The 56,324-nt window shown below is 69.9% G+C and carries 53 protein-coding genes and 4 pseudogenes (2 of these 57 cut by a window edge); 32 read left to right on the top strand and 25 right to left on the bottom strand.

Translation table 11 applies throughout. The features are described 5' to 3' along the window. On the top strand, positions 1-487 hold the 3' portion of the coding sequence (locus AB0D27_RS17405; RefSeq protein ID WP_362508756.1) for an SRPBCC domain-containing protein. The gene continues 248 nt to the left of window position 1, outside the view; 487 of the gene's 735 nt are visible here — the last part of the coding sequence; its start codon lies beyond the left edge, outside the window; the stop codon is at positions 485-487. Between the two features lie 90 nt (positions 488-577). On the opposite strand, the gene AB0D27_RS17400 is transcribed toward AB0D27_RS17405, so the two are convergent. After that, a complete protein-coding gene (locus AB0D27_RS17400) occupies positions 578-2,404 on the bottom strand; it encodes an endonuclease/exonuclease/phosphatase family protein (RefSeq protein WP_362508753.1) in 1,827 nt (608 codons plus the stop codon). A gap of 367 nt (positions 2,405-2,771) precedes the next feature. On the opposite strand from AB0D27_RS17400, the gene AB0D27_RS17395 reads away from it, so the two are divergent. The 3 genes from AB0D27_RS17395 to AB0D27_RS17385 all read left to right on the top strand — a co-directional run bounded on the left by AB0D27_RS17395 (position 2,772) and on the right by AB0D27_RS17385 (position 8,339). After that, positions 2,772-4,196 (top strand): hypothetical protein, encoded by a 1,425-nt coding sequence (locus AB0D27_RS17395; protein WP_362508750.1) that lies wholly within the window; start codon positions 2,772-2,774, stop codon positions 4,194-4,196. A gap of 602 nt (positions 4,197-4,798) precedes the next feature. Continuing rightward, the gene (locus tag AB0D27_RS17390; RefSeq protein ID WP_362508747.1) at positions 4,799-6,250 is read left to right on the top strand and encodes an alkaline phosphatase PhoX; all 1,452 of its coding nucleotides are present in this window, start codon (positions 4,799-4,801) and stop codon (positions 6,248-6,250) included. A 505-nt stretch (positions 6,251-6,755) separates the two neighbouring features. Further along, positions 6,756-8,339, top strand: coding sequence for a TROVE domain-containing protein (locus AB0D27_RS17385; RefSeq protein ID WP_362508744.1), 1,584 nt, complete (start codon positions 6,756-6,758; stop codon positions 8,337-8,339). A gap of 58 nt (positions 8,340-8,397) precedes the next feature. Here the strand turns inward: AB0D27_RS17385 and AB0D27_RS17380 are convergent. Then, a pseudogene (locus AB0D27_RS17380) lies at positions 8,398-8,727 on the bottom strand (MFS transporter); the annotation flags it as partial. Between the two features lie 152 nt (positions 8,728-8,879). On the opposite strand from AB0D27_RS17380, the gene AB0D27_RS17375 reads away from it, so the two are divergent. Then, complete coding sequence (locus AB0D27_RS17375; protein ID WP_362508741.1) at positions 8,880-9,446, top strand: helix-turn-helix domain-containing protein; 567 nt, start codon at positions 8,880-8,882, stop codon at positions 9,444-9,446. Between the two features lie 295 nt (positions 9,447-9,741). On the opposite strand, the gene AB0D27_RS17370 is transcribed toward AB0D27_RS17375, so the two are convergent. The 7 genes from AB0D27_RS17370 to AB0D27_RS17340 form a co-directional block, all read right to left on the bottom strand. Beyond that, on the bottom strand, positions 9,742-10,959 hold the full coding sequence (locus AB0D27_RS17370; RefSeq protein WP_362508771.1) for a TerD family protein: 1,218 nt from the start codon (positions 10,957-10,959) through the stop codon (positions 9,742-9,744). Between the two features lie 246 nt (positions 10,960-11,205). Continuing rightward, a complete protein-coding gene (locus tag AB0D27_RS17365) occupies positions 11,206-12,195 on the bottom strand; it encodes a zinc-dependent alcohol dehydrogenase family protein (protein WP_362508738.1) in 990 nt (329 codons plus the stop codon). Then, positions 12,192-13,061 (bottom strand): carbohydrate ABC transporter permease, encoded by an 870-nt coding sequence (locus tag AB0D27_RS17360; RefSeq protein ID WP_362508735.1) that lies wholly within the window; start codon positions 13,059-13,061, stop codon positions 12,192-12,194. The genes AB0D27_RS17365 and AB0D27_RS17360 overlap by 4 nt, the downstream gene beginning before the upstream one ends. After that, positions 13,058-13,996 (bottom strand): sugar ABC transporter permease, encoded by a 939-nt coding sequence (locus AB0D27_RS17355; protein ID WP_362508732.1) that lies wholly within the window; start codon positions 13,994-13,996, stop codon positions 13,058-13,060. Before AB0D27_RS17355 ends, AB0D27_RS17360 begins: the two co-directional genes overlap by 4 nt. Further along, positions 13,993-15,363 carry a sugar ABC transporter substrate-binding protein gene (locus AB0D27_RS17350; RefSeq protein ID WP_362508729.1) on the bottom strand — a complete coding sequence of 457 codons (1,371 nt, stop codon included), beginning with the start codon at positions 15,361-15,363 and terminating at the stop codon, positions 13,993-13,995. Before AB0D27_RS17350 ends, AB0D27_RS17355 begins: the two co-directional genes overlap by 4 nt. 77 nt (positions 15,364-15,440) lie before the next feature. Then, a complete protein-coding gene (locus AB0D27_RS17345) occupies positions 15,441-16,211 on the bottom strand; it encodes a DeoR/GlpR family DNA-binding transcription regulator (protein ID WP_362508726.1) in 771 nt (256 codons plus the stop codon). Between the two features lie 274 nt (positions 16,212-16,485). Further along, complete coding sequence (locus AB0D27_RS17340; protein ID WP_362508723.1) at positions 16,486-17,295, bottom strand: NAD(P)-dependent oxidoreductase; 810 nt, start codon at positions 17,293-17,295, stop codon at positions 16,486-16,488. 252 nt (positions 17,296-17,547) lie between these two features. Here AB0D27_RS17340 and AB0D27_RS17335 point away from each other — a divergent pair, with 252 nt between their 5' ends. The 20 genes and pseudogenes from AB0D27_RS17335 to AB0D27_RS17240 all read left to right on the top strand — a co-directional run. Further along, a complete protein-coding gene (locus AB0D27_RS17335; protein ID WP_362508720.1) occupies positions 17,548-18,489 on the top strand; it encodes a 5-dehydro-4-deoxyglucarate dehydratase in 942 nt (313 codons plus the stop codon). Further along, on the top strand, positions 18,486-19,667 hold the full coding sequence (locus tag AB0D27_RS17330) for a hypothetical protein (protein ID WP_362508718.1): 1,182 nt from the start codon (positions 18,486-18,488) through the stop codon (positions 19,665-19,667). Before AB0D27_RS17335 ends, AB0D27_RS17330 begins: the two co-directional genes overlap by 4 nt. A 212-nt stretch (positions 19,668-19,879) precedes the next feature. Next, positions 19,880-20,473 (top strand): TIGR03086 family metal-binding protein, encoded by a 594-nt coding sequence (locus AB0D27_RS17325; RefSeq protein WP_362508715.1) that lies wholly within the window; start codon positions 19,880-19,882, stop codon positions 20,471-20,473. Between the two features lie 41 nt (positions 20,474-20,514). After that, a complete protein-coding gene (locus AB0D27_RS17320; protein WP_362508713.1) occupies positions 20,515-21,273 on the top strand; it encodes an MBL fold metallo-hydrolase in 759 nt (252 codons plus the stop codon). Positions 21,274-21,413: 140 nt separating this feature from the next. Further along, the gene (locus tag AB0D27_RS17315; RefSeq protein ID WP_362508710.1) at positions 21,414-22,070 is read left to right on the top strand and encodes a GntR family transcriptional regulator; all 657 of its coding nucleotides are present in this window, start codon (positions 21,414-21,416) and stop codon (positions 22,068-22,070) included. Further along, positions 22,067-22,975 carry a dihydrodipicolinate synthase family protein gene (locus tag AB0D27_RS17310; protein WP_362508708.1) on the top strand — a complete coding sequence of 303 codons (909 nt, stop codon included), beginning with the start codon at positions 22,067-22,069 and terminating at the stop codon, positions 22,973-22,975. Before AB0D27_RS17315 ends, AB0D27_RS17310 begins: the two co-directional genes overlap by 4 nt. Continuing rightward, positions 22,963-24,693: an L-arabinonate dehydratase gene (gene araD / locus AB0D27_RS17305; RefSeq protein WP_362508705.1), complete on the top strand. Its 1,731-nt coding sequence runs from the start codon at positions 22,963-22,965 to the stop codon at positions 24,691-24,693. Before AB0D27_RS17310 ends, araD begins: the two co-directional genes overlap by 13 nt. A 122-nt stretch (positions 24,694-24,815) precedes the next feature. Then, complete coding sequence (locus AB0D27_RS17300; RefSeq protein WP_362508702.1) at positions 24,816-25,751, top strand: sugar ABC transporter permease; 936 nt, start codon at positions 24,816-24,818, stop codon at positions 25,749-25,751. Further along, on the top strand, positions 25,748-26,650 hold the full coding sequence (locus tag AB0D27_RS17295) for a carbohydrate ABC transporter permease (RefSeq protein WP_362508699.1): 903 nt from the start codon (positions 25,748-25,750) through the stop codon (positions 26,648-26,650). Before AB0D27_RS17300 ends, AB0D27_RS17295 begins: the two co-directional genes overlap by 4 nt. Next, positions 26,647-26,937 carry a hypothetical protein gene (locus AB0D27_RS17290; RefSeq protein WP_362508696.1) on the top strand — a complete coding sequence of 97 codons (291 nt, stop codon included), beginning with the start codon at positions 26,647-26,649 and terminating at the stop codon, positions 26,935-26,937. Before AB0D27_RS17295 ends, AB0D27_RS17290 begins: the two co-directional genes overlap by 4 nt. Positions 26,938-26,981: 44 nt before the next feature. After that, positions 26,982-28,163 (top strand): Gfo/Idh/MocA family oxidoreductase, encoded by a 1,182-nt coding sequence (locus tag AB0D27_RS17285; RefSeq protein ID WP_362508694.1) that lies wholly within the window; start codon positions 26,982-26,984, stop codon positions 28,161-28,163. Beyond that, entirely contained in the window at positions 28,160-29,002 is an 843-nt protein-coding gene (locus tag AB0D27_RS17280) for a PmoA family protein (RefSeq protein ID WP_362508691.1), read from the top strand. The genes AB0D27_RS17285 and AB0D27_RS17280 overlap by 4 nt, the downstream gene beginning before the upstream one ends. Next, positions 29,002-30,534 carry a family 43 glycosylhydrolase gene (locus AB0D27_RS17275; protein ID WP_362508688.1) on the top strand — a complete coding sequence of 511 codons (1,533 nt, stop codon included), beginning with the start codon at positions 29,002-29,004 and terminating at the stop codon, positions 30,532-30,534. The genes AB0D27_RS17280 and AB0D27_RS17275 overlap by 1 nt, the downstream gene beginning before the upstream one ends. Positions 30,535-30,574: 40 nt before the next feature. After that, on the top strand, positions 30,575-30,916 hold the full coding sequence (locus AB0D27_RS17270) for a hypothetical protein (protein ID WP_362508684.1): 342 nt from the start codon (positions 30,575-30,577) through the stop codon (positions 30,914-30,916). Between the two features lie 45 nt (positions 30,917-30,961). Continuing rightward, positions 30,962-32,299, top strand: a complete 1,338-nt coding sequence (locus AB0D27_RS17265; RefSeq protein WP_362508681.1) for a sugar ABC transporter substrate-binding protein — start codon at positions 30,962-30,964, stop codon at positions 32,297-32,299. A 166-nt stretch (positions 32,300-32,465) separates the two neighbouring features. Continuing rightward, positions 32,466-33,263: a rhamnogalacturonan acetylesterase gene (locus AB0D27_RS17260; protein WP_362508678.1), complete on the top strand. Its 798-nt coding sequence runs from the start codon at positions 32,466-32,468 to the stop codon at positions 33,261-33,263. A gap of 32 nt (positions 33,264-33,295) precedes the next feature. Next, entirely contained in the window at positions 33,296-34,603 is a 1,308-nt protein-coding gene (locus tag AB0D27_RS17255; protein WP_362508676.1) for a pectate lyase, read from the top strand. A 2-nt stretch (positions 34,604-34,605) separates the two neighbouring features. After that, a pseudogene (locus AB0D27_RS17250) lies at positions 34,606-35,214 on the top strand (pectinesterase family protein); the annotation flags it as partial. Positions 35,215-35,405: 191 nt separating this feature from the next. Further along, entirely contained in the window at positions 35,406-36,200 is a 795-nt protein-coding gene (locus AB0D27_RS17245; protein WP_362508673.1) for an HAD family acid phosphatase, read from the top strand. A gap of 216 nt (positions 36,201-36,416) precedes the next feature. Beyond that, positions 36,417-36,587: pseudogene (locus tag AB0D27_RS17240) on the top strand (pectate lyase); the annotation flags it as partial. Positions 36,588-36,659: 72 nt separating this feature from the next. On the opposite strand, the gene AB0D27_RS17235 reads toward AB0D27_RS17240, so the two are convergent. From AB0D27_RS17235 to AB0D27_RS17220, 4 genes are all read right to left on the bottom strand, one after another. Then, the gene (locus AB0D27_RS17235; RefSeq protein ID WP_362508671.1) at positions 36,660-36,962 is read right to left on the bottom strand and encodes a polysaccharide lyase family protein; all 303 of its coding nucleotides are present in this window, start codon (positions 36,960-36,962) and stop codon (positions 36,660-36,662) included. Positions 36,963-37,009: 47 nt separating this feature from the next. Then, positions 37,010-37,840, bottom strand: a complete 831-nt coding sequence (locus AB0D27_RS17230; RefSeq protein WP_362508668.1) for a pectate lyase — start codon at positions 37,838-37,840, stop codon at positions 37,010-37,012. Between the two features lie 87 nt (positions 37,841-37,927). Beyond that, a complete protein-coding gene (locus tag AB0D27_RS17225; protein WP_362508665.1) occupies positions 37,928-38,779 on the bottom strand; it encodes a hypothetical protein in 852 nt (283 codons plus the stop codon). Further along, entirely contained in the window at positions 38,776-39,342 is a 567-nt protein-coding gene (locus AB0D27_RS17220) for a SigE family RNA polymerase sigma factor (protein WP_362508662.1), read from the bottom strand. The genes AB0D27_RS17225 and AB0D27_RS17220 overlap by 4 nt, the downstream gene beginning before the upstream one ends. A gap of 257 nt (positions 39,343-39,599) precedes the next feature. On the opposite strand from AB0D27_RS17220, the gene AB0D27_RS17215 reads away from it, so the two are divergent. Next, a complete protein-coding gene (locus AB0D27_RS17215) occupies positions 39,600-41,051 on the top strand; it encodes an NCS2 family permease (RefSeq protein WP_362508659.1) in 1,452 nt (483 codons plus the stop codon). A 60-nt stretch (positions 41,052-41,111) separates the two neighbouring features. On the opposite strand, the gene AB0D27_RS17210 is transcribed toward AB0D27_RS17215, so the two are convergent. The 6 genes from AB0D27_RS17210 to AB0D27_RS17185 form a co-directional block, all read right to left on the bottom strand. Further along, positions 41,112-42,563 (bottom strand): penicillin-binding transpeptidase domain-containing protein, encoded by a 1,452-nt coding sequence (locus AB0D27_RS17210; protein ID WP_362508768.1) that lies wholly within the window; start codon positions 42,561-42,563, stop codon positions 41,112-41,114. Positions 42,564-42,618: 55 nt separating this feature from the next. Then, on the bottom strand, positions 42,619-43,293 hold the full coding sequence (locus AB0D27_RS17205; protein WP_362508656.1) for a response regulator transcription factor: 675 nt from the start codon (positions 43,291-43,293) through the stop codon (positions 42,619-42,621). Then, the gene (locus AB0D27_RS17200; protein ID WP_362508653.1) at positions 43,290-44,549 is read right to left on the bottom strand and encodes a histidine kinase; all 1,260 of its coding nucleotides are present in this window, start codon (positions 44,547-44,549) and stop codon (positions 43,290-43,292) included. Before AB0D27_RS17200 ends, AB0D27_RS17205 begins: the two co-directional genes overlap by 4 nt. Continuing rightward, entirely contained in the window at positions 44,546-45,571 is a 1,026-nt protein-coding gene (locus tag AB0D27_RS17195; protein WP_362508650.1) for a hypothetical protein, read from the bottom strand. Before AB0D27_RS17195 ends, AB0D27_RS17200 begins: the two co-directional genes overlap by 4 nt. A gap of 86 nt (positions 45,572-45,657) precedes the next feature. Then, complete coding sequence (locus AB0D27_RS17190; protein WP_362508647.1) at positions 45,658-46,128, bottom strand: GNAT family N-acetyltransferase; 471 nt, start codon at positions 46,126-46,128, stop codon at positions 45,658-45,660. Position 46,129: 1 nt separating this feature from the next. After that, positions 46,130-46,903: an IclR family transcriptional regulator gene (locus tag AB0D27_RS17185; protein WP_358855708.1), complete on the bottom strand. Its 774-nt coding sequence runs from the start codon at positions 46,901-46,903 to the stop codon at positions 46,130-46,132. Between the two features lie 130 nt (positions 46,904-47,033). Here AB0D27_RS17185 and AB0D27_RS17180 point away from each other — a divergent pair, with 130 nt between their 5' ends. Further along, the gene (locus AB0D27_RS17180; RefSeq protein ID WP_362508645.1) at positions 47,034-48,563 is read left to right on the top strand and encodes an aldehyde dehydrogenase (NADP(+)); all 1,530 of its coding nucleotides are present in this window, start codon (positions 47,034-47,036) and stop codon (positions 48,561-48,563) included. Between the two features lie 43 nt (positions 48,564-48,606). Then, positions 48,607-49,215 carry a DUF1349 domain-containing protein gene (locus tag AB0D27_RS17175; RefSeq protein ID WP_362508642.1) on the top strand — a complete coding sequence of 203 codons (609 nt, stop codon included), beginning with the start codon at positions 48,607-48,609 and terminating at the stop codon, positions 49,213-49,215. A 22-nt stretch (positions 49,216-49,237) separates the two neighbouring features. Here the strand turns inward: AB0D27_RS17175 and AB0D27_RS17170 are convergent, their stop codons facing one another. Then, on the bottom strand, positions 49,238-49,663 hold the full coding sequence (locus AB0D27_RS17170; protein WP_362508639.1) for an MFS transporter: 426 nt from the start codon (positions 49,661-49,663) through the stop codon (positions 49,238-49,240). Between AB0D27_RS17170 and AB0D27_RS17165 the strand changes: the two are divergent. The 4 genes and pseudogenes from AB0D27_RS17165 to AB0D27_RS17150 all read left to right on the top strand — a co-directional run. Continuing rightward, positions 49,664-50,161: pseudogene (locus AB0D27_RS17165) on the top strand (helix-turn-helix domain-containing protein); the annotation flags it as partial. Next, on the top strand, positions 50,158-50,664 hold the full coding sequence (locus tag AB0D27_RS17160) for a GNAT family N-acetyltransferase (protein WP_362508636.1): 507 nt from the start codon (positions 50,158-50,160) through the stop codon (positions 50,662-50,664). The pseudogene AB0D27_RS17165 and the gene AB0D27_RS17160, both read left to right, overlap by 4 nt. A 73-nt stretch (positions 50,665-50,737) precedes the next feature. Continuing rightward, the gene (locus AB0D27_RS17155; RefSeq protein ID WP_362508633.1) at positions 50,738-51,454 is read left to right on the top strand and encodes a DsbA family oxidoreductase; all 717 of its coding nucleotides are present in this window, start codon (positions 50,738-50,740) and stop codon (positions 51,452-51,454) included. Positions 51,455-51,556: 102 nt separating this feature from the next. Then, on the top strand, positions 51,557-52,606 hold the full coding sequence (locus tag AB0D27_RS17150) for an aminotransferase class V-fold PLP-dependent enzyme (RefSeq protein WP_362508630.1): 1,050 nt from the start codon (positions 51,557-51,559) through the stop codon (positions 52,604-52,606). Between the two features lie 58 nt (positions 52,607-52,664). Here AB0D27_RS17150 and thpD read toward each other — a convergent pair whose 3' ends face one another. The 5 genes from thpD to AB0D27_RS17125 form a co-directional block, all read right to left on the bottom strand. After that, complete coding sequence (thpD, locus tag AB0D27_RS17145) at positions 52,665-53,552, bottom strand: ectoine hydroxylase (protein ID WP_362508627.1); 888 nt, start codon at positions 53,550-53,552, stop codon at positions 52,665-52,667. Positions 53,553-53,558: 6 nt separating this feature from the next. Next, the gene (locus AB0D27_RS17140; protein WP_362508624.1) at positions 53,559-53,963 is read right to left on the bottom strand and encodes an ectoine synthase; all 405 of its coding nucleotides are present in this window, start codon (positions 53,961-53,963) and stop codon (positions 53,559-53,561) included. 89 nt (positions 53,964-54,052) lie between these two features. Beyond that, positions 54,053-55,324 carry a diaminobutyrate--2-oxoglutarate transaminase gene (ectB, locus tag AB0D27_RS17135; RefSeq protein WP_362508621.1) on the bottom strand — a complete coding sequence of 424 codons (1,272 nt, stop codon included), beginning with the start codon at positions 55,322-55,324 and terminating at the stop codon, positions 54,053-54,055. Between the two features lie 28 nt (positions 55,325-55,352). Further along, positions 55,353-55,892, bottom strand: coding sequence for a diaminobutyrate acetyltransferase (ectA, locus tag AB0D27_RS17130; protein ID WP_362508618.1), 540 nt, complete (start codon positions 55,890-55,892; stop codon positions 55,353-55,355). A 386-nt stretch (positions 55,893-56,278) separates the two neighbouring features. Then, positions 56,279-56,324 carry the 3' end of an aminotransferase class V-fold PLP-dependent enzyme gene (locus AB0D27_RS17125; RefSeq protein WP_362508765.1) on the bottom strand. 1,055 nt of this gene lie beyond the right edge of the window, so only the last 46 of its 1,101 coding nucleotides appear in the window; the start codon falls outside the window, past its right edge — the gene reads right to left on this strand; the stop codon is at positions 56,279-56,281.

Here is a 56,324-nt window from a genome sequence, read left to right as displayed (position 1 = left end):
GCCGCGTGACGACGGACGCCGCTCCTGGATGCGGTATGTGCACAGCGGGATCTTCGTCGAGGACTGGGACAACCAGTACGACGGCGCGAACAAGCACACCGACTTCTATCTGCACACCCTGCGCGAGTACCTGACGCACTTCGCCGGCCGTCCGGTCGCCTTCGCCACCTTCGACGGACCCGGCGCGTCCACGGCCTCCGACGCCTTCGCCACCGTCGGGCGCGCCCTCGGTCTCGCGGACGGCACCGCCGAGGGCGCGCGGGTCCAGGCCCGGGGGCCCGAGGGCCGGCTCCTCGACGCCGTGGTCGACTACCGCGACTCCTACTTCATCGGGCTGCGCACCAGCGATGCCCTCATCCGCTTCTTCGGACGCAACCACTGGGGCGCCCCGGTCGGCATCAGCGTCCACGACTTCGCGGCCGCCGCCGACGCCAAGGCCAACGAACTCGCCTGGCAGGGCTGGCTGAACGGCGTCTTCAGCGCCTAGGACCCGTCCGGCCGGACAGGTCCTGGCCGCGGGAAAAGGGAAGAGCCCCGGCCCCCCGGACGACGGGGCCGGGGCTCTTCCCGCGTGGAGCTACGGCTTGAACCGCAGCACCTGCGGGTCGTGGTCGCTGATCTGGTCGGAGAACTCCGAGTTGATGTGCACGCTGTCGTACTCGAAGTCGCAGCCCCTGCGGATCGAGGGGCTGACCAGGATCTGGTCCAGGACCTGGCTGTTGCCCTGGTAGTCGTACGTGTAACGCTCGCTCTTGGGCAGCGACTTGATCGCCGACCAGAGCTCGCCGTCGCCCTCGAGGATCTTGGTGGTGTCGGAGAACTCGAAGTCGTTGATGTCGCCGAGCGTGATGACGTCGGCGTTCTTCTGCGTCTTCAGGATCTCGTTGACGAAGGAGTTCACCGCGGTCGCCTGGGCGTGCCGCTGGATCTCCGAGCTGCGCGTCGGCGGCTGGTACTGCGCGGTCAGCCCCTGGTCGCCACCCTTGGAGTTGAGGTGGTTGGCGATCACGAAGACCGTCTTGCCGCGGAAGACGAACTCGCCCGCCAGCGGCTTGCGGCTGCTGGTCCAGGCCGCGTTGGCCGGGTCGACACGGCCGGGGGAGGCGGTCAGCTGCGCCTTGCCGTTGACCTTGGTGACCCCCACGGCGGTCGTCGAGTCACCGCCCGCGCGGTCGGTGAAGGAGACCCGCTCGGGGTTGAAGAGGAAGACCTGGCGGATGTTGCCGCCCGGCTCGCCGCCATCCTTGTCGTTGACCGGGTCGATGGAGCGCCAGTCGTACTTCGGGCCGCCCGCCGCGACGATCGCGTCGATCAGCTTGTTCACCGTCTGGTCGGCGGCGACCGTGCCGTCGTCCGTCGCGCCGTTGTTGTCCTGGATCTCCTCCAGGGACACGACGTCGGGCGACTGCAGGTTGTTCACGATCGCGGACGCGTGGGCGTCGAACGTGGCGTCGCCCGGGTCCAGGTTCTCGACGTTGTACGTCGCCACCGCCAGCTCGCCGCGCGACTGCTTCCGCGTCGTCTCGCGCTCCAGGCCGCCCTTCTCCAGGGTGCCGAGGTGGCCGGCGACGAGCGTGTAGCCGCCGAACTGGTTGTAGTCGAGCGGGCCCGCGGTGGTGCCGGTGAGCTCGTCGCCGACGTTCGCGGCCGGGAAGTCCGCCGTCGCGCCGAGGGACTGGATCTGGATCCGGCCGGTGTTCTGCGAGGTGTACGCGCCGTACACCGAGCCACCGCGGTGGTTGGCGTGCTCACGCGGCTTCACCGTGACCCACAGCTCGCTGTAGGGGTCGGTGGCGGTGACCACGCGGGCGTCGGCGACCTGGACGTTCATGCCCTCGAGGGATTCGTAGTAGTCCAGGGCGTACTTGGACGGCTCCAGGGTCAGAGCGTTGATCGAACCGCTCGCGGCGGTGTCGCCCGCGGGGGCGTAGTCGTCCGGAACGGACTGGGTATCGACGACCGTCGCGGCCGGGACCGCGTTGCCGCTGGAGATCACGGTCACCGTCGGCTTGGAGACCTCCGTCACCGACTGGTTGCCCGAGGAGGCGCCGCCCGGGACGTACTCCGAGACCGTGCCCGTCACCGTGACCGAGTCGCCGACGGCGACCTTCGGGGTGGAGCTGGTGAAGACGAACACGCCCTCACTGGTGGCGGGGTTGTCGTCCGCGTTCGGGTCCTGGAACCAGAAGCCCTTCGACGAACCGTAGGTGCGCACGCCGGTGACGATGCCGGGCACGTCGGTGACCTTCGTGCCCGCGAGCGGGGAGGTCCGGGTGGTGCCCTGGATGTCGTGGATGTGGACGGTGTCCGCGTGGGCCGGTGTGGTGAGCACCACGGCGGAGATGGTGGAACAGACCGCGGCGACGGTCAGCGCGCCTATGCGCGCGGTTCTCTTGCTCGGCAAGGGAATCCCTCCGGGGACGTACGTGAGCGCCGGGACGAGGGTGGAGCAGTGGGGGGAGCGCGACCTGCGTGCGGCCGGTGACGCGCGTAGACGCTGGTGGACCGGGTGGCCACGTAACTTCTACGCGCGTCAATCTCGTGTGTGGCCAGGGTAGTTGTCAAGGTTTCAGCGGTGTACTGCTGCTGTCAGGGACATGAACCAGGCGGCATGGGTGGAAATCCGTCTAGGCTGAGCCGTTGGCGCGGATTTCCGGGGCGCCCCCCGGATCCTCGTGTCCGGGGAAAGGCTCTTGGGGTCCGGCGCCGGTGTTTTTACGATTGACCTGCTTGCTCTTCATGTCCTGGTTGTTCGGAGGAGAACCCAGCCGATGTCAGACAGCTCCCCCTTGCCGCCGGTGCGGCTGCATTCCGAAGCCGTGCTGGCGCGGGACGCGCTCGCCGCACCGCTGTTCTCCCGCGCCGCGCGGCTGGCCCGCTGGGCGGGTCCGGACACGCGGATCGGCGCGGGGGGCGAACTCGTCGAGGAACAGCTTCCCCAAGCGGCTGCCGAGCTCGGGCTGTCCGGTGACGACGCGGCCGCCGTCGCCGGTGAGGCCTGGCAGGTGGCCGTCGACACCGGGCTCGTCGAGATCGCCGACGAGGAGGAGGGTACGGTGCGCGCGGGCGAGGACCTCTCCCTCCTCACCTCCGGCGGACCGCGGGACGTCCTCGGCGTATGGCTCGGCGCGCTGGAGACGGTGCTGGCCGACGCGAGCGTGCCCGACCTCGACGATCTCGTCGGCGCAATGGACGAGGGCGGCGAGATCGACTTCTCCTCCCTGGACTGGGATCCGGAGGCGGAGGCCGAGTTCCTCGACGGCGTGCTCGGCAATCTGTACCTGCTGACCGTGAGCGAGGAGGGACCCGGTGACGGACCGGTGCCGCTGCCCGCCCTCGCCGCGTCGATGATCGTGCCCGACGACATGGGCGAGCCCACCAATGACGTCCTGGAGCAGGTGTCGGACGCGATGATGCGGCTCGACGACCAGTTCCGGCTGCTCGAACCCATCGGGCTCGTCGACTTCCAGCCCGTCGACGAGGCGCTGATGGCGGACACCGGCGAGGAACCGGCCGCGGTCGACGAAACCGACGTATCCCGCTACGGGATGGTACGACTCACTCCGCTCGGTCTGTACGGGATGCGGGCGCGGCTCCTCGAGACGGGCGTCCTGGCGCCCGCGGTGGGCGACCTGGCGGACAAGGGGGCGGACGCGCTGCTGGACGGCACGGCCGTCTTCCCTCCGGCGGCCGCGCAGGCCGAGACCGAGCAGTGGCTCGCCCGGCGCGAACCTCTGCCCGCCGCACGGGAGTTGCTCGCCGCCGCCCGCGGCGCCGACGGCGGGGCGCCGCTGCGCCGGCTGCGCTGCCAGCAGGCGCTCTCCCTCGTCGGCCTGGAGGCCGAGCCCGCGCTGCGGGAGGTCCTCGACGACGCGGAGCTGGGTGGCCTGGCCCGCGTCTGGCTCTCCGAGCAGGGCGCTCCCGACGTGCCCGCGCCCTCGGAGGCGATGGTCTTCTGGCTCACCATCGACACGCTGGCGGCGCAGCTCGCCGCCGAAGGCAACTCCGCCGAACTGCAAGCCCTCGTGGAAGGCCTGGCCCAGCAGCACAGCGGCTTCTTCGACACGGCGTGGCGCGTCGACCACCCGGCCACACCGGACGTCCTCGATGCCATGGGACGCCTCCACCCGGACAAGAAGGTCGCCAAGGAGGCCCGTAAGGCGGCGTTCAAGGCGCGGTCGCAGCAAGGGGGTTGAGTACGGGGGAGGGGCGGCGGGGGCATGTGGACCCCGCTCCGCCGGAAGGGGCGCCTGTCGGCCCGAACCGGTCGCGTGGGCGCGCGGAGCCGGTCGCGTGGGCTCGAGAAGCCGGTCGCGTGGGCGCGTCGAGCCGGTCGTGTGGCTCGCCGAACCGGTCGCGTGGGCACGCCGAGCCGGTTCTGTGGGCTCGCGGAGCTGGTTGTGTGGGCTCGAGAAGCCGGTCGCGTGGGTGCGCCGAGCCGGTCGTGTGGCTCGCCGAACCGGTCGCGTGGGCACGCCGAGCCGGTTCTGTGGGCTCGCGGAGCTGGTTGCGTGGGCTCGACAAGCCGGTCCCGTGGGCGCGCCGAGCCGGTCGTGTGGGATCACCGAGCCGGTCCCGTCGGCACGCCGAGCCGGTCGTGTGGATCGCCGAACCGGTCGTCCGGGCACGCCGAACCGGGTGTGGATCACCGAACCGCTCGTGTGCATTCACGGAAGCGGGGCCCCTGAAGTCGGCATGTGTTCAACTGCCGTTCAGACACGGGCGGGACGGTGTGGCCGCAACCGAGGTCGCCCCGCCCCCCACGACAGTCGCAGTCCACCGTCACAGGAGACACCACATGTCGCTCACCCGCAGGGACTTCGCCAGACGATCCGCGATCACCGGCGCGGGTGTCGCGCTGGCCGGCAGCGTTGGCGCCCTCGCCACCGCTCCGAACGCCCTCGCGTCCACGGAGACGGACGCCGACAGCGCGGAGGAGGCGTCGGCGGCAGGGCACGGCGGCGTCGGCTACGGGCCGCTGATCCCCGACCCGAACGGCATCCTCGCCCTCCCCGCCGGGTTCTCCTACCGCGTGATCACCTACAGCGGCAAGACCAAGCTGGAGTCGGGCGAGTTCACCCCGTCCAACCATGACGGCACGTCCACCTTCGAGGGACCGCGCGGCGCCACACTCCTGGTCAACAACCACGAACTCAAGGGCCCCCGCGCCAACTGGGCCCACCCCGTCCCGCTCACCGAGGGACTGGTCTACGACCCGGCCGCGTCCGGCGGCTGCACGGTCGTCGAGGTCCGCGGGGACAAGGTCGCCGAATGGGTCGGCATCGCGGGCACCTCCACCAACTGCGCCGGCGGCAACACTCCTTGGGGAACCTGGCTCACCTGCGAGGAGACCGAGGACAAGGCCGGCCAGAACGGCATGACCAAGGACCACGGGTACGTCTTCGAGGTCGACCCCGAGGACCGCCGCCGCAACCAGAACCCCAAGCCCCTCAAGGCACTTGGCCGGTACGCCCACGAGGCCGTCGTCGTCGACCCCAAGCGCGGCCGCCTCTACCTCACCGAGGACGCCGCCGGCCCCAACGGCCTCCTGTACCGCTGGACCCCGCCGCAGGGCTTCGAGCACGGGCATGGGCAGCTCGCCACCCTCGCCGACGACGCCGGCTCGCTCCAGGCCTTCAAGTGCTTCGACTCCGGCGGCCAGTTCGTCGACGACCTCTCCCGCGCCACCAAGATCGGCACGGTGTACGGGGTGGACTGGGTCGACGTCCCCGACCGTGACGCCAAGACCGTCTCCGTCCGCAAGCAGTTCGCCGACGGCCAGGTCACCCGCGCCCGCAAGCTCGAAGGCATGTGGTGGGGCGACGGCGGCGCGTACATCGTCTCCTCGTACGCCCGCACGGAGAGCCCCGTCCAGCACGACGGCGCCGTCTGGTTCTACGACCCCAAGCGCCGCACCCTGACGCTGAAGGTCCTGCTCGGCGTGAACCCGGACCCGTCCGTCGACGGCGCCTTCGACGGCCCCGACAACATCACCGTCTCCCCCTACGGCGGCCTGGTCATCGCCGAGGACGGCGAGGGCATCCAGCACCTCTTCGGCGCCACCGACAGCGGCCGTACGTACCCGATCGCCCGCAACGAACTCAACATCGGCACCGAAGAGGCCCCGGAGTACAGCGAGTTCACCGGCGTCACCTTCTCGCCCGACGGCAGGACCCTCTTCGCGAACATCCAGACGCCCGGCATCATGCTCGCCATCACGGGTCCTTGGAAGCGCCAGAAGCGCGGCTGATTTATTCGCTCGCCCGACCCGCGGTACGCCTCCTAAAGTGATGCATGTCCAGGTGCGAAGGCAGGACCTACTTCCACTGATAATGGGGCGGCCGCGGGTTCGAGTCCCGCCACCGGTACAACGCGCCGGTGTAGCTCAGGGGTTAGAGCACCTACGTCGGTTCCGCCGACCTGAACTCTGGACACCACAACTTCACGCACCTCCCGGTGCGCGGGCAGCGGCTACTTCTCTCTCAAAGAATCCACGCCGCCGCCGATTTGATCTCGGGAGGCGCAGCTCATGGTGGATGCCCGGTGCGCAGGCAACGGTTACTTCATTGGATCGGACGGTTGCGGGTTCAAGTCCCGTCATCGGCTTCGGGTCGGTGTAGCTCAATCGGTAGAGCATCTGGCTAAGTCCGTCGCCGACCTCTGAACTCGGGCACCCTCCTTTTGCTGCGCCTCCCTCCGAAACGCGACTTCACGGTCGTATTCACTGTCGTAGAACGAATTCGGGGGAATTCATCATGGCGCGATTCAACACCAAGGCCGCCAAGGCGCAGCCCACTTCCCGAGTGACGTCGACCGGCCGAGTACTGACGACACATCAGGGCGGCCGCGGTCAGGAGCGCGACGCGCGCTCGGAGCTCTTTCTGCTCGCGCTCGCCAACTTCGTCTCACAGCAGACCCATTACGAGTCCGGTGACGCCCGCGACGACCGCTTCGCCAAGCTGGTGCGCGAGCTGGCCGTCGCCGACCCGTCATGGACGGCCGGTCTGCTCGGCTGGCTGCGCGGCGAGGGCAACCTGCGGACGGCCTCGCTGGTAGGCGCCGCCGAGTACGTGAAGGCACGCCTCGACGCGGGCGCCACCGACGGCCCGGCCAACCGGCAGGTCATCGCCTCCGTGCTGCGCCGCCCCGACGAGCCCGGCGAGCTGCTCGCCTACTGGACCTCCCAGTACGGCCGCAACGTACCCAAGCCCGTCAAGCGCGGCATCGCCGACGCCGTACGACGTCTCTACAGCGCCAAGACGCTGCTGAAGTACGACACCGCGTCCAAGGGTTACCGCTTCGGCGACATCCTCAACCTGGTGCACGCGGCGCCGGAGCCCGACAAGCCGTGGCAGGGCGACCTGTTCCAGTACGCGCTGGACCGGCGGCACAACCCGGACACGGCCGTGGTGCCCAAGTCGCTGCCCCTCCTGGTGGCCCACCGTGACCTGATGGCACTGCGGCCCGCCAAGCGGCGCAGGGTCGTGACCGGAGCGCACGGCGCGCAGCGCCTCGCCGAGGCGGGCATGACCTGGGAGGCGCTGGCCGGCTGGCTGCAGGGCCCGATGGACAAGGCGGCCTGGGAGGCGGTCATCCCGTCCATGGGCGCGATGGCGTTGGTCCGCAATCTGCGGAACTTCGACGAGGCGGGTGTCTGTGACGAGGTGGCGGCCCAGGTCGCCGCCAAGATCAGTGACCCGGCCGAGGTCGCGCGCTCGCGGCAGTTCCCGTTCCGCTACCTCGCCGCCTACCAGCATGCGCCCTCGCTGCGCTGGTCCTACCCGCTGGAGCAGGCGCTCGGCCACTCGCTGGCCAACGTGCCCGCGTTGCCCGGTCGGACGCTGGTGCTGGTGGACCGCTCGGGCTCGATGTTCTACTCGCGGCTGTCCGACCGCTCGGAGCTCAACCGGGCCGACGCGGCGGCGATCTTCGGCACGGCGCTCGCGCTGCGGGCGGCGGACGCGGATCTCGTCGAGTTCGGCACCAGCAGCAACCGCGTGAGGTTGCGCAAGGGCGAGTCGGTGCTCAAGGTGCTCGATCGCTTCGGTGATCTCGGCGGCACCAACACGAGCGAGGCCGTGCGCGCGCACTACAAGAAGCACGACCGGGTGCTGATCGTCACCGACGAGCAGGCCGCGTACAGCCACTACGGCGACCCGACCGAGCAGGTCCCGGCGCACGTACCGGTCTACACGTGGAACCTCGCCGGGTACCGCGCCGGCCACGGCCCGTCCGGAAAGGGGAACAGGCACACCTTCGGGGGGCTGTCGGACGCGGCTTTCCGGATGGTTCCGCTGCTCGAGGCGGCCCGGGACGACGACTGGCCCTGGAGCGCCTGATATTCGGTGCGGCCGTCCACGCTGGAGGCGGGCTCGCTGCTCGCGCCGAGGGCCGCTCCTACGCCGCGGGCTTCGGTTTCGTGCCGGTGATCACGAGCGCCGACACGAGTAGGGCGGTCAGTGCGATCAGCGAGCCGACGCCGAACGCGCGGGCCGCGCCGTGGGTGAGGATCTCGGACGGGGACCCGGTCGCGTGACGGGTCGCCGTGCCCAAGACCGTGACCAGGATGGACAGTCCGAGGGTGCCGCCGAGCCACTGGAGGGTCTGGAGCAGACCGGACGCGGCACCCGCCTCCTGTGGCTCGATGCCCGCGAGGATCGTCGCGTTGAGCGGCATGAAGCTCAGGCCCACGCCCACGCCCAGCAGCAGCAGTGGGCCGAACAGGCCGGTCAGGTATGGACATGGAGTTCTCCCGGTCTGGCGTCCCCGGGTGGGTGCGTGCGGGCAGCACGGACTGCCCGCACAGGTAAGCGGGGACTGTCTCCGTTTAATGTTCGTTAAGATACGGAGAGCATCCCCGGTTTGCAAGGAGTATCTGGATGACGCAGGTCAGGCCCATGCGCGCGGACGCTCGGCGCAACTATGAGCGGTTGCTGAAGGCGGCGGCGGAGGCGTTCGCCGAGCATGGGGAAGGCGCGTCGCTCGACGACATCGCCAAGCGTGCGGGGGTCGGATCCGGCACGCTCTACCGGCACTTCCCGACGCGTCAGGCATTGCTGGAGGCGGTCTACGTCGATGCCATCGAGGCGCTCGCGGCGCGGGCCGATGAGATCGCGCGGGAGTTGCCGCCGGGTGAGGCGCTGATGGAGTGGCTCAACGAGCTCAGCGCGGGGATGATCCAGGTGCGCGGGCTGAAGACGTTGCTGGGCTCGGCCGTGACGGACGGGAGTTCCGCCGTGGTCACGGCCTGCGGCGTCTCGGTGAAAGGGGCGGTCGAGCGGCTGGTCGGGGCGGCGCAGCGGGAGGGGACCCTGCGGTCCGATGTCGAGCCGATCGAGATCCTGCGGCTGGCGCATGGTGTGGCCACGGCGTCGGAGCTGGCGAATGGGGAGGGCAAGTACATACGCCGGTATCTGTCGCTGCTGACGGAAGGGCTGCGTCCTTAGCGGCGTTGCCCGGTTTTGGTGCGGCGTTGCGCTTTCCGCAGCGCCGTTGCGGTTCTCGCGGCGCGGTTGCGGTTTTCGCGGCGCGGTTGCGGCGTTCGCCGGTGGGTGGGAAGGGGCCGTGCCGGTACATCCGCCCGTCGCCGTCGGATCAGGCGTGGGCCGGGCAGGGGAGCCGTTGCTTGACGCGAACGTAAGCGACGGGCATGTGATGTACCGGCACGGCCCCTTCCGCCGGTGGGCGGCTGCGGGTGCGTCGTGCGGGCGGGGGCCCCGTGGCGGGTGGTGGGTGGGTTGGTCAGAGGGACTGGGCTGCCGGCTTCACCATGCCTCGGACCGTGCGGGACTTGACGAAGTCGCCCAGGGCGGTCATTTCCCATTCGCCGGAGAACTGCTTGATCAGCTTGGCCATGATGACGCCGGTCTGGGGTTCGGCGTTGGTGAGGTCGAAGCGGACCAGTTCCTCGCCGGTGGCGGCGTCCAGGAGGCGGCAGTAAGCCTTGGCGACCTCGGTGAACTTCTGGCCGGAGAAGGAGTTGACCGTGAAGACCAGGCCGGTGACGTCCTGGGGGAGGCGGCCGAGGTCCACGACGATCACCTCGTCGTCGCCTCCGCCCTCGCCCGTGAGGTTGTCGCCGGAGTGCTTGATCGCGCCGTTCACGATGGAGAGCTTGCCGAAGTAGCAGCTGTCGATGTGGTTGCGCTGCGGGCCGTACGCGATGACCGAGGCGTCCAGGTCGATGTCCTTGCCGCGGAACGCCGGCTCCCAGCCGAGGCCCATCTTGACCTGGGACAGGAGCGGGCGGCCGCCCTTGACCAGGGAGACCGTCTGGTTCTTCTGGAGGCTGACCCGGCCCTTGTCGAGGTTGATCTTCCCGGAGGAGGGGGAGGGGGCCGGCGGTGCGGGGGGAGCGGCCGGGGCCGGCGGGGTGACGAAGCGGGGGTCCAGGGGCGGGGCGGGCGGCGACACCGGCGGCTGCATCGTGGGCACGGGCGGGGTGGCCGGCTGGGCGGCGGGTGCAGGCTCCTCCACGCTCACGCCGAAGTCCGTGGCGATGCCCGCCAGTCCGTTCGCGTAGCCCTGGCCTACCGCTCGGGCCTTCCAGGCGCCGTTGCGGAGGTAGATCTCGACGATCACCAGGGCCGTTTCCGAACCGAGTTGGGGCGGGGTGAAGGTCGCGAGTACCGAGCTGTCGTCTCCGCTGCGGATCGTGGCCGTGGGTTCGATGCCCTGGAAGGTCTGGCCCGCCGCGTCCGGGCTCGCCGTGACGACGATCTTCTCGATGCCCGGGGGGACCGCGGCGGTGTCGACCGTGATCGCGTCCGGGGCCGTGCCGCCGCCCGAGCGGTACGTCACGCCCGGGCCCGCGGGCTGGTTGTAGAAGATGAAGTCGTCGTCGGACCTCACCTTGCCGTCGGCGGTGAGCAGCAGGCCCGATACGTCGAGCCGCACCGGGGCGGTGACGTCCACCGTCACGCGGGAGACGGGGAGAGGGATGTTCGAGCCGGGGGTCATAGCTGTCATGCCGGGATAACGAGCGGGGTCGCTTTACCGTTCCCTTACCCAACGACCAAACGCCGGAGGGGCTGAACCTTTTGCGCCGGGTGGCGGTGGAGATTTCCAGCCCGTCCGGCGTTTGAGGACGGGCGCGTCAGCGCGATACGGGGGTCTGCGGGCGGAGCCCCCAGGGGCGATGGGGGTCCGCCCGCTCGAGCGAAGCCGAGCGTGGGGGAGGGTAGGGGCGGAGGGGGCGAAAACCCTCTACGGCACCACCACGATCTTGCGGCCCACCCCCGACGCGAACTGTTCCAGCGCCTGCGGATAGCTGGACAGCGGTAGACGGTCGCTGATGAACACCGACGGATCGAGGACACCCGTCGCGAACAGCTCCGCCGCCCGTTCGAAGCTGTGCAGGACGGCCATCGAGCCGGTGATGGTGATCTCCTGGTTGTAGATGCGGTACGGATCGATCGTGACCCGGGTCGCGTAGTCGGCGACGCCGAACTGGAGGAAGGTGCCCGCCTTGGCGACCCGTCCCAGACCGTCCTGGATCGCCGCCGCGTTCCCCGTGGCGTCGATGACGACGTCCCACCCCTGGGGCCGCTCCAGCTCGTCGGCGCTCGTGGCGGAGGCGGAGACGCCGAGCTGCTGGGCCGTTGCCAGCCGCTGCGTGTTGAGGTCCACGACGTCCACGCTCGCCGCCCCCGTGCGCTTCGCGAGCTCCAGCATCATCAGGCCCATGGTTCCGGAACCGTAGATGAGGACGTGGGCGCCGAGGCGGGCCTGGAGGACGTCGTAGCCGCGGACCGCGCAGGAGAGCGGTTCGACGAGGGCGGCATCCTGGGTGCGGATGTGCTCGGGGAGCTTCACGCAGTTGGCCACGGGGGCGACGGCGTACTGGGCCGCGCCTCCGGCTGTGGTGACGCCGATCGCGGCCCAGCGTTCACAGAGGTTGTTGTGGCCCGTACGGCAGTACCGGCACTCGTAGCAGTACAGGGACGGGTCGACGGCCACCTGGTCGCCGACCGAGACTTCGGTGACCTGGGTGCCGACCCCGACGACCTCGCCCGCGAACTCGTGCCCCGGCACGATCGGCAGCTTGGGCGCGAACTCGCCCTGCAGGATGTGCAGATCGGTGCCGCACAGGCCGCAGGCGGCGACTTCGACGACGACCTCGCGGGGTCCCGGCGTCGGGTCCGGCACCTCGGCCACGACGGCGCGACCGACGGACTCGATGACAGCGGCCTTCATTTCACGGCTCCCAACGACAGACCCTGGACCAGCTTGTCCTGGGCGGCGAACCCCGCGGCGAGCACCGGCAGGGAGATGACGAGCGACGCGGCGCACACCTTCGCCAGGAACAGGCCCTGGCTGGTGATGAAGCCGGTCAGGAAGACAGGGGCGGTCTCCGCGACCACACCCGTGAGCACCCGGGCGAAGAGCAGCTCGTTCCAGCTGAAGATGAAGCAGATCAGGGCGGTGGCCGCGATGCCGGGCAGTGCGATGGGGGCCACCACGCGCGCGAGGATGGTGGGCAGCCGCGCGCCGTCGATCTGCGCCGCCTCGATGACCGCCACCGGGACCTCGGCGAGGAACGACTGCATCATCCATACCGCGATCGGCAGGTTCATGGAGGTGTAGAGGATGACCAGCAGCCAGATGTTGTCGAGCATGCCGGTGTTCTTCGCGAAGAGGTAGATCGGCAGGAGGCCCGCCACCACCGGCAGCATCTTCGTCGACAGGAAGAAGAACAGGACGTCCGTCCACTTCTTCACCGGGCGGATGGACAGTGCGTACGCCGCCGGGAAGGCGAGGAGAAGGACGCAGAGAGTGGAGACCACCGACGCCACGGTCGAGTTGATGAGCGCCGGCCAGGGGCTCGCGCCGCCACCCGCGCCGAAGAAGTCGCGGTAGCCGTCGAGGGTGAGGGCGGCGCCGAAGGAGGGCGGGTTGGTGGCTGCGTCCGACTCGGAGTGGAAGGACGTCAGGGCCATCCAGGCGATGGGGAGGAAGAAGAGAATTCCGGCCAGCCAGGCGGCCAGCCCCAGGCCCGTTCCCCGGGCTCGGCCGGGACGGGGGGCAGGTGCGGTACGTACGGGGGTCGCGGTGGCGCTCATGCGCGGGACACCTCCTCGCGGAACAGTGACGACACCACGCGCAGCGCGAAGGTCGCGATGATGATCGAGCCGATGACGACGAGCACACCCGCGGCCGAGGCGAGGCCGTTCTCGTGGGCCTGGTAGAAGCTCTGGTACACGGTGTAGGGCAGGTTGGCGGTGCCGAGGCCACCGGAGGTGAGGGTGAAGACCGCGTCGAAGTTCTGGACGATGTAGATCGAGCCCAGGAGCGCGCCCAGTTCGAGGTAGCGACGCAGGTGGGGGAGGGTGAGGTAGCGGAAGACCTGCCAGTCGCTCGCGCCGTCCACCCGTGCGGCCTCGACCTGCTGGTGGTCGCGGCTCTGCAGGCCTGCCAGCAGGATCAGCATCATGAACGGCGTCCACTGCCAGACGAGGGACGCCTCGACCGCGAGCAGCGGGGCGTTGGAGATCCAGTCCGGCTGTGGGCCGCCCACATAGTGCAACAGCCCATTGAGTAGACCGTATTCAGGGTTGTAGAGCACATGCTTCCAGAGGAGGGCCGCCGCGACCGGGACCACCAGGAACGGTGCGATCAGGAGCGTGCGCACGATGCCCCGGCCCCGGAACCTCCGGTCCAGGAGCAGGGCGAGTGCCAGGCCCAGGACGAGGCTGGCCAGCACGACGGCGACGGTCAGCACGATCGTCGTCCACACGGAGTGACGCAGGTCGGGATCGGTGAGTACGTTCGAGTAGTTGCCGAAGCCGGTGAAGTGGCGGGCCTTCGGGTAGAGGGAGTTCCAGTCGAAGAACGAGATCACCAGCGTGGCCACGAACGGGAGTTGGGTCACGGCGATCATGAAGATCAGGGCCGGGAGCAGCGGGGCCCGGGTGGCCCAGGCGCGCAGTCGTTCGGATGGCTGTCCCAGGGTGCGTGGGGGGGTCGCGGCCACGGGGGCCGTTGTCGTGGCGGTCATCGTCCCTCGTACTCCTTGGAGATCTTCTCGGCGAGCTGCTGGGACTTCTTCAGGGCCGAGTCGACGGACTGGCGTCCGGCGATGGCCGCGCTGATCTCCTGCGAGACCTTGGTGCCGAGATCGGTGAACTCGGGGATGCCGACGAACTGGATGCCGGGCGCGGGGCGCGGCTGCACCCCCGGGTCACGGGGCCGGGCGCCCTCGATCGCTTCGCGGGTCATGTCCTGGAAGGCCGCGGCCTGCTTGCGGTAGGCGACGTTCGTATACGTCGAGGCGCGCTTGCCGGCCGGAACGTTCGACCAGCCGGCGGTTTCCCCGACCAGCTGCTCGTACTGCTTGCTGGACGCCCAGGAGATGAACTTCCACGCCTTGTCCGAGTTGTGGGAGGCCTTCTGCAGGCCCCAGGCCCAGGTGTAGAGCCAGCCGGAACTCTTCGTCTTCTCGACGGGCGCGGGTGCGTACCCGATCTTGCCCTTGACGGGGGAGCCGGACGCCTCCAGTGAACCCGCCGCTGACGTGGCGTCGTACCACATGGCCGTCTTGCCCTGCGTCATGTTGTTGAGGCACTCGGCGAACCCGGACTGCGCGGCACCGGACTCGCCGTGCTGTCGGACGAGGTCCACGTAGAACTTCGTCGCTTTTTCAAACTCGGGGGAGTCGAGGTGCGCCTTCCAGCCCTTGTCGAACCAGGTGCCGCCGAAGGTGTTCACGACGGTGGTGAGGGGTGCCATCAGCTCGCCCCAGCCGGGCAGGCCGCGCAGACAGATGCCCTTCATGCCGGACTGGGCGCCGTCGACCTCGGCGGCGAGTTTGCCGACCTGCTGCCAGGTGGGGTGCGCGGGCATGGTCAGGCCCTTCTGGGCGAAAACGTCCTTGCGGTACATCAGGAAGGACGACTCGCCGTAGAAGGGCTGTCCGTAGAGCTTGCCGTCGTCGGCGGTCAGGGACTGCCGCATCGGGGCGAGGATGTCCTTCTCGTCGTAGCCGCTGTCCTGGCGTACGTAGGAGTCCATCTCGTGCAGCCAGCCGTTGCGGGCGTAGATCGGTATCTCGTAGTTGGACAGCGTGGCGACGTCGTACTGGCCCGCCTGGTTGGCGAAGTCCTGGCTGATCTTGTCGCGGACGTCGTTCTCCGGCAGGACGGTGAAGTTCACCTTGATGCCGGTCTCTTTGGTGAAGTGGGCCTTGGTCAGTTTCTGCAGCTCCACCATTTGCGGGTTGTTGACCATCAGGACGTTGATGGAGTTGCCTCCGGAGCCCGCGCCGCCCGCTCCGGTCCAGCAGCCGGAGAGCAGCGGGGTGAGCAGCGTCCCTGCGGCGGCCGCGGCGAGCAGTGCGCGCGGCCTCCGTCGGCTCGGGGTTCGCATGGATCACTCCTGGACGTATAGGGAGATAACGGGCGTCGTCGGTATGAGTATGCCCTTGTGGTGCGTAAGTTGGATTTTCAGACTCGGATGACCTGGGGGCCCTGGAGCGAGTAGCGGTGCGCCTCGGACGCCGGGAGCAGCGTGCTCGTGACGATCGCCTCCAGGGAGTTGATGTCGGCGAACCGGCAGAAGCTGACCGCGCCGAACTTGGTGTGCACGCCCGCGAAGATCGAGCGCCGGGAGGCGCGGATCGCCTGTGCCTTGACCTCGCTGACCGCCGGGTCGGGGGTGGTGAGGCCGTGTTCGCGGGAGATGCCGTTGGCGCCGATGTAGGCCAGGTCGATGACGAAACCGGCGAGCATCTTCGTCGTCCAGTGGTCCACCGTCGCCAGTGTGCCGGGACGCACCCGGCCGCCGAGCAGCAGGACGCTCGTGTGGTCGGCCTCGGCGAGCGCGCCCGCCGTGGCCAAGGACGCGGTGACCACCGTCAGCGGCCGGTCCCTGGGCAGGGCCTCGGCGATGAGCTGCGGAGTGAACCCCTCGTCGACGAAGACCGTCTCGGCGTCCCCGAGCAGTTCGGCGGCGGCGGCCGCGATCCGGCGCTTTTCCGGCACATGGCTCGTGGTGCGGAAGGCGAGCGTCGTCTCGAAGCCGGCGCTCTCCACGGGACAGGCTCCGCCGTGGGTGCGGCGGACCAGGCCGTGGTCCTCCAGGGTGCGCAGATCGCGCCGTACGGTCTCCTTGGCGACACCCAGTTCGGTGGCGAGCGCGCTGACGTCGACCGAGCCCGTGCGGCGCGCGGCCCGGACGATCTCGCGCTGTCGTTCCTCCGCCGTCATTGCCGTCATGGTCGTCACCCGCTCCCTCGCGCTCCGTCGCCCCCTGCCCGTTCGGGCCCGGTGCGTCCTTGAGGGAAGTTCTACAGCGAGTATCGGCCACTGACCAGGCCTGTTGCGTGCCCGATGGTGCCCGGCTGGGCCCGTTTCGCGCTACGGGTGCCCGCGGCGGACCTGGGACGGAGCGGAGGACGAGGTGGGACCGGGCAGGGTCCGTGCCCGAATACGGGGGCGGGCGGGCCCGTTCGGTGCCCGCCCGCCCTGTGATCCGGCTGCCGCCGCGGCCTCAGTACGGCCAGATCGGCGGGTGCGTGGTGAAGTGCCCGCCGAGGTGGGCGTGGTCCGGGTTGTCCGGGTCGAGCTCGCCCTGCTCGGCGATGAGCTTCTCGGCGTACGGCTCGGAGTCGTCCCGCGGCTCGTAGCCCAGCGCCCGCGCGGTCGCGAGGTCCCACCACAGGCGGGTGTTGGCGGACGAGCCGTAGACGACCGTGTGCCGTACGTCCTCGGCGGTCAGCGCGGCGTGGAAGAGGCGGGCGCCGTCCTCGGGGCTCATCCAGACCGAGAGCATGCGCACGCTGGTGGGCTCCGCGAAGCAGGAGCCGATACGGACCGAGACGGTCTCCAGCCCGTGCTTGTCCCAGTAGAACTGGGCCAGGTCCTCGCCGAAGGACTTGGACAGACCGTAGAAGGTGTCCGGGCGGCGCGGGGTGTCGATCGGGATCAGGGGGTCGTCCCCCTGGGGGCGCGGCGTGAAGCCCACCGCGTGGTTGGAAGAGGCGAAGACGATACGGCGTACGCCTTCCTCGCGGGCCGCCTCGTACAGGTTGTAGGTGCCCTCGATGTTCGCCTTGAGGATCTTGTCGAAGGAGGCTTCCAGGGAGATGCCGGCGAGGTGGATGACCGCGTCGACGCCCCGTACCGCCTCGCGCAGGGCCTCCTTGTCGGCGAGGTCCGCGGTGATCGCGTCCGGCTGGCCCTCGACGGGGAGCAGGTCGAGCAGGCGCAGCTCGTAGCCGTACTTCGGCAGCAGCCCGCGCATCAGGGTGCCGAGTCCGCCGGCGGCGCCGGTGAGCAGAACGGTGCGGGGAGCGGGCATGCGGATGTCTCCTCGGTGCGGGGCGACAGGCACCCTCGGACGGCCGTATTCGTGGACGATATTCACATCCGTGGACACGCTATGGAGCCGTGACCTGCCGCGTCAAGTGCCGCGCGGAGGTGGCGAATCCGCCGCTGCTTGCGGCTTTGCCTGCTTGACCGGCCATGAGGTCGCGCTTTAGCGTGGGCGCGTTCAGAAATATAGACGTGGATCAGAAACGTGCACCGGTGAGCACCTTCTTAGGGAGAGCCCGTGACCTCAGCCCCTCTCGCCGCTCGACTGGGTATCCCCAGCGGGCCGTTGTTCTTCCCGGTCACCGCGTACGGCCCCGACGGCTCCCTCGACCTCGACGTCTACCGGGAGCACGTGCGGCGCGGCGTCGAGGCCGGAGCCGCCGCGGTCTTCGCCTGCTGTGGCACCGGCGAGTTCCACGCACTCACGCCCGAGGAGTTCGAGGCGTGTGTGCGGGCGGCCGTGGAGGTGGCGCGCGGGCGGGTGCCGGTGGTCGCGGGCGCGGGCTACGGGACCGCGCTCGCGGTGCGCTACGCGCGTCTCGCGGAGACCGCCGGGGCCGACGGGCTGCTCGCCATGCCGCCGTATCTCGTCGTGGCCGGGCAGGAAGGTCTGCTGCGGCACTACCGGGAGATCGCCGCCGCCACCTCCCTCGACGTCATCGTCTACCAGCGCGACAACGCCGTCTTCACGCCCGAGACCGTGGTCGAGCTGGCGCGCACCGACGGAATCATCGGCTTCAAGGACGGACTCGGCGATCTGGACCTCATGCAGCGGATCCTGAGCGCGGTACGCAGCGAAGTCCCGGGCGAATTCCTGTACTTCAACGGGCTCCCGACGGCCGAGCTGACCGGACTCGCCTACCGGGGCATCGGGATCACGCTGTACTCGTCCGCCGTGTTCTGCTTCGCCCCCGAGATCGCGCTCGCCTTCCATCAGGCACTGAACGACGGGGACGACGACGTCGTGAACCGGCTGCTGGACGGCTTCTACCGCCCGTTCGTCGACCTGCGGGCGCAGGGGCGCGGGTACGCGGTCTCGCTCGTCAAGGCGGGGGTGCGGCTGCGGGGGCTGGACGTGGGTGAGGTGCGGCCGCCGTTGCACGAGCCGGCCGAGGACCACGTCAAGCAGCTCGCACAGTTGATCGAGCGTGGGTACGCGCTGCTCGAGGAGGGCATGTGAGGGCGTCCGCGTTCGTCTACCCGTGGGATGTCAACGGGGACCCGGAGGCCGCCTCGCGGATAGCGGGGCTCGGCGTGCGGCAGGTGACCCTCGCGTCCGCGTACCACTCCACGCGCGCGTTGACGCCCCGCCATCCCCGGCACCGGATCGTCACGGCGTCCCACGCCGCCGTGCTGTACCCGGTGGACGACGCGCGCTGGGAGGGCCGCTCCCTGCGACCGTACGCGGCCGGGGAGTGGGCGCCCGGGGACGCGTACGGCGAGGCCGCCGCGGAGCTCGCCGAGACGGGACTCGACGTCCATACCTGGGTCGTCCTCGCGCACAACTCCCGTATGGGCACCGAACATCCCTCCACCTCCGTCGTCAACGCCTACGGTGACCGTTATCCGTGGGCGCCCTGCATCGCGCAGCCCGGGACGCGGGCCTACCTCGTCGACCTCGCGGCCCAGGCCGCGGTGCGGCCCGGGGCGCGCGGTACGGAGCTGGAGTCGCTGGGGTGGTACGGGCTGGCCCATCTGCATGCCCACGACAAGATCGGCGGGGTGGGGCTCGGGGACGCCGGGCAGTATCTGATGTCGTTGTGCTTCTGCGCGGTGTGCCTCGACGGTTACGCGGAGCAGGGGCTTGCCGCCGGGGAGCCGGCGGCTGCCGTGCGGGACGCTCTTGAACCGGTGTGGCGCGGGGCGGCGCCGTCGGACGGGGGCTGGGCCGGCGTGGAGAAGCTGCTCGGGGCGGAGCGGGCCGGGGCCACGCGCGCGTGGCGTGACGGTGTGGCTCGTACGCTCCAGGAGGCCGCCGTCTCCGCGGTCCGGGCCGCGGCGCCGGCCGGCTTCCAGGTGCTGCTGCACGCCGATCCCGTGTCCTACCACTGCGGCGCCAACGCCGGGGTCGATCCCGCGCACGTGCTGTCCGTGGCGGACGGGGTAGTGGTGCCCTGTACCGGGGGTGCGGGGCTGCTGACGCCGTTCGCGGAGGTACGTCGGGAGGGGCGGGCCGGGGGTGTGCTCGCCGCCAACTTCACCGTCGTGTCGGGGATGGGGGGCCGGCCGGGGGGCCTCGCGGCGGACGCGGAGCGGGCGGTTTCGCTGGGCGCTACGGAGCTTCGGCTGTATCACGCCGGACTGGCGTCGGACGGGGACCTGGAGGCGGTGCGAGCGGCGCTGGCCGGGCTGGCGTAGGGGGTTTTCGCCCCCGCCGCCCCTACCCGTCCCGTACCTGGGGGCTCTGCCCCCCCAGACCTCCCGTGTCGCGCTTCGCGCCCGTCATCAAACTCACTACTCTCGGCTTCGCTCGAGCGGGGGGACCCCACGACGGGCTGAGATCAACCGATGAGTTCTGGGTCCCGCCCCGGTCTACCCCATGAGTGGACCCAAGCTCTAAGGAGAAGCGGATGACCGGCCAGACTTTCGACCTCGGGCCACAGGCCCTGATCGTGGCGCGCCTCGCGGACGGCGTGACGCAGGAGCAGCTCGACGGCGCGACCCCCTGTCCGGGGTACGCGGTGCACAACATGCTGGGACATCTGGCCGGACTGGCCATCGCCTTCCGTGACGCCGGACGCAAGGACCTGGGCCGCACGACGGACACGAGCCCGAACGTCGCCGTGCCCGACATCGAGCCCGGCTGGCGCGAGGCCCTGCCGAAGGCGCTGGACGGGCTCGCCGACGCCTGGCGGGACCCGGCCGCCTGGACCGGTATGACCCGCGCCGGCGGCGTGGATCTGCCCGGTGCCGTCGCCGCTGCCGTCGCGGCCGACGAGCTGGTGATCCACGGCTGGGACCTGGCGCGGGCCACCGGCCAGGAGTACGAGCCCGACGCCGCCGCCCTGCGTGCGTCGCATGAGTTCCTCGCCGCCGCGGCCGAGGATCCGAGCAGGGGCGGCGGCATCTTCGGCCCCGTCGTGCCGGTGCCCGGCGACGCGCCGCTGCTCGACCGGGCGATCGGGCTGAGCGGGCGGAATCCGGGCTGGTCGCGGCCCGCGTAATCCAGGGGCGCACGGCCGCGGGCGCCACGTACGCTCCCGGCATGCCGCTCACCCTCACCGTCCTCGGCACCGCATCCCCGCACCCCCGGCCCGGGCGACCCTGCTCCGGATACCTGCTGCGCGGCGGCGGCGCGGAGGTGTGGGTGGATGCCGGCCCCGGCAGCTTCGCGGAGTTGCAGCGGCACACGGATGCCAAGCGGCTCACCGCCGTATGGATCTCGCATCTGCACGCGGACCACAGCGCCGATCTGCTGTCCGCGGTGTACGGGTTCGCCTACGGCGGGCTGACCCTGCCCGCGCCCCTACCGGTCTACGCCCCGAGCCACCTGGCCCAGCGCCTCGCCGGGTTCTTCGGCCGGCCGGACGCCGGGTTCCTGAGCGGAGTCTTCGACTTCCGGTCGCTGTACGACGGACACACGGCCCGGCACGGTGACCTGCTCCTCACCTCCCACGCCGTCGAACACGACGTCGAGGCCTACGGTCTGCGTGCCGAGTGTGAGGGGCGGGTCCTCGCCTACTCCGGGGACAGCGGGCCGTGCGACGGTCTCCTCCACGTCGCGGGTGGCGCCGACCTGTTTCTCTGTGAGGCCGACATCGACCGGCATTGCGGAGGCGAACGCCAGGTGCATCTCACGCCCGAGGATGCCGGGACGGTCGCCGAGCGGGCCGGAGTGGGGGAACTGCTTGTCACCCACGTGGGTCCCACGCTCACGCCCGAGTCGGCGACCGAGCGCGCCGCGGCGGTCTTCGACGGCGGCCGGACCTCCACCGCACGCGAAGGCGACACCAGGACCGTCTGACCCTCCGCCCCCCCCGGCCGGTCACTCCCACCTTCTTTTGTCAGAAGCGTTGACGAAACACGGTGGCGCTCCTACTTTTCAACGCGTCGTACTTCGTACGTCATATATGAGACGCGATATGTGAGATCCGAGAGGCGCGCATGACCTCTGTGCCCACCCCGATCCCGTCCCGCACGCAGTTCGTGCTGGAGGGGATCAAACACCGCATCCTCACCGGACAGTTGAGCCCGGGACAGGCTTTGGTCGAGACCGAGCTCGCCGCACAGTTCGGGGTGTCGAAGACGCCCGTGCGTGAGGCGCTCAAGACCCTGGCGGGTACCGGGCTCGTCGTGATGAACCAGTACAAGGGCGTCACGGTGCGCATGGTGGATGCGGACATGGCGCGCGAGGTGTACGACGTGCGGCTGCTGCTCGAACCGGAAGCGCTGCGGCGGACCGTACGGCGCGAGGCGTCCCTCGCCGCCGCGCAGGGCGCGCTCACCCGTGCCGACGAAGCCGCCGACACCGCCGAACGCTCCCTCGCCAACCGGGAGTTCCACCGCGCCCTGTACGTGTCCTGCGGCAACCCGCTGCTCGGCCGGATGCTCGACGAGGTGCGGGACCAGGCCGCCCTGGTGTCGGCGGTCGCCTGGGCCGCCGACCCGTCCTGGGAGCGCGAGGCCCAGGAGCACCGGGAGATCCTGCGGCTCGCCCTCGACGGTGACGCCGACGGCGCGGCCCGCGCGCTGCACGCCCATATCGCGTCGTTCGTGCAACGAGCCTTCCCTCAGGGCCAGGAAGAGGATGGACAGGAATGACAGCGACGTACGAGACCCAGCGGGCGGCGCTCGCCGAGGTCGTGGCGATCCCCGTGACCCCGTTCGCCGAGGACGGCACGATCGACCGCGACACCCACCGGGCCCTGCTGCGTCGGCTGCTGGACGGCGGGGTGAAGACCCTCACGCCCAACGGCAACACGGGGGAGTTCTACGCCCTGACGCCCGAAGAGCGGCGGCTCGTCACCGAGTTGACCATCGAGGAGACGGGCGAGCGGGCCGTCGTCCTCGTCGGGGTCGGCCACGATGTGCCGACCGCCGTCGCCTCGGCGCGGCACGCCCGCGAGCTGGGCGCTCAGATGGTGATGGTCCATCAGCCCGTGCACCCGTACGTATCGGAGGGCGGCTGGGTCGACTACCACCGGGCCATCGCCGAGTCCGTGCCCGAGCTGGGCGTCGTTCCCTACCTCCGTAATCCGCTGCTCGCGGGGGAGCGGCTCGCCGAACTCGCCGATGCCTGCCCGAACGTCATCGGGGTGAAGTACGCCGTTGCGGACGCCGCCCGCTTCGCCGCCTTCGCGCGGGACGCCGGGCTCGAACGGTTCGTGTGGGTGGCAGGGCTCGCCGAGCCGTACGCGCCCTCGTACTTCTCGGCGGGTGCCACCGGCTTCACCTCGGGGCTGGTGAACGTCGCCCCGGCCGTTTCGCTGAATATGATCGAAGCGCTTCGATCCGGCGACTACCCGGCCGCCATGAAGATCTGGGAGCAGATCCGCCGCTTCGAGGAGCTGCGCGCGGCCAACGCCTCCGCGAACAACGTGACGGTGGTCAAGGAGGCCCTGGCCTCGCTCGGCCTGTGCCGCCGTGACGTCCGCCCGCCGAGCAGGCCGCTGCCCGGGAGCGAGCGCGCCGAGGTCGCCGAGATAGCCGCCGGGTGGTCGCTGTGAAGCGGCCCGAGGACCTCAGAAGCCACCAGTGGTACGGCACCGACGGGCTGCGCTCCTTCAGCCACCGGGCTCGGACGCGTCAACTCGGCTATCTCCCCGAGGAGCACCTCGGTAAGCCCGTCATCGCGATCCTGAACACCTGGTCGGACATCAACCCGTGCCATGTGCATCTGCGGGACCGTGCGCAGGCCGTGAAGCGGGGGGTGTGGCAGGCCGGGGGTTTCCCGCTCGAATTCCCGGTGTCCACGCTGAGCGAGACCTTCCAGAAGCCGACCCCGATGCTCTACCGCAACCTGCTCGCGATGGAGACCGAGGAGCTGCTGCGGTCGTATCCGGTCGACGGCGCCGTCCTGATGGGCGGGTGCGACAAGTCCACGCCGGCCCTGCTGATGGGCGCGGCCTCCGTCGATCTGCCGGCCGTCTTCGTGCCCGCCGGGCCCATGCTGCCCGGGCACTGGCGCAACGAGGTCCTCGGCTCCGGCACCGATATGTGGAAGTACTGGGACGACAAGCGCGCCGGGCTCATCGGGGACTGCGAGATGACCGAGCTGGAGAGCGGGCTCGCCCGGTCGCCCGGTCACTGCATGACCATGGGTACGGCGTCCACGCTCACGGCGGCGGCCGAAGCGCTCGGCATCACCGTGCCCGGCGCGTCGAGTATCCCGGCCGTCGACTCCGGTCACGACCGGATGGCCGCCGCGGCCGGAATCAGGATCGTCGAACTGGTCCGCGAGGACCGTAAGGTGTCCGACATCCTCACCGCCGATGCCTTCGAGGACGCCGTGACGACCGTCCTCGGGCTCGGCGGCTCCACCAACGCCGTGATCCATCTGATCGCCATGGCCGGCCGGGCCGGAGTCTCCCTCACCCTCGACGACTTCGACCGTGTCGCACGGACCGTACCGGTGCTGGCCAACGTCCGGCCCGGCGGCCAGAAGTACCTCATGGAGGACTTCCACTTCGCGGGCGGCCTGCCCGGGTTCCTGTCGCGGATCACCGATCTGCTGCACCTGGACCGGCCGACCGTGTCGCATGACAGCCTGCGCGAACAGCTCGCGACCGCCCAGGTGCACAACGACGACGTCATCCGCACCCGGGAGAACCCGGTGGCGGCCGAGGGCGGAGTCGCCGTCCTGCGCGGCAACCTCTGCCCCGACGGTGCCGTGATCAAGCACATCGCCGCCGAGCCGCAGCTGCTCAAGCACACCGGTCCCGCGGTCGTCTTCGACGACTACAAGACCATGCAACGCACCATCAACGACGAGGACTTGGGTATCACCGCGGACAGCGTGCTCGTGCTGCGGGGCGCCGGGCCCAAGGGCGGCCCGGGCATGCCCGAGTACGGCATGCTGCCCATCCCCGACCATCTGCTGAAGCAGGGTGTGCGGGACATGGTGCGGATCTCCGACGCCCGGATGAGCGGTACGAGCTACGGCGCGTGCGTGCTGCACGTGGCGCCCGAGTCCTATGTCGGCGGGCCGCTCGCGCTGGTGCGCACCGGGGACACGATCACCCTCGACGTCGGGGCGCGATCACTCCGACTCAACGTGGACGACGAGGAGTTGGAGCGCAGGAGGGTGGCATGGACGCCGCCGCCCGTGCGGTACCAGCGCGGCTACGGCGCGCTCTACAACGAGCAGATCACGCAGGCGGACACCGGCTGCGACTTCGAGTTCCTGGCCAGGCCGGGCACGGTGCGCGACCCGTACGCGGGCTGAACCACCCTCGGCCGCATTCCCTTTGGCCGAGATCTCGAACAACGTATGCGAAGCGCTTCACCACAAGGACGCACCGGGACGCACCACCCCGCACGACAACGCCCGAGAAACGGAGAACAGGCATGGCCCAAGCCGCAGCCGTGGCTAAACCGCCCGCGCCACCCCGGCGGCGCCGTGCCTCCGCGACCCCGCGCAGGCTCCCGTATCTGCTGATCGCCCCGGCGGCGCTGCTGATGCTGGGCTTCATCGCCTATCCCGTCATCAGCGTCTTCTACTACAGCCTGCGGAACTACAACCCCACCAAACCGTGGCGCAACGGCTACGCGGGCTTCGACAACTTCGTGCACGCCTTCACCGACGACCCCCAGTTCTGGGACACGCTGACCTTCAGCGCCAAGTGGGTCATCGTCGAAGTGGGTCTCCAGCTGCTGTTCGGCCTGGCGCTCGCGCTGATCGTCAACCAGACCTTCGTGGGGCGGGCGGTCGGCCGCGCGCTGGTCTTCTCGCCGTGGGCCGTCTCCGGCGTGCTGACCTCCGCGATCTGGGTGCTGCTCTACAACTCCCAGACCGGCATCACCCGCTACCTCGCCGACGCAGGTATAGGGCAGTACGGCACCAGCTGGCTGTCCGACACCTCCACCGTCTTCCCGGCGGCCGTCGTCGCCGACCTGTGGCGCGGTGTCCCTTTCTTCGCGATCCTGATCCTCGCCGATCTCCAGTCCGTCTCCAAGGACCTGTACGAGGCCGCCGAGGTCGACGGCGCCAGCCGCGTCCGGCAGTTCCTGCACATCACGCTGCCGCACCTCAAGGACGCCATCGTGCTGTCCACACTGCTGCGCGCGGTGTGGGAGTTCAACAACGTCGACCTGCTCTACACGCTGACGGGCGGCGGCCCCGCGGGCGAGACGACGACACTCCCGCTCTACATCGCCAACACCAGCGTCGACGCGCACAACTTCGGCTACGCCTCGGCCCTGACCACGGTCGCGTTCGTGATTCTGCTGTTCTGCTCGATCGTCTACCTGCGACTGAGCAAGTTCGGAGGTGGGGACAAGTGATCACCAAGGACGCCGAGACCATCGCTCCGGCCGCGTCCGTAGCGGTGGCCGACGAGCCCCGCCTGCGGCCCCGGAACAACCGCCGGGCCTGGGACGAGGTTCCGCGCCGGCAGATCTACCTCCCCCTCTCGGTCTACCTCCTCTTCACCCTGATCCCTTTCTACTGGATCCTGCTCTTCGCGCTGCGCCCGGCGGGATCGACCTCGCTCGTGCCGTGGCCCATGACCTTCGAGCACTTCGACAAGGTGTGGACCGAGCGCAGCTTCGGGACCTACTTCCACAACAGCGTGCTGATCGCCGTTGCCACGCTGGTGATGACCACCGTCGTCGCCCTCGCCGGCGGATACGCCCTCGCCCGCTTCGACTTCAAGATCAAGCGTGGCTTCATGCTGGCGCTGCTGTGTTCCCAATTCGTCCCCGGTGCACTGCTGTTGGTCCCTCTCTTCCAGATCTTCGCCAAGCTCCAGATGATCAACTCGCTCGGCAGTGTCATCATCGCGGAGACGGTCTTCCAGCTGCCGCTGTCGATGATCCTCATCAGCGGGTTCATCAGGAACGTCCCGTACTCCCTGGAAGAGGCCGCCTGGGTCGATGGCTGCGATCGCTTCACCGCCTTCCGGATCGTCGTACTCCCGTTGCTGCGGCCGGGGTTGATCGCCGTCGGCTCCTTCGCCTTCGTGCACGCCTGGAACCACTTCCTGTTCGCCCTGATGTTCCTCAGCGACCAGAGCAAGCAGACCATCCCCGTCGGCCTCAACACCCTGATGAGCTCCGACAGCGTCGACCTGGGCGCGCTCGCCGCCGGCGGCATCATCGCCGCCGTCCCCGTGGTCTTGGTCTTCGCCTTCATCCAGAAGTGGCTGATCACCGGTTTCAGCGCGGGGGCGGTGAAGGGATGAGGCGACTGCTTCAAGTCACGTTCGCCGTCGGCCAGTTGGGGGCAGTCCTCAGCACTCCGGCCAGGGCCGAAGCCCGCGACACCCTCACCGCCGACGACGGCTGGGCCGCAGCCGAGGGCGGAACCGCCGGCGGTGCCGCCGCCGACGACGCCCACGTCCGCTCCGGCGGCGAACGCGACCTGACCGCCGGTGTCGGCTGGACGCCCACACTGCACGGAAAGATCGACAGTGCCCGGCGGGCCGACCGCGACGTGGCGCGCGGCGCCGGTGCGGGGAGGGTCCGATGAGCACGCCAACAGAGGGTCCGATGAGCACGCCCACGGAGCGTTCGATGAGCACGCCCACAGAGCGTCCGACCAACGCTCGCGCAGGCGAGTTCCCGCTGCCCGTCGTCCTCGCGGGCGCCCGCGGTCATGGCAGCTGGCATCTGCGCAACATCCGCCGCCTCCAGGACAAGGGTCTTGTGCGACTCGTCGGCGTCTGTGAGCTGACACCGCTCAGCGAGGACGAGCTGGGTGGCCAACTCGTCGATCAGTCACCCGACTTCGGCGCCCTCCTCGACTCCACCGGGGCCGCGATCGCCGTGATCTGCACCCCCATCCCCACCCACACCGACCTGGCGCTGATCGCCGCGCGCAGGGGCGTACACCTGCTCCTGGAGAAGCCGCCCGCGCCTTCGTACGTCGAGTTCCGCAGGATGGCCGACGGTGTCGCCGCGGCCGAGGTGGTCTGCCAGATCGGCTTCCAGTCGCTCGGCTCGCATGCCGTGCCCGCGATCCGGGAGCTGATCGCCCAGGGCGCGCTGGGCCGGGTCATCGGGATCGGCGGGGCGGGCGCGTGGGCGCGCGACGAGGCGTACTACCGGCGTGCGCCGTGGGCGGGCAGGCGCCGGCTGGACGGCGTGGACGTGGTCGACGGCGTGCTGACCAACCCGCTCGCCCACGCCGTCGCCACCGCCCTCGCGCTGGACGGCTCCACCCGCGCCGACGACGTCACCGGGATCGAGACCGAGCTGCTGCGCGCCAACGACATCGAGTCCGACGACACCTCGTGCGTGCGCGTCACCAGCGCGAAGAGCCGGATCACCGTCGCCGCGACGCTCTGCGCCGAGCGGCCCGACGAGCCGTACGTCCTCGTGCACGGCACGGCCGGGCGGATCACCTTCTGGTACAAGCAGGACCGCGTGCTCGTGCAGCGCTCCGGACGCGGCCCGGAGGAGATCGAGTACGGCCGCACGGACCTGCTCGAGAACCTGGCCGAGCATCTGGTCCATGGCGCCGAACTGCTGGTCACACCCGAGTCGACGGGCGCCTTCATGAGGGTCGTTGAAGCGATTCGACAGGCGCCCGATCCGGTCGCGCTGCCCGAGGACGCCTGGGATCTGATCCCCGGCGAGAGGCGCCGGGTCGTGCGCGGTGTGGACGGCCTCGTCGCGGCGGCCGCCGACAGCCTCGCCCTCTTCTCCGAGCTGGACGTCTCCTGGGCGCGGCCGAAAGAGGTGAGCACCGGATGAACAACGAGTCGCTGGTCCTGCGCGTCGCGGGACGCCCCGTCGGCCGCTACATCGCCCGGCCCGAACTGCCGCCCCGCCTCTCCCCGCGTCCGTATCTGCACCCCGTCACCACCCTGGCCGGCACGGCCGTCACCGAGCTGAGTCCCGCCGACCACATCCACCACCTCGGCGTCGGTGTCGCCGTTCCCGACGTCGAGGGGCACAACTTCTGGGGCGGACGCACCTACGTGTGCGACCAGGGACCCACCGAGCTCGACAACCACGGCGCCCAGCGGCACTCCGCCTTCCAGCTGCGCGACCCCGACGGCTTCGTGGAGGAGCTGCGCTGGGTGGCCGCGGGCGGCGAGCTGCTGCGCGAGCGCCGCACGGTCGCCGCGACCGAACTCAGTGACTCCGCCTGGGCGCTGGACTTCACCTTCTCGCTCACGAACACGACCCACCATGAGCTGTCCCTCGGCAGTCCCGCCACCAACGGGCGGCCCGACGCGGCCTACGGCGGCTTCTTCTGGCGTGCCCGCAAGGAGGCGGAGGCGCCGCGGGTGTTCACCGCCGACACCGAGGGCGAGGAGACGGTCCACGGCCGTCGCGCCGACTGGCTCGCCCTCGCCGGCGCCACCTGGACCCTTGTCTTCGCCGGGGCCACCAAGGCGACCCGCCGCGATCCGTGGTTCGTGCGCACCACCGAGTACCCGGGCGTGGGCTCCTGCCTCGCCCGCGACGCACGGCTGCCGATCCCTCCCGGGGAGACGGTCGTACGCCGGGTCGTCACCGTCGTCGCCGACGGCGCCCTCGACCGGGCCGGAGCCGCGGCGCTCGCACGGAAGGCGGTGAGCCCGTGATGGCCCTGCCCTCCGCCGATCTCGGTGACGGCACGTACCGCAACCCCGTCCTGAACGCCGACTGGTCCGACCCCGACCTGCTGCGCGTCGGGGACGACTTCTACCTCACCGCGTCCAGCTTCGGCCGCGCCCCGGGGCTGCCCCTGCTGCACTCCCGCGACCTGGTCAACTGGACACTCGTCGGACACGCCCTGCCACGCCTGGAACCCGGGAGCGACTTCCGCAAGCCCCGGCACGACCGCGGGGTGTGGGCGCCGTCCCTGCGTCACCACGACGACCGCTTCTGGATCTTCTGGGGCGACCCCGACCACGGCATTTTCCAGGTCAACGCCCCTGAGATCCGCGGTCCTTGGACCCGTCCCCACCTGGTCAAGGAGGGCAAGGGGCTCATCGACGCCTGCCCGCTGTGGGACGAGGAGACCGGCGAGGCCTATCTCGTGCACGCCTGGGCCAAGTCCCGCGCGGGCGTGAAGAACCGGCTCGCCGGGCACCGTATGCGCCCCGATGGCACGGGACTGCTCGACGAGGGAAAGATCATTGTCGACGCCGACCGGATCCCCGGCTGGTTCACCCTCGAGGGGCCCAAGGCCTACCGGCACGACGGCTGGTTCTGGATCTTCGCGCCCGCCGGGGGAGTGCAGACGGGCTGGCAGGGCGCCTTCCGCTCGCGCGGCTTCTTCGGGCCGTACGAGGAGCGGGTCGTACTGGAACAGGGCGACACCGAGGTCAACGGGCCCCATCAGGGCGGCTGGGTGCGCACGGCGGCCGGCGAGGACTGGTTCGCGCACTTCCAGCAGCGCGGGCCGTACGGGCGTGTCGTGCACCTCCAGCCGATGCGCTGGGACACGGACGGCTGGCCGGTGCTCGGCGAGGAGGGCGCCCCCGTCGCCGTACACAAGAAGCCGGCTCTGCCGCCGCAGCCGCCGTCCGCGCCCGCCACCGACGACGACTTCCCCGGCGGCCGGTTCGGGCGCCAGTGGCAATGGACCGCCAATCCGCAGGACGGCTGGGCCACCCAGCATTCCGGCGACGGGCTGCGGCTGAGCTGCGTAAGGACGGTCGACGCGCACGATCTGCGCACACTGCCGAACGTCCTCACCCAGCGGCTGCCCGGTATCACCGCCACCGCCGAGGTCGAACTGCGGCTCGACAGCGAGCAGCCCGGGGCGCGGGCCGGGCTCGCGGTGCTCGGGGACGCGTTCAGCTGGATCGGGCTCCAGCGGGAGCCGGATGGCTCGGTGCGGCTGGTGCACCGGTTCGCCGAGTCGGTCGCGGAGCGGGAACGCGATGCCGCGTATCCCCGCGAGGCGCCCGAGGGGCGAGCCCGGCTGTGGATCGAGATCGGCGCGGGGGCGCGCTGCCGCTTCTCCTACGACGTCGGCGGCGGCCGAGGGCCCTCGGGGCAGGTCTTCGCCGCCACCCCGTGGCGCTGGGTCGGCGCCCTGCTCGGCCTCTTCGCGCTCGCACCCGTCGGCGGGGGACACGCCGGTGCGGCCACGTTCACGCAGTTCCGCATCACCGAGACCCCCTGAGGGTCACTTCCCGCCATTCGTACGCCTGTTGGGAGCCGCAATGACGCACCTCCATAGCAAGCGCTTGCCCGATCCAGGCCTCGGCAGAACTCTCGCTGCCGTCGTGGGACTGGTGGCCGCCCTGGGGCTCGGGTCGATCGGCCAGGCGAAGGCCGCCACGGCCGCCACGACCCCGCACGCCCTTGCGCCGACCGCGACCCCGCACGCCCTTGCGCCGGTCACGACCCCCGCACGCCCTTGCGCCGGCCGCGACCAGGCACGCCCTTGCGTCGGCCACGGCCGACCTGACCGGCCGGAGCTGAGCGACACCGACGCGGCCACGTACACGGTCGCCGACTACTTGGCGGGAACGGACGGCTGGGCGCCGTACACCCGCCGCTGACCAGACTGCACCACCTCGTTGGATCCAGAAGGAGAGAGCCGACCAATGAAGATCAGCATCCACACAAGCAGGCGCGTCGCCATGGCCGTCGCCCTGGGCTCCGTGCTCGCGCTGACCGCCACCGCCTGCGGTGACGACGGCAGTGGCAGCGGTGGCGACAAGGGCAACGAGGGCTCCGGCAAGGGCGAGATCACCTTCTGGGACAACAACGGCGGTGTCCGCACCGACATCTGGAAGCAGATCATCGCGGACTTCGAGAAGAAGTACCCGGACATCAAGGTCAAGTACGTCGGGATACCCGCCGCGAGCGCCCAGTCCAAGTACGACACCGCCATCCAGGGCGGCGGCCTGCCCGACGTCGGCGGCGTGGGCACCGCGATGCTCGCCGAGATCGGGGTCCAGGGAGCGCTGGAGCCGCTCGACAGCCGGCTCGAGAAGAGCTCGCTGAACGGCAAACTGGCCCAGAACCTGCTCGACAGCAGCCGGGCCGCAGGCGGCGGTGACAACCTCTACCAGGTGCCGACCTCCGTCAACAACGGCACGCTCTGGTATCGCACCGATCTGTTCAAGGCGGCCGGCCTTGACGCGCCGACCACCTGGTCGAAGTTCTACGAGGCCGCCGGCAAGCTCACCGACAAGGGCAAGAACAAGTTCGGCTTCACCATCCGCGGCGGCGAGGGGTCCATCGCGCCGGCCCTGGACGCGGTGTACGGCCAGACCGGCATCACCTCGTTCTGGAGCGGTGGCAAGACCACCGTCAACGACCCGAAGAACGTGGCCGCCCTGGAGAAGTACGTCGCGCTCTACAAGAAGGACACTCCGTCCGCCGACGTCAACAACGACTTCACCAAGATGGTCGCCCAGTGGGACAGCGGCACGATCGGCATGCTGAGCCACAACCTGGGCTCCTACCAGGATCACCTGAAGGCGCTGGGCGCGGACAAGTTCCGGGGCATCCCGAACCCGACGCAGGACGACGGCAAGCGCGTCCAGGTGTCCAACCCGGTCGACGGGATGAGCCTGTTCAAGTCCAGCAAGAACAAGACAGCCGCCTGGAAGTTCATCGAGTTCGCCGTCTCGGCCCAGGAGAACTCCAAGTTCAACGAGTCCGCGGGCCAGGTCCCGGCGAACACCGAGGCCGCCAAGGATGCCTGGGTGCAGAAGGCCGAGCCGACCAAGCTGGCCGCGGAGGCGCTCAATGGTGCCGACACCAAGATCGTGCAGCTGCCGTACTACTTGCCCGACTGGAACACCATCTCCAAGGCCGACAACGAGCCGAACTTCCAGAAGGTGCTGCTCGGGAAGATGTCGGCGAAGGACCTCCTGGACACGCTTGCCGACCAGCTGAACAAGGCGGAGGCCGACTGGAAGGCGAATCACTAGGTCCCGGTGGTTGAGCCCCTGCGGGTCGGTCCGTGGTCCGGCAGGCCGTAATCCGGCCGCGGGCCGACTGTGGCTGGTCGCGTCCACGCGTGGAGCCGCGTGTTGACACAGCCCCGCGCCCCTTTGGGGCGCGTCCCCATCGCCCCTGTTGAAAGGCACACCCCCCGTGTCCCTTACCCGTAGACAGGTCACCTCGGCGGCCCTCGCCGCCGTTCCCCTCGCCGTTGCCGCCGGCGCACCCGCGTTCGCCGCGTCCGGCCCCCGAAAGCACCGCACCCTCTACATCGCCGGCGACTCCACCGCCGCGCAGAAGTACGCCGACGCCGCCCCCGAGACCGGGTGGGGCATGGCGCTCCCCTTCTTCCTGCACAAGAAACTCGAAGTCGCCAACCGTGCCGTGAACGGCCGGAGTTCGAAGAGTTTCATCGACGAGGGACGGCTCGACGCCCTCCTCGGGGAGATCCGGCCGGGCGACGTCCTGCTGATCCAGTTCGGCCACAACGACGAGAAGAGCGCCGATCCCACCCGCTACACCGAGCCCTGGACGACGTACCAGGACTGTCTCCGTCAGTACGTCCATGGTGCCCGCGCCCGCGGAGCCCGCCCCGTGCTCGCCACCCCCGTGGAGCGCAGGAAGTTCGACGCGGACGGCAACGCGGTGCCGACCCACGGCGACTACCCGGCGTCGATGCGCGCCCTCGCCGAGGACGAGCAGGTCGCGCTGCTCGACATCCAGGCCCTGTCGATCGCCCTGTGGCAGAGGCTCGGAGCCGAGGAGACGAAGAAGTACTTCAACTGGACCGCCACCGAGCAGGACAACACGCACTTCAATCCGCCCGGCGCGATCGCCGTGGCCCGCCTCGTGGCGCCCGAGCTGCCGCACCGCCGGGTGCTCGGGCCCCGGGACGTGCGCCGTCTCGATGAGGTGATCCCCGAGTCGTGGATCACCTGGCCCGCCGCCTGACCCCCTGACCCGTCGGAAAGAGGAGCCGCACGATGAACATACGGAAATGGCATGGGCATGCCATAGCAAAGAGTGCCGCGCTGATCGGCTGCACCGCCCTCGTGCTCGCCGTCACCGGCACCACCGCCCAGGCCCAGCCCCGTGACCTCGGCCGCCAGACCCTCGCCGCCGGTGACGGCTGGGCCTCGGACGCCACCGGCACGACCGGCGGTTCGGCCGCCGACGCCGCGCACGTCCACACCGTCGCCACCTGGGCCGAGTTCAAGGCCGCGCTGGCGAACGGCGGCACCGCCCCGAAGATCATCAAGGTCAAGGGAACGATCGACGCCAACGCCGAGGGCTGCGACTCCTTCGCGGCGCCCGGCTACGACTTCGCCCAGTACCTCGCCGACTACGACCCGGCGGTCTGGGGCTACGACAAGGTGGTCAGCGGCGAGCAGGAAGATCTGCGCGCGGCCTCCGCGGCCCACCAGGACTCCGCCATCAAGGCGTACGTCCCAGCCAACACCACCATCGTCGGCATCGGCGAGAACGCGGGCTTCAAGGGCGCGAGCCTGCAGATCAAGGCCGTCGACAATGTCATCATCCGCAACCTCGCCTTCGAGAGCCCCCTCGACTGCTTCCCGCAGTGGGACCCGACCGACGGCGACACCGGGAACTGGAACTCCGAGTACGACAGTGCGGTGCTGTACGGGGCCACGCACGTGTGGATGGACCACAACACCTTCACCGACGGCGACCACCCCGACAGCTCGCTGCCGACCTACTACGGCCGGATCTACGAGCAGCACGACGGCGAGCTCGACATCGTCAAGGGCGCCGACTACGTCACCGCCTCCTGGAACGTGTTCGCCGACCACGACAAGACGATCCTGATCGGCAACAGCGACAGCGCCGCGACCGCCGCCGTCGACCGGGGGCACCTGAAGGTCACCTTCCACCACAACCTGTTCACGGGCCTCGTCGAGCGCGCGCCCCGTATCCGCTTCGGCCAAGTGGACTCGTACAACAACCACTTCGTCGCCGACTCGGCCTACTCCTACAGCTTCGGCATCGGCATGGAGTCCCAACTCGTCGCCGAACACAACGCGTTCACGCTGCCGGACGGCATCAGTGCCGGGACGGTCCTGAAGAAGTGGAAGGAGGCGCCGCTCACCGCCGCCGACAACTACGTCAACGGTACGGCGACCGATCTGATCGCCGTGCACAACGCGCAGATCCCGGGCGAGACACTGCAGTCCGGGGCCGGCTGGACGCCCACCCTGCGGACGCACGTCGACTCGCCGAAGGCCGTTCCGGGCATCGTCGACCACCGCGCGGGCGCCGGAAAGATCTGCTGACCATGACCGAACTCACGCCCAGCAGAAGGGCGTTCATCGTCGCGAGCACCGGAGCCGCGCTGGCTCTGGGGCTCGCGGCCCCCGCCCGCGCCACGCAAGGACGCTCCCCCTTCGGGCGCTACGGTTCGCCGTCCGCGCGCCTGACCGAGCAGACCCTGTACGTGGACGCCGGCGGCGCCGGTGACCACACCACCGTCCAGGCCGCCGTGAACGCCGCGACCGGAGCGGGATGCACGCTGGTCATCGCGCCCGGCGTGTACCGCGAGACGGTCTTGGTCGGAGTGATCGACCCGGCGACGGGCCTGCCCGGCGTCGCGGGCACCGAGATGACCTGGATCGGCGCCTGTGAGGATCCGCGCGATGTCGTCGTCGTGTACGACAACGCCAACGGCACGCGGAAGCCGGACGGTTCGGGCACGTACGGCACCACGGGGTCGGCCACGACCACCGTGCGCACCGACGGCTTCACCGCCCGCTGGATCACCTTCGCCAACGACTGGCTGCGCGCCGACCACCCCGAGATCACGGGAACGCAGGCGGTGGCGGCGTACGTCACGGGGGACCGCTCGCACTTCTCGCACGTACGCCTGCTGGCGCACCAGGACACCCTGCTTGATCTCGGCGTGCCCGGTGAAGTGCCCGCCCGGGCGCGATGCGCCTCGGCCTCACTCGAACGACTGACGGGACGATTTCTGTGCGTGAGGTATCGATCGCATAAAGGCTCTCGCGTGGCGTGCGTGATGCGCGTAGACAGTGCATGACCTGGTGCGGAACCCAACTCACACCCATATCCGGAGAATTCATGCGGAAATCCCTCAGAGCGGCAGCCATAAGCGCCGCTTGTGCCGTCGCCGGTGCCGCCCTGTACGGCACCGGTGCCGCCACCGCCGATCAGTCGACGGCGAACTCCACCCACGAGCCCTACAACATCGGGCTCCTGGTCAAGGACATCGACACCTACTACGGCACCACGCTCGACAGCAACGGCGTGTACCAGGCGTCCTCGGACAGCCCCTACGCCAAGGACCTGGCGCGCCTCGACTCCGCCGCCAAGAAGTACATCGACCAGGCGGCGCGCAAGGCCCACCACCGGGGCGAGAAGCCCGCGGTCGTCTTCGACATCGACGACACGCTGCTGCTCTCCCTCGACTACGAGAAGAAGACCAACTACACGTACAACTCGGCCTCTTGGGCCGCGTACGTGGCCCAGGCCGACCGTCCGGCCGTCTTCGGCACCCCCGAGCTCGTCGAGTACGCCGAGTCCAAGGGTGTCGAGGTCTTCTACAACTCCGGTCTGAAGGAGTCGCAGCGCGCCTCCGCGGTCGAGAACCTGAAGAAGGTCGGCGTCGACGTCAACCTCGACGCCGACCATGTCTTCCTCAAGGACGCGGCCAACCCGCCGGCGTACCTGAGCGACTGCGCCACCGCCGGCGCCTGGAACTGCACGACCGTGCAGTACAAGTCCGGTACCCGCGAGCACATCGAGGACCTTGGGTACGACATCGTCGCCAACTTCGGCGACCAGTACTCCGACCTCGAGGGGGGCTACGCCGACAAGACGTACAAGCTCCCGAACCCGACGTACTTCGTCAGCTAGGGCCTGTCCGGCGGATGGGCGTGCCATCTCCCGCGTCTGCGGCATGATCCGCCGGACACGCCCTATTCCCTGGGCTCGGACTCGGTCCGTACGGGGCGGATCGACTCCGGGGTCGGCACCGCCGGCGTGGACGTGCCGTCGGCCGCCAACTCCAGGCGGTCGACGGTGTTCTGGTCGGCGGACCAGGGCGGTGGACTCCAACACCAAGAGGGACTTGGCTCCTCCACGGTCTCCGCGGCCAATAACTGGGACAGCGGTGTCTCCACCCCGTCCTTCAAGTCCACGGACGCGACGACGGCATACGGCACCCGCTCGTCCAGCGGCACGCTGCCGTCGACGACGTTCCTGACGACCGGGTCCACGACCATCGGGTCGACCATGAACTAGCGCCGGGCACAAGGGCGAACGCCCCCGCCGGTCGTCACCGGCGGGGGCGTTCCTCTGCTGACCGAGGGGGGCTCAGGCCAGCAGGTCAATGCAGTCGAACGACGTGCCCGGGCTGAGGCGGGCCGAGCCCGTCGCACCACTGACGCTGTTGAGTTTGAGGCCGTTGTACTGACTGGTGTCCGTCTTCCACGCACTGGAAGGGACGTGAAAAACGAACGTGTGGTTGTTTCCCCGGTACGAATCCGCGGTGAGCGGGCGCGTGGCGGGCCGCGTGGGCGCTGAGGGAACGGCCGACTCCCAGTCCCGCCCCGCCGTCGTTCTCCGCGAGGCCCCGGGCACACGTCGGCGCGTGAGGCGTTTTCCGTGGGTGCTCAAGAGGATCGTGGGTGCTCAGAGGATCGTGGGTGCTCAAGAGGATTCCGTCACTCGTAACCGATGTCGGACGCGGTGAACCTGCAGGACGTGCCGTCCGGTCCTGTGCCCAGCTCGGTGGGCTCCTTGCCGGTGTTGTTGCCCTGGAAGCGCACGCAGGTCTTGATCTTCTTCTTGGTGTCGCCGTGGACGCGGATGTGGCGCAGCGAGGCCGTGTCACCGTAGTTGGAGTTGATCCCGACGATCGCCTTGCCCGGCGCCGTCACGTCCACGTCGTTGATGATGATCGTGCGCTTGTACTGGGTCTTGCAGTTGCCGCACGAGCGCACCAGCTTGCCGAAGTTCTCCACCTGGAACTTGGTGACGACCAGCTTGCCCGCGCCGTTGAACTGCAGGACCTTGTCGTCGGCTCCCTTGGCGCCGCCGCCGTAGACCTTGTACACGGCCGAGGACGACTTGCCCTTGAAGCTCGCCGCGTCCTCGCCGACGTCCAGCCACCAGACGTTCTGCAGCGTGCAACTGCCCAGGCAGTGCACGCCGTCGGCGGCCGGGGTTCCGATGATGACGTTCTTGAGGACCGCGCCGTCCTTGAGCTCGAAGACCGGGCCCTGGTCCTCCGACTGGTCGCTCGTGCCCAGGTCGCCGCTGCCGTAGAACTTCTTCAGCCTGCCGTCGTAGGTACCCGAGACCGAGATCGTCGACGGCACGGCCTTGCTGCCGGTGGCCTCCGGCCAGGCCGTGGCCGCGCCCGCCGAGCCCAGCATCGAGGTCGTGACGAGCGCCGCACCGGTGAGGCCGAGAGCGGCCGCGCCGCCGATGACGGCGCGGCGCCTGGTGACCCGGCGGCGGTGGCGTACGCGCTGTTCAACTCGAGCAGTCATCAACCGAGTTCCTTCAGTGGAGGGAAGACCTTTGTGTCTCCTGGTCGCCACTGCTGAGGAAAGGGTTGCCGCGTGCGCGAGACTTCTCTACGAATCGCCCTCGGCGGCGTTCCGGCGCGCGAAGTCGCCGGTCACGGCGGACTGCCCGCCGTCCGCGGTGGCCGTCGCCGAGTAGCTGTCGTCCTTCGCGTCCCGGCCACCGCGGTCGTGGTCGTACTGGCCCGCGAACACCCACTCGCCCGGCCAGAGGGTGTGGCCCGGCTTGAGCACCCAGGTGTAGACGAGGAAGCCGTCCTTCTCCTCGACCGTCGTCGTGAAGTCGTCCTCGGGCGCGGACCGCCAGGCACCCGCGTCGGTCACCCCGCCGGTCTGCCTGATCCGCAACTCCACGGTGAGCGCGGTGAGTTGCTTGCCCGTCTTCAGGGTCACATTGCTCTGTGCCCAGAAGTCGTTGCTGTGCGGGTCGACCGAGCCGTCCGACCACAGCGGGCCGTCCTCATTGCCCGGGGCGGGCGACCGGGTCGCGGCGGAGCTCTCGGGCGTCGGCGTTCCCGAAGGCGATGAACTCGGTTTCTGGGACCGCTTCGAACGGTGGGTGGGATCCGGCGCGATCGGCGCCCGGTTCGTCGCGTCCGGGGACGGTTCGGGGGTCGGCGACACCGCGACGGTCTGCTGCGGTGGCGTGTCGCCCTTCACCGCCGAGGCGACGGCGTAACCACCGACCGCCAGGACGCTCGCGACCGCGGCCGTGGCCCCCATGACACGGGCCCAGCCGAGCAGCGGCGGACGCGCCGCGCGCCGCGAGGGCCGCCGTTCGCCGGCGCCGGACATCCCGCGCTCCACCCGGGCCAGGATGTGCGCGCGGTCGGGCTCGTACGCCTCGGCCGCCTCACGCAGCCCGGCGCGCAGCTCGTCGTGCACGTCCCGCGCCTTCCTCATCGGTCCCTTCCTCCGGCTCCGCCCGTGGGCAGCGCTTCCGCGTGCATCCGCTCGGGGGCCTCTTCGGTGCCGAGGAGCCGCTTCAATTCCGCCATGCCCTTCGACGTCTGGCTCTTCACCGTACCCACGGAAACACCGAGGGCGAGAGCCGTGTCCTTCTCCGAGAGGTCGAAAGCATGCCGCAGAACGACACAGGCGCGCTTGCGGAACGGCAGTCGGCGCAGCGCCTCCTGGACATCGACCTTCCCCGGTATGTCGGGGTTCTCGGTCTTGTCCTCGCGCTGCGACCAGAAGAGTGTGATCCGCCGACGCTCGCGCACCGCGCTGCGGATCCGGGTACGGGCGAGATTGGCGACCACACCGCGCGCGTACGCCACCGGATGGTCCGCCGCGCGCACCCGGTCCCAGCGGTGCCACAGGGCGAGCAGCGCGTCGGCCGCCAGATCGTCGGCGGCGTCCGGCTCACCCGTCAACAGGCTGGCGAGCCGGGCCAGTTCGGCATAGTGCCGTTCGAAGAAGGCGTGGAACTCCACGGAGGCGGCGTCGTCGACGACAGTGCCCACGGGCTACCTCTCCTCGCTGCGACTGTGGCACCGGTGCGGGTGCGTGCGTATACGGCCCCTGTGTTTCACCTGTGAAGAAAGCGTGTTCCCTCGGGGCGAGTTGCGAGAGCGTACCAGTTGGTCGTACAGCACTTCGAACGACGTATGGCAGGTCGAACTCGATTCCGTAACACGGAGAAAACCTGAAACCGGTTCAGCGCGGGAACAATCCAGCCAGCATCCGCACACCCAGCACGCAGGTAACGAGGAGTGTCGCCATGTCCGAAACCAAGAAGGTGGCCGAGCGGCCAAGTGCCGCGCCCCCAGCGGCCAACAGCGTCGACGGGTTCTTCAAGATCTCCGCCCGCGGCTCCACCTTCGGCCGGGAGATACGCGGCGGCTTCGCCACGTTCTTCACCATGGCCTACATCCTTGTCCTGAATCCGATCATCCTGGGCAGCGCCAAGGACAAGTTCGGCCACCAGCTCGACAGCGGTCAACTCGTCACGGCCACCGCCCTGGTGGCCGCGGTGATGACCGTCATCATGGGCGTCGGCGGCAACCTTCCGCTCGCGATCGCCGCCGGGCTCGGCCTCAACGCCGTCGTCGCCTTCCAGATTGCCCCGCTGATGAGCTGGCCCGACGCGATGGGTCTGGTGGTCATCGAGGGAGTGCTCATCTGCGTGCTGGTCGTCACCGGTCTGCGGGAGGCGATCATGAACGCCATCCCGCAACCGCTGAAACACGCCATCGGTGTCGGCATCGGACTGTTCATCGCCTTCATCGGCTTCGTGGACGCCGGTTTCGTCACCCGCATCCCGGACGTCGCCCAGACCACCGTGCCGGTGCAACTGGGCGGCAGCGGCTCGCTGACCGGCTGGCCCGTCCTGGTCTTCTGTCTCGGTGTGCTGGTCACCATCGGGCTGCTCGCCCGCAAGGTCAAGGGCGCCATCCTGATCAGCATCGTGGCCATGACGGTGCTCGCCGTGGTCATCAACTCGGCGGCCGACATCAAGAGTTGGGGCCTGACCACGCCGAAGATCCCGGACGACGTGCTCGCCTCCCCGGACTTCGGTCTGGTGGGCCACTTCAGTCTGTTCGGCGGCTTCGGTGAGACCGGCGCCCTGACCGTCATCCTGCTGATCTTCACCCTGATCCTGTCGGACTTCTTCGACGCCATGGGCACGATCGTCGGCATCAGCGCGGAGGCGGGTCTGCTCGACGAACAGGGCAAGGTGCCCGGCATCGGCCGCGTGCTGTTCATCGACGGCGCCGCGGCGGTCGCGGGCGGTGCGGCTTCCGCCTCCTCCAACACCGCGTACATCGAGTCCGCGGCCGGCGTCGGCGAGGGCGCGCGCACCGGCTTCGCCAACCTGATCACCGGCGGCCTCTTCGCCTGCGCGCTCTTCCTGACCCCGCTGCTCACCATCGTCCCGCTGCAGGCGGCGGCCCCCGCGCTGGTCGCGGTCGGCTTCCTGATGATGACCCAGGTCAAGAACATCGACTGGGACCGCTACGAGATCGCGATCCCCGCGTTCCTGACGATCGCCGCCATGCCGTTCACCTACTCGATCACCAACGGCATCGGCGCCGGATTCGTCGCCTACGTGGTGATCAAGACAGTGATCGGCAGGGCCCGCGATGTCCACTGGCTGCTGTGGGCCGTGTCGGCGCTGTTCCTGGTGTACTTCGCGATCGATCCGGTGAGGCAACTGCTCGGCGTCGAGTGAGCACGCACGAGGAAGGGCCGCCCCAGGCTTGCGGGGCGGCCCTTCCTCCCGCGCGGTGCCTCAGTTCTTCAGCGCCGCCTGCATCATCGCCTTGGCCACCGGTGCCGCCAGGCCGTTGCCGCTGACCTCGGAGCGCGCCGCGTCGGACTGCTCGACCATGACAGCGACGGCGACCTCCTTGCCGTTGGAGTCGGACTTCGCGTACGAGGTGAACCAGGCGTACGGCGTCTTGCTGTTGTTCTCGCCGTGCTGGGCCGTACCGGTCTTGCCGCCCACGGTCGCGCCGGAGATCCGCGCGTTGGTGCCCGTGCCGTCCTTGATGACCGTCTGCATCGCGGACTGGAGTTGCTGGGCCGTGGACGAGCTGACGATCTCCTTGGTCCCGGTGCTGTTGTCGTAGTTCTTCAGCACATTGCCGCCGGCATCACTGGTCTGCGACACCATGTGCGGCGAGACCAGCTTGCCGTTGTTGGCTATAGCGGCGGACACCATGGCCATCTGGAGCGGGGTCGCGGTCACATCGAACTGGCCGATGCCGGTCAGCGCCGTGGACGACTTGTCCATGCCCGACGGGTACACGCTGGTGTACGCCCGCACCGGCACGTCCTGCGTCGTGTCGTTGAAGCCGAACTTCTCCGCCATCGCCCTGACCTTGTCCTGGCCCAGATCGACGGCCATCTTCGCGAACACGTTGTTGCACGAGTACTGCAACGCGACCCGGATCGAGGCGTTCTCGCAGGGCGCGGACGTGTTCTCGTTCTTCAGCACCCTGGTCGTGTTCGGCAGCGTGTAGGGGTTCGGGCTGTCCGTCTTGGTGTCCACGTCCCCGTACAGCCCGTTCTCCAGCGCGGCCGCCGCGACGACCAGCTTGAACGTCGAACCCGGCGGCAGCGGCTGCCGCAGCGCGCGGTTGACCAGCGGCTTGTCGGAGTCCTTCTTCAGCTTCTGCCAGAGGCTGTCATTGCCCGCGCTGATCGCCGTGGGGTCGTACGACGGTGTGGAGACGACCGCGAGGATCTTGCCCGTCTTCGGGTCGATCGCGACGGCCGCGCCCTTCTTGCCACCGAGCGTGCTGTACGCCGCCTTCTGCACATCCGGGTCGATCGTCGTGATCACATCACCCGGGTCGGCGCGCTTGTTGGTGATCGCGTCGAGCGGGTTCTTCAGCTGGCTGTCCGTGCCGTCCAGCAGGCCCTGGTAGATGCCTTCCAGCTGGGTGGCCCCGTACACCTGGGAGCTGTAGCCGGTGACCGCCGCGTACAGACTGCCGTCCTTGTACGTGCGCTTGTACTTGAGGTCGCTGCCCTTCGTCTGCGCGGAACCGGTGATCGCGTTGCCGGCCACGATGATGTTCCCGAGCGGGTTCGCGTAGAGCGAGATCGAGTTCCGCCGGTTCTTCTTGTCGTCCGCGAGCGCCTTGCCGTCGTAGAACTGCACCCAGGTCGCCCTGACCAGCAGGGAGAGCACGAGCAGCAGAATGAAGACGGCGGCACGTCTGATCGTCTTGTTCATCCCGCTCACAAAGACGAGCGGCACGGTGCGAATCGTTCCCTTCCGCCCTGATTTCTCATACGTCCTTCATGAAGCCCGCTTCATAGGCGGCGATCACCGCCTGGGTGCGGTCACGGGTGCCCGTCTTCGCCAGGACGGCCGCGACATGCGTCTTCACTGTCGCGGGGCCGACGCCCATGCGCCCGGCGATCTCGGCGTTCGTGAGTCCCGTCGCCATCAGCCGCAGGACCTCGCCCTCCCGCGTCGTGAGCCTCGCCACCCACGGCGGCGGAGCGGGACGGGACCGCGCGTGCTCGGCGGCCAGCGCGCGCACCGCCGAGGGGAACAGCAGGGTGTCGCTGCGCGCGACCAGCCGTACGGCCCCGACCAGTGCGTCCGCCTCGGACCGCTTGATCAGGAACCCCGAGGCTCCGGCCCGCAGCGCCTCGTACACATACGCGTCGTTCTCGAAGGTCGTCACCACGATGACGCGCGGCGGGTCGGGGAGCGTCGCCAGGATCTGCTCGGTGGCACGGATGCCGTCGATCTGGGGCATGCGTACGTCCATGAGGACCACGTCCGGCCTCAGCTCCCGGACCACGGACACGGCCTCGGCGCCGGTCGCCGCCTCGCCGACGACCTCCAGGTCGGGCTCGGCGGCGAGGATCGCGCGCAGGGCGGTGCGCACCATGCGTTCGTCGTCGGCGACGACGATCCGCAACCGCGCGCTCTCGGCGGACGGGCTGGTCATACGGATCCCTCGGTTCTCTCGACGGGCAGGCGCACGGTCAGACGCCACACCCCTTCGGCGGGGCCGGCCTCGGCAGCGCCGCCGAGGAGACGGGCGCGATCGGCGATACCGCGCAGCCCGTGTCCGCCGCCGTGGCGGGGAGCGGTGACCCGAGGTGCGGGGTTCTCGGCGGTGATCTCCAGGTCCTCGGCGTCGAGGACGATCCGCAGGGTCACCGGGGTGCCGGGCCCCGAGTGCTTCAGCGCGTTGCTCAGCGCCTCCTGCACGATGCGGTACGCCTCGCGGGAGACGAGTGGGGGGAGGGATTCCGGTTGCGCCTCGACGGCGGCGGTCACGTGCAGTCCGCTCGTACGGGTGCGCTGGAGGAGGCCGTCGAGGTCTGCGGCGAGGGTGGGTGCCGGACCGCTGGAACGGTCGTCGCCCTCCCTCAACACGCCGAGGACCGCGTCCAGTTCGTTCACCGTCCGCCGGGTCGTCTCCTCGATCGCGGCGAGGGCCTCGCGGACGAAGTCCGGGTCGGTGTCCAGGACGCGGCGGGCGGCGCTCGCCTGGAGGGTGACCGCGCTGAGCGCGTGTCCGACGGAGTCGTGCAGCTCGCGGGCGAGCCGGTTGCGTACGGCGAGGTCGGCGGCGCGGTGTTCGGCCGCAGCGAGCCGGTCCTCGGGCGTGGGCCCGAGCAACCGGGGCGCCCAGCGGGCCAGCACCTTGCCGGACACGGCGGCGCAGGCCGCGAGCGCGATCAGTGTCGCGATTCCGGCGACCGGCGAGAGCGCCAACGCCCACGTGTGATCCAGGACTTCGGGCAGCCCGAGCCGCGAGTCGCGCAGCCCGGCCACGACCGGCAGCACGATCAGTACGGCCGCGAAGGGCGGTGTGGCCAGTGACATGCCGCTGATGACTCCGCCGAAGCCGAGGTGCAGCGTGTACCAGGCGGCGGTGCGCCGACGCGCGGCCCAGGTCCGCGCCGGCCCGTCGGCGAGCCCGTCCTCGTCGACGCCGCACAGCGCCCGAACCGCCGCGACCGACATCGGCCGGGTCAGCGGGAACAGCGCGGTGATCGCGGCGAGCGGCAACCCCACAGCGAAGGACAGGAGTTGGAGGGGTGCCGAGCCGAACACATAGCGGGAGTCGGTGACCGGAGCGACGATCAGTTCGCCGACGAACACGTACGGCATCGCGAGCGCGCCGCCGAGGATCAGATGGATCCACCGTCGGCGCGCCCGCCGTCCGAACAGGAACCCGGCGAACTCCCTCACGGGGTGCGCCGCGGCGGCCCGGCAGCGCCGGTCCGCTCCGCGAAGAAGTACGCGCCGAGGGCGACCACGAGCATGCCGACGATCATGTGCACAGCGTAGGTGAGGCTCATCAGCTCCGTAGGGCGCTTCGCGATGTCGTCCACACCGGCGAGACTCGCCAGCGACAGCCAGCCGCCCCAGCAGGCCACGGCACCCGAACCGGCCCAGCCGAGGGCGAGCGGCACCGCCACGGGCAGGCCCCGGCCGCGCCGGAAGGCGAGCATCCAGGCGCCGGCGACGGCGGACAGCAGGAAGACCACGTACATCGCCTCCACCACGTAGAAGTCGCTGGTCCGGTCCGCGGCCCGGCCGGCGCTCAGCCCCGCCGTGCCGCCGCAGGCCCACATCAGGTGGGTGACGAGCGGGAACAGCGCGAGCACGGCCGCCGCGACCGCCGTGGCCCGCTGGGCGGCGCCGACTCCGCTGACCGGCAGCTCCCGCACCCGCCCGCGCCACAGGTGTCCCCAGCGCTCCCGGGTGTACAGCACGAACAGGGTGCCCAGCACGAGGCCCTGCACGATGAAACCGGTGTAGACGACCCCGAACACCCACGCGTCCAGGAAAGGTTCCCGCCCGTTCTCCAACGCCTTGTTCCCTGACCCCCCGAGGGTCTTCACCAGGAGCTGCAGCGGGAAGGCGGTCATGATCGGCGCGAGCAGGCCGGTGGCCACCCACACGGGGAACGCCACCAGCCACGCGGGCACGCGCAGTCCCCACGGCCGCGTCAGCAGGAGCGCGATCACGACGACCGCCCCGTCCATCAGTACGGTCAGGCTGTTGGCCACGGCCATCCCGGTCCGGTGCTCCAACAGCGAGCTGCCCTCCGGGATACCGAGGTGACTCCCGGCGATCCAGGCGACCTTGAGGGAGAGGTAGGGCACGCAGGAGACGATGGCGAGGGCGCGGAGGATCCGGCGGAGCCGGCCGTTGCCCGCCGCTCCGGCGGGAGCCGATTCCAGGGTGGAGGCGAGTGTCTGCGACATGCCTCCACGCTCCCGTGGCGCCCCCTCCGCCCACCTCCTGCCCGGCGACGATTCACCTCCGCCGGACGGGGGATGCCCGTGCCCCCTCAGTGCTCCAGGGTGAGGACGACCTCGGCGATCTCCTCGCCGCGGGCCTGGGCGTAGCCGCTGGCCCGGGCGGTCACGCGGAAGCCGCACTTCTCCAGGACCCGGCGGGACGCCGTGTTGTCCGCGGCGGCGCGGGCGTACAGCGGACGTTCGGGGACCTGCGCCAGCAGAGCGCGCAACGCCGCCGTGGCGATGCCGCGGCCCCAGTACGCGCGGTCGATCCAGTACGTGACCTCGCGCTCGCCCGGCTCGCCGTACACCGCGGCACTGCCGACCACGTCACCGTCCGCGAGGACCGCGCGGACCACGGCGGACGAGGAGCGGATGCGTTTCCAGTGGGCGTCGAACCGGTCCCGATCGGCCGGGTCCTCGGCGGTGAAGGCAGCCATGCGGCTCGCCTCGGGATCGTTCATCTGCCGGTAGAACACCGGCAGATCGCTGTCGTGGACCTCACGCAGGACCACGTCCATGTCAGAGCCTCCGCGTCGCCAGGGTCAGCCGGTCGCGCGCGTCGAACAGCGCGTCCTTCACCATCTGTTCGTGCGCGGGTGTCAGGCGCGCCACCGGCACCGAGCAGCTGATGGCGTCCCGGGCGGGGGTGCGGTAGGGGATCGCCACGCCGAAGCAGCGCAGGCCCAGGGTGTTCTCCTCGCGGTCCACGGCGAAGCCCTGTTCACGGACCTGATGGAGCTCTTCGATCAGCTTCTCGCGGTCGGTGATCGTGTGCTCGGTGAGCGCCGGGAGCGTCTCGGGCAGCATCTTGCGGACCTGCTCGTCGGTGTGGGTGGCGAGCAGCGCCTTGCCGAGCGAGGTGGAGTGGGCGGGGAGCCGGCGGCCCACCCGGGTGAAGGGGCGCAGATAGTGCTGGGACTGGCGGGTGGCCAGATACACGACGTTCGTGCCGTCCAGGCGCGCCAGGTGGATCGTCTCCGTCGTGTCGTCGGAGAGACGGTCGAGGGTGGGCCGGGCCGCGGCGACCACCTCGTCGCCGTCGATGTACGAGGTGCCGACCAGCAGTGCCCGTACGCCGATTCCGTACCGCGTGCCCGTCGCGTCCGTCTCGACCCAGCCGAGCTCCACGAGCGTACGCAGCAGCATGTAGAGGCTGGATTTGGGATAACCGACGGCTTCCTGAACCGCGGCCAGGGAGTGCATTCCGGGCCGGCCGGCGAAGTACTCGAGCAATTCCACGGTCCGCACCGCGGACTTGACCTGCGCCCCGCCGCCTGTCTCGACTGCCGACATCGCCCTTGACCCCTTCGTTGGACGGAAATAGTCTCCAACAGCATATTCACCATCAGAGACAGCGTTCAGTATATCGAACGCCCCTGGTGAGTGACACAGAACTGCGGCATTACATCTGGAGGGACCCGCGGTGGCAGCAGCACCAGTCTGGAGTGTCGACCCCCGTACCGGGAAGCAGCGCGAGCAGGTTGCGGTGGAGGCCACAGTCCAGGAGGTGGACGAGGCCGTCCGCGCCGCGCGCGCCGCGCGCCCCGCCCTCGCCGACCGCACCGTACGCGCCGCGTTCCTGCGCACGGCCGCGGATCTGCTCGAAGGCGCCAAGGACCAGCTCGTCGAGGCCGCCGACGCGGAGACCGCGCTCGGCCCGGTCCGGCTCACCGGCGAACTCGCCCGCAGCTGCTACCAGCTGCGCGCCTTCGCGGGCATCGTCGACGAGGGCGCCTTCCTCGACGTCGTGATCAACCACCCCGACGAGACCGCGACCCCGCCGATCCCGGACCTGCGCCGGTACAAGGTGCCGCTGGGCGTCGTCGCCGTCTACTCGGCCTCGAACTTCCCCTTCGCCTTCTCGGTCGCGGGCGGCGACACGGCGAGCGCGCTGGCCGCCGGGTGCCCGGTCGTGGTCAAGGCCCACCCGGACCATCCGGGGCTCTCCGAGCTGGTCGCGGCCGTCCTGCGCCGGGCCGCCGCGCGGCACGGCATTCCCGAGGGCGTCGTCGGCCTCGTGCACGGCTTCGAGGCGGGCGTCGAGCTGGTCAAGCACCCGCTGGTCTCCGCGGCCGGGTTCACCGGTTCGGTCCGCGGCGGCCGTGCCCTCTTCGACGCGGCGGCCGCCCGTCCCGTACCGATCCCGTTCCACGGTGAACTGGGCTCCCTCAACCCCGTGGTCATCACCGAGGCCGCCGCCGCCGAACGGGCCGAGGCGATCGGCGCCGGGCTCGCGGGCTCGATGACGCTGGGCGTCGGCCAGTTCTGCGTCAAGCCGGGCCTGGTCCTCGCTCCCGCCGGGGCGGCCGGTGACCGCCTGGTCAAAACCCTCACGGACGCCGTCAGCGACACCGACGCGGGCGTCCTGCTGGACCACCGCATGCGTGACAACTTCATCGCCGGGGTCGCCGAGCGCGCCGAACTCCCCGACGTCGAGTCCCCGGTGACCCCCGGCGCGGGCGGCGAGCACACGGTGAGCCCCGGCTTCCTGACCGTGCCCGCGCGAAAGCTCGCGACCGAGGGCGAGCACGACCTGCTCCTGGAGGAGTGCTTCGGGCCGCTCACGGTCGTGGCGCGCTACGAGGACGAGTCCGAGGCGAGCGCGGTGCTCTCCCGGCTGCCGGGCAACCTCACCGCGACGGTGCAGCTCTCCACGGAGGAGGCCGCCGGCGAGGGCCGTGGCGCGGAGATCCTCGCCGAGCTGACGCCACTCGCGGGGCGTGTGCTGGTGAACGGCTGGCCGACAGGTGTCGCGGTCGCCCCGGCCCAGCACCACGGGGGGCCGTACCCGGCCACGACGTCCACCTCGACCTCCGTCGGCGGCACGGCGATCGAGCGGTGGCTGCGGCCGGTGGCGTACCAGAACGCACCCGAGGCGCTGCTGCCGCCGGAGCTGCGGGACGACAATCCGCTGGGGCTGCCGCGGCGGTACGACGGGCGTCTGGAGCGCTGACGCACCTTTAGGAGTCGCTCCCACTACCTGAGAGACTCACGCAATGGACGTCGAACTCCCCGAACTCCCCTTCCCCCTCCGTACCTACGGCCCCGACGGCCATTGGTCCTACGAGGACGGAGTGCTCACCGGCTGGGCAGGCCCCCGGCAGGACCGCTTCGTGCCGCCCACCGGTGAGGGACTGGACCCCGCCTCGGACGCGCCACGGCTGCTCGGCGCTCCGGAGGGGGACTTCCAGCTGATCGCCCGTGTCACGGTCGGCTTCGGGGCGGCGTTCGACGCGGGGGTGCTGTACGTCCACGTGGCGGAGCGGGCGTGGGCGAAGCTCTGCCTGGAGTACTCCCCGGGCGTGCCCACCGTCTGCACGGTGGTCACCCGGGGACACTCCGACGACGCCAACTCCTTCACCGTGGAGGGCAGTTCCGTCTGGCTCCGGGTGAGCCGCACGGGCCGCGCGTTCGCCTTCCACGCCTCACGTGACGGCGAACGCTGGACCTTCGTCCGACTCTTCACCCTCGGCGACGAGAAGGAGACCGGGTCGGCCCTCGTCGGCTTCATGACCCAGTCACCCATGGGCGAGGGCTGCGTGGTCACCTACGAGGGCATCGAGTTCCGCCCTCACTGGCCGCGAGATCTGCGGGACGGAAGCTGAGATTCAGCCCGTCCGGACACCGTTACCCGGTGCCCCGCAGGGCGAGTGTCACCGCGGCGGTAGCGGTGAGCAACACCGCGCTCAGCGCGAGACTCACCCGCATCCCCGACTCGAAGCCCTCGGAGACCAACGACCCGAAGGCCGCGATGGCCGGCCCGCCCGCCACCTGGCGGGCGGAGTTGAGAACGCCGGCGGCCGACCCCGCCCGGTCGGCGGGCACCGCCTCCATCATCGCGGCCGTCAGCGGCGGAACGGTGAGCGCGCAGCCCAGCGCCATCGGCACGAGGAGCACGGCCACCACGCCGGCCGGCGTCCAGGAGTCGACGTACAGCAGCAGCAACAGCCCCACCGCGGCCGGCGACCGGCCCAGCAGCATCGGCGACCGCGCCCCGTACCGCCCCGCCGACTTGCCCACCACGACGTTCGTGACAGCGATCAGCCCGGTCATCTCGACCTCTGCCTGCACATCATCCGGACCGACTACGGTGCCGCGGTGGCGAACCAGGTGGCCCGGCTCGCCCTCGTCGCCCCGTACGGCCGGGCGGCCAGACGCAGTTCAGCCAGGCCCCGCTGCCGCCCGGGCGCGGCGAGGCCTGCGCCGACAGCCGAGGCTGGGCGATGCGCAACCTCGACAAGCCGCTCACGCTCACCGATCTGGCCCGGCACGCGGGCGTCAGCGTGGGCACGCTCACCCGCCGCTTCCACGCGGAAAGCGGGGTGAGCCCCTTGCGGTGGCTGCTCCACCAGCGCGTCGAGCGGGGCCAAGGAACTCCTGGAGACGACGAGCCTGCCCATGGACCAGGTGGCCCGCGCCTGCGGACTCGGCACCGCCGACTCGCTGTGCGGCCATCTGGTCCGCCGCGCCGGTCTCACGCCCAGCGCGTACCGCACCCAGTTCAGCCGTCTGGGAACTGCGGCCGCCCCGGAGGCGTCCTCGGCTGCATGATCAGAGAACGTGTGTGTCACGTGGGCCGGGTGATCAGAACCGCGCTGCCCGCCGAGGCCACGAACGTGGTCGCGCTGCACGCCCGGGCCCGGGCGACGTACTACCCGGACGGTGTGCCGCAGGACGGCACGGACTGGCTCGCGGCCTGGCAGGGCGCCATCCAGCGCCCGGACGGCCATGTGCTGTGCGTCGTCGAGGACGGCCGGATGACCGGCATCGCCTCGTTCCGTACCGCCGAGGGCGCACCCGCCGACACCGTGAAGCTCTTCCAGTTCCACGTCGACCCCGAGCACTGGCGGGCCGGAATCGGCACCGAGCTGCACGCGGCCTGCGTCGAGGAGTGGCGGGCCGACAAGAAGCGGACGGCCACCCTCGACGTGCACGTCGACAATCGTCGCGCACAGGCTTTCTACGCCCGCCAGGGCTGGGTCCCCGACCCGGAGAACCCGCCGTCCGAGAGCGATCACCATCTCTACCTGCGCTACGCGGTGACCGGGGAATGAAGCGACACGCTTGAACGTTCACGTACCGAGCGGAGGGAGTCTCCGTATCCGTACGACCTGGAGAGCCGAAGACATGCGCGTCGAGATCTGGAGCGACATCGCCTGCCCCTGGTGCTACGTGGGCAAGGCCCGCTTCGAGAAGGCGCTCGGCGCCTTCGCGCACCGCGACGCGGTCGAGGTCGTGCACCGCTCCTTCGAGCTCGACCCGGGGCGCGCCAAGGGCGATATCCAGCCAGTCATCACGATGCTGACCAAGAAGTACGGCATGAGCCAGGCGCAGGCGCTGGCCGGCGAGGAGAACCTGGGCGCGCAGGCCGCCGCCGAGGGCCTGGCGTACCGCACGCGGGACCGTGATCACGGCAACACCTTCGACATGCACCGGCTGCTGCACTTCGCCAAGGAGCAGGGCAGGCAGGACGAGCTGATAGGCCTGCTCTACCGGGCCAACTTCGCCGAGGAGCGGACCGTCTTCGACGACGACGAGCGGCTCGTGGAGCTGGCCGTCGCCGCCGGGCTCGACGCGGACGCCGCCCGTGAGGTGCTGGCCGACCCGGCCGCGTACGCCGACGAGGTCCGTTCCGACGAGCGCGAGGCCGCCGAGCTGGGCGCGAACGGAGTGCCGTTCTTCGTCCTCGACCGCAAGTACGGCGTCTCCGGTGCCCAGCCCGCCGAGGTCTTCACGCAGGCGCTGACCCAGGCATGGGGCGAGCGGTCACCGCTGACGCTGATCCAGGACGGTTCCGCCGACGCGGAGGCCTGCGGTCCGGACGGGTGCGCCGTACCGCGCTAGCGGTGAAAGGCGGAGGTCGGAGCCGATATATAAGCGCTCCTTAGGGGAACCACGTAAAAATCCGCAATGGACGGGGACTTCCCGGGGGCTCACAGTGGTCCCATGGAGACCTTCGAGACCCTCGTCCGTGCCGAGTTCGCCCCGAAGAACACCTATCTGAACACCGCGAGCACCGGACTCGTACCGGCCCGCACGGTGACCGCCATGCGGGCCGCCGTCGAGTCCGTCGCCGCCGGGCAGCCGTTCGACATGTTCGCGGACGTCGAGGCCGCCCGCGCGACGTTCGCGCGGCTCGTCGGGGTCCCGGAGCGCCGGGTGGCGGCCGGGGCCTCGGTCGCCGTGTACAGCGGCCTGATCGCCGCGTCGCTGCCGCAGGGCGCCGAAGTCCTCACCGCCGAGGCGGACTTCAGCTCCGTCGTGACCCCGTTCCACATCCGCGGCGACCTCAAGGTCCGCGCCGTACCGTTGGAACGGCTGGCCGAATCCGTACGGCCGGGCACCGCGCTCGTCGCGGTCAGCGCCGCGCAGTCCGCCGACGGGCGCGTCGCCGATCTGGCGGCGATCCGCCAAGCCGCGCGGGCGCACGGGGCGCGTACCTACGTCGACGCGTCCCAGGCCGCAGGCTGGCTGCCGCTGCGGGCGGACGCGTACGACTATGTCTCCTCCGTCGCCTTCAAGTGGCTCGTCTGCCCGCGGGGGGTGGCCTTCCTGGTCGTTCCGGAGGATCTCGGCGGGCTCACACCGGTGTTCGCGGGCTGGGTCGCGGGCGAGGCCCCCTGGGGCAGCTGCTACGGCCCGGTCGAGGAACTCGCGCACTCCGCACGGCGGTTCGACGAGAGCCCCAGCCTCTTCTCGTACGCGGGCGCCCGGCAGTCGCTGGAGCTCATCGAGGAGCTGGGCGTGGAGCGGGTGCACGCCCACGACCTCGCCCTCGCCGACCGGTTCCGCGAGGGCCTGCGCGCACTGGGCCACGAACCGGTCCCCGCCCCCGGCTCGCCGATCGTCTCCGTGCCCGAACTCGGCCGTATGCAGCCCGACTTGAGCCGGGCCGGGATAGAAGTCTCCGACCGTGCGGGCAACCTGAGGGCGGCGTTCCACCTGTACAACACGCCCGCCGATGTGGACCGGCTGCTGGACGTCCTGTCCGGCTGACCACTGTCACCTCGCCAGGTGCGGGACTTCACCGGCGTGAAATCCCGCACCTGGGCGCTTACTTCACCGGCGTGAAATCCCGCGCCCCAATGAACTCGGGCCTGCGCACGGGCGCCGCGAACGGCTCCACCGCCGTGTTCTCCACGCTGTTGAACACGATGAAGACGTTGCTGCGCGGGAACGGGGTGATGTTGTCCCCCGAGCCGTGCATGCAGTTGCAGTCGAACCAGGTCGCCGAACCGGCCCGGCCCGTGAAGAGCCTGATGCCGTGCCGGGTGGCGAAGCGGGTGAGCGCCTCGTCGGAGGGTGTGCCCGCGTCCTGCATCTGCAGCGACTTCTTGTAGTTGTCCTTCGGCGTGGCCCCCGCACACCCGAGGAACGTCTTGTGCGACCCCGGCATGATCATGAGGCCGCCGTTGGTGTCGTAGTTCTCGGTCAGCGCGATCGAGACGGACACCGTCCGCATGTTCGGCAGACCGTCCTCCGCGTGCCAGGTCTCGAAGTCGGAGTGCCAGTAGAAGCCACTGGCCCCGAAGCCCGGCTTCACGTTGATCCGCGACTGGTGGACGTACACGTCCGAGCCGAGGATCTGCCGGGCCCGTCCGACCACGCGCTCGTCGCGCACGAGACGGGCGAAGACCTCGCTGATCCGGTGCACCTCGAAGACGGACCGGATCTCCTTCGACGTCGGCTCCACAATGGACCGCTCGTCGGCACGGATCGCCGGATCAGTGACGAGGCGCTCCAACTCCCCGCGGTAGACGGCGACTTCCTCGTCGGTGAGCAGTTCCTCGACGGGAAGGAAGCCGTCCCGCTCGTACGTCTGGAGCTCGGTCACCGAGACCGGCCCCGGCTCGCCCGGCGCGCTCCACACGACCGGGTCCTGACGGGGTTGGGCCACCTCGGTGGCGCCGCGGCTCGGATACAGGTCGGTGATCGTGGTCATCGGATCTCAGACCTCCTCGGGTTCGGTGAGCAGGGGATAGACGCCGTTCTGGTCGTGGTCCTCCCGTCCGGTGACGGGCGGGTTGAAGACGCAGAGGCATCGGAAGTCCTCCTTGATCCGCATGGTGTGCCGCTCGTGCCCGTCGAGGAGGTACATGGTGCCGGGCGTGATCGTGTACTTCCGCCCGGTCTCCTCGTCGGTGAGCTCGGCCTCGCCCTCGACGCACACGACGGCCTCGATATGGTTCGCGTACCACATCGACGTCTCCGTACCCGCGTACAGGATCGTCTCGTGCAGGGAGAAGCCGACCCGCTCCTTGGCGAGCACGATGCGCTTGCTCTCCCAGGTGCCGGACGCGGCCCTCACATGCCGGTCGGTGCCTTCGATGTCCTTGAACGAACGGACTATCACGGTGGTGCGATGCCTCTCTTTCGTGCTTCTCAGACGATCTCGCTGCTTGTCAGACGGTCTCGCTGCTTGTCGGACGGTCTCGTCGCTTCTCAGACGGTCTCTCGTACGGCGCGGGCGAGGGTGCGCAGACCCTCGTCCAGCTCGTCGGGGGTGATGGTGAGCGCCGGGAGGAGTTTCACGACCTCGCTCTCCGGCCCGGACGTCTCGATGAGCAGCCCGAGTTCGAAGGCGCGCTGCGCGATGCGCCCCGCGCGCTCCTTCTCCTTGAACTCGATGCCCCACACGAGCCCGCGGCCCCGGTACTCCTTGACGTCGGCGAGGTTCTCCTCGGTGAGGGAGATCAGCGCCTGCTCGATCTGCTCGCCGCGCGCCCGGGTCTGCTTCTCCATGGCGGAGCCGTCGGCCCAGTACGCCTCCAGGGCGGCGGCGGCCGTGACGAACGCCGGGTTGTTGCCGCGGAAGGTGCCGTTGTGCTCACCCGGCTCCCAGATGTCCAGCTCGGGCTTGAACAGGCACAGCGACATGGGAAGCCCGTACCCGCTGATCGACTTGGAGACGGTCACGATGTCGGGCACGATGCCGGCCTCCTCGAAGGAGAAGAACGCGCCGGTGCGGCCGCAGCCCATCTGGATGTCGTCGACGATCAGCAGCATGTCGCGTCGCGCGCAGAGGTCGGCCAGGGCGCGCAGCCACTCCGGGCGCGCGACATTGATGCCGCCCTCGCCCTGCACCGTCTCGACGATGACCGCGGCGGGCTGGTTGAGCCCCGACCCCTGGTCCTCCAGGAGCCGCTCGAACCACAGGAAGTCCGGAACCAGGCCGTCGAAGTAGTTGTCGAACGGCATCGGGGTCCCATGCACGAGCGGGATGCCCGCGCCCGCCCGCTTGAAGGCGTTGCCGGTCACGGCGAGCGAGCCGAGCGACATCCCGTGGAAGGCGTTGGTGAACGACACGATCGCCTCGCGCCCCTTCACCTTCCGCGCCAGCTTCAGCGCGGACTCCACGGCGTTGGTGCCGGTCGGCCCGGGGAACATGACCTTGTACGGCAGATCGCGCGGCCGCAGCACCAGGTTCTGGAAGGCCTCCAGGAAGGCGCGCTTGGCGGTCGTCGACATGTCGAGCCCGTGGGTGACGCCGTCGCGCTCGAGGTAGTCGATGAGGGCCCGTTTGAGGACGGGGTTGTTGTGCCCGTAGTTCAGGGACCCCGCGCCGGCGAAGAAGTCGAGGTACTCGTGCCCGTCCTCGTCGTACATCCGGCTGCCCTGCGCCCGGTCGAAGACGGTGGGCCAGCCGCGGCAGTAGCTGCGCACTTCCGACTCCAGGGTCTCGAAGACGCTCAGGTCGGGCTGGGTGATGCTCACGGCGAATCGCTCCTCGGTGCGTGGGGGGTCAGAGGGAGAGGGGGCCGATGCGGAACAGGACTTCGGGGTCGTGCGGACCGTCGGGGAACTGCCCTGTCTCGAACAGGACTTCGCGCTCGACGCGCGCCCCGTGGCGTCGTGCGTACGACGTGAACAGGCGCTCGGAGGCGGTGTTGCCTGGCGTGATGGTGGTCTCGACGGTGGACAGCCCGAGCTCGGACGCGACCCGTGCCGTCAGTCCGTCGAGCAGCCGGGCGGCCAGCCCGCGCCCGCGGTGCGCCGCGTCGACGGCCACCTGCCATACAAGGAGGGTGTCCGGGCGTTCGGGCCGCACATACGCGGTGACGAAACCGACGGGCCGACCGTCGGCGTCGCGCGCCACCGCCGACGTACCGGCGAAGTCACGGCACCACAGCAGATAGCTGTAGGAGGAGTTCAGGTCGAGGGTTCTGGAGTCCTTGGCAATGCGCCAGAGCGCGGCCCCGTCGGGCAGCTCCGGACGGTCGATCCGAAGGCCCTCCGGCATTTCCAGGAATTCCGCTTGCAGGTCTGCGGGTGCGGCGGTCATGCGGATTGAATTTACCGAGGGAAATTCCAAATTGCATCGCCGGACGGGCTACCACGCGGTGCGCCCATGTGTTATCACGCGCCCGCGCAGGTGGCGTTAGCTCCCGTTTTGCCCGGAAAATAGGGGAGGAAACGGGCGCGATGTGGAGTAGGTCACAGCCGCGTAATGCACACGAGATCTACCCGAATTGCGTCGGTTGGCGTTCGCGAAATCTTTGCGTTTAGCCTCGAGAAAACCGGGCAGAAGGAAACGGGAAGCTGCACTTAATTCAGTTTAGCCCGTCCCGCTTTTGAGGACGAGCGCGAAGCGCGAAAAAGGGGTCTGTGGGGGGCGAAGCCCCCAGAGACGGGAAAGGTGGGGGCGCAGGGGGCGAAAAGCCCTCGCGGTCACCCCCACGCCTCAGCCACGGCCCGCCGGGCCCCCTCTAGATCC

Origin of the sequence: Streptomyces sp. NPDC048415, from assembly GCF_040651675.1 — a bacterium.
Lineage (GTDB): Bacteria > Actinomycetota > Actinomycetes > Streptomycetales > Streptomycetaceae > Streptomyces.
Note: the sequence above shows the minus strand (reverse complement) of the source record. Positions and strands in the feature narration are given on the sequence as shown.

Coding starts and splice junctions, on each gene's coding strand:
- AB0D27_RS17395 (WP_362508750.1), top strand. CDS start 2,772: ATGTCAGACAGCTCCCCCTTGCCGCCGGTGCGGCTGCATTCCGAAGCC.
- AB0D27_RS17390 (WP_362508747.1), top strand. CDS start 4,799: ATGTCGCTCACCCGCAGGGACTTCGCCAGACGATCCGCGATCACCGGC.
- AB0D27_RS17385 (WP_362508744.1), top strand. CDS start 6,756: ATGGCGCGATTCAACACCAAGGCCGCCAAGGCGCAGCCCACTTCCCGA.
- AB0D27_RS17375 (WP_362508741.1), top strand. CDS start 8,880: ATGACGCAGGTCAGGCCCATGCGCGCGGACGCTCGGCGCAACTATGAG.
- AB0D27_RS17370 (WP_362508771.1), bottom strand. CDS start 10,959: ATGACCCCCGGCTCGAACATCCCTCTCCCCGTCTCCCGCGTGACGGTG.
- AB0D27_RS17365 (WP_362508738.1), bottom strand. CDS start 12,195: ATGAAGGCCGCTGTCATCGAGTCCGTCGGTCGCGCCGTCGTGGCCGAG.
- AB0D27_RS17360 (WP_362508735.1), bottom strand. CDS start 13,061: ATGAGCGCCACCGCGACCCCCGTACGTACCGCACCTGCCCCCCGTCCC.
- AB0D27_RS17355 (WP_362508732.1), bottom strand. CDS start 13,996: ATGACCGCCACGACAACGGCCCCCGTGGCCGCGACCCCCCCACGCACC.
- AB0D27_RS17350 (WP_362508729.1), bottom strand. CDS start 15,363: ATGCGAACCCCGAGCCGACGGAGGCCGCGCGCACTGCTCGCCGCGGCC.
- AB0D27_RS17345 (WP_362508726.1), bottom strand. CDS start 16,211: ATGACGGCAATGACGGCGGAGGAACGACAGCGCGAGATCGTCCGGGCC.
- AB0D27_RS17340 (WP_362508723.1), bottom strand. CDS start 17,295: ATGCCCGCTCCCCGCACCGTTCTGCTCACCGGCGCCGCCGGCGGACTC.
- AB0D27_RS17325 (WP_362508715.1), top strand. CDS start 19,880: ATGACCGGCCAGACTTTCGACCTCGGGCCACAGGCCCTGATCGTGGCG.
- AB0D27_RS17320 (WP_362508713.1), top strand. CDS start 20,515: ATGCCGCTCACCCTCACCGTCCTCGGCACCGCATCCCCGCACCCCCGG.
- AB0D27_RS17315 (WP_362508710.1), top strand. CDS start 21,414: ATGACCTCTGTGCCCACCCCGATCCCGTCCCGCACGCAGTTCGTGCTG.
- AB0D27_RS17310 (WP_362508708.1), top strand. CDS start 22,067: ATGACAGCGACGTACGAGACCCAGCGGGCGGCGCTCGCCGAGGTCGTG.
- AB0D27_RS17300 (WP_362508702.1), top strand. CDS start 24,816: ATGGCCCAAGCCGCAGCCGTGGCTAAACCGCCCGCGCCACCCCGGCGG.
- AB0D27_RS17290 (WP_362508696.1), top strand. CDS start 26,647: ATGAGGCGACTGCTTCAAGTCACGTTCGCCGTCGGCCAGTTGGGGGCA.
- AB0D27_RS17285 (WP_362508694.1), top strand. CDS start 26,982: ATGAGCACGCCCACAGAGCGTCCGACCAACGCTCGCGCAGGCGAGTTC.
- AB0D27_RS17280 (WP_362508691.1), top strand. CDS start 28,160: ATGAACAACGAGTCGCTGGTCCTGCGCGTCGCGGGACGCCCCGTCGGC.
- AB0D27_RS17275 (WP_362508688.1), top strand. CDS start 29,002: ATGGCCCTGCCCTCCGCCGATCTCGGTGACGGCACGTACCGCAACCCC.
- AB0D27_RS17270 (WP_362508684.1), top strand. CDS start 30,575: ATGACGCACCTCCATAGCAAGCGCTTGCCCGATCCAGGCCTCGGCAGA.
- AB0D27_RS17265 (WP_362508681.1), top strand. CDS start 30,962: ATGAAGATCAGCATCCACACAAGCAGGCGCGTCGCCATGGCCGTCGCC.
- AB0D27_RS17255 (WP_362508676.1), top strand. CDS start 33,296: ATGAACATACGGAAATGGCATGGGCATGCCATAGCAAAGAGTGCCGCG.
- AB0D27_RS17245 (WP_362508673.1), top strand. CDS start 35,406: ATGCGGAAATCCCTCAGAGCGGCAGCCATAAGCGCCGCTTGTGCCGTC.
- AB0D27_RS17230 (WP_362508668.1), bottom strand. CDS start 37,840: ATGACTGCTCGAGTTGAACAGCGCGTACGCCACCGCCGCCGGGTCACC.
- AB0D27_RS17225 (WP_362508665.1), bottom strand. CDS start 38,779: ATGAGGAAGGCGCGGGACGTGCACGACGAGCTGCGCGCCGGGCTGCGT.
- AB0D27_RS17215 (WP_362508659.1), top strand. CDS start 39,600: ATGTCCGAAACCAAGAAGGTGGCCGAGCGGCCAAGTGCCGCGCCCCCA.
- AB0D27_RS17210 (WP_362508768.1), bottom strand. CDS start 42,563: ATGAACAAGACGATCAGACGTGCCGCCGTCTTCATTCTGCTGCTCGTG.
- AB0D27_RS17205 (WP_362508656.1), bottom strand. CDS start 43,293: ATGACCAGCCCGTCCGCCGAGAGCGCGCGGTTGCGGATCGTCGTCGCC.
- AB0D27_RS17195 (WP_362508650.1), bottom strand. CDS start 45,571: ATGTCGCAGACACTCGCCTCCACCCTGGAATCGGCTCCCGCCGGAGCG.
- AB0D27_RS17190 (WP_362508647.1), bottom strand. CDS start 46,128: ATGGACGTGGTCCTGCGTGAGGTCCACGACAGCGATCTGCCGGTGTTC.
- AB0D27_RS17185 (WP_358855708.1), bottom strand. CDS start 46,903: ATGTCGGCAGTCGAGACAGGCGGCGGGGCGCAGGTCAAGTCCGCGGTG.
- AB0D27_RS17175 (WP_362508642.1), top strand. CDS start 48,607: ATGGACGTCGAACTCCCCGAACTCCCCTTCCCCCTCCGTACCTACGGC.
- AB0D27_RS17170 (WP_362508639.1), bottom strand. CDS start 49,663: ATGACCGGGCTGATCGCTGTCACGAACGTCGTGGTGGGCAAGTCGGCG.
- AB0D27_RS17160 (WP_362508636.1), top strand. CDS start 50,158: ATGATCAGAGAACGTGTGTGTCACGTGGGCCGGGTGATCAGAACCGCG.
- AB0D27_RS17155 (WP_362508633.1), top strand. CDS start 50,738: ATGCGCGTCGAGATCTGGAGCGACATCGCCTGCCCCTGGTGCTACGTG.
- AB0D27_RS17150 (WP_362508630.1), top strand. CDS start 51,557: ATGGAGACCTTCGAGACCCTCGTCCGTGCCGAGTTCGCCCCGAAGAAC.
- thpD (WP_362508627.1), bottom strand. CDS start 53,552: ATGACCACGATCACCGACCTGTATCCGAGCCGCGGCGCCACCGAGGTG.
- ectA (WP_362508618.1), bottom strand. CDS start 55,892: ATGACCGCCGCACCCGCAGACCTGCAAGCGGAATTCCTGGAAATGCCG.